The organism is Agrobacterium sp. (genome assembly GCF_032092815.1).
Lineage (GTDB): Bacteria > Pseudomonadota > Alphaproteobacteria > Rhizobiales > Rhizobiaceae > Agrobacterium.
The window spans coordinates 283-44,769 of the sequence record NZ_DAMDBP010000026.1 but is presented as its reverse complement, the minus strand read 5'-3'; the positions used below and the strand labels follow the sequence as shown (position 1 = coordinate 44,769).

General features: G+C 56.5%; 36 protein-coding genes and 2 pseudogenes. 24 read left to right on the top strand and 14 right to left on the bottom strand.

Annotated features, from left to right (window positions below; all coding sequences use genetic code 11):
* Positions 1–618, bottom strand: a 618-nt coding sequence (gene folE / locus RT613_RS15630; protein ID WP_313616766.1) for a GTP cyclohydrolase I FolE, incomplete at its 3' end; no start/stop codon positions are given.
* Positions 619–894: 276 nt separating this feature from the next.
* Here folE and RT613_RS15625 point away from each other — a divergent pair.
* The 3 genes from RT613_RS15625 to thrS all read left to right on the top strand — a co-directional run bounded on the left by RT613_RS15625 (position 895) and on the right by thrS (position 3,836).
* A complete protein-coding gene (locus RT613_RS15625) occupies positions 895–1,341 on the top strand; it encodes an iron-sulfur cluster assembly scaffold protein (protein WP_313616764.1) in 447 nt (148 codons plus the stop codon).
* A 2-nt stretch (positions 1,342–1,343) separates the two neighbouring features.
* Complete coding sequence (gene yidD / locus RT613_RS15620) at positions 1,344–1,706, top strand: membrane protein insertion efficiency factor YidD (protein WP_313616762.1); 363 nt, start codon at positions 1,344–1,346, stop codon at positions 1,704–1,706.
* A gap of 123 nt (positions 1,707–1,829) precedes the next feature.
* Positions 1,830–3,836 (top strand): threonine--tRNA ligase, encoded by a 2,007-nt coding sequence (thrS, locus tag RT613_RS15615; RefSeq protein ID WP_313616760.1) that lies wholly within the window; start codon positions 1,830–1,832, stop codon positions 3,834–3,836.
* A gap of 56 nt (positions 3,837–3,892) precedes the next feature.
* Here the strand turns inward: thrS and RT613_RS15610 are convergent, their stop codons facing one another.
* On the bottom strand, positions 3,893–4,873 hold the full coding sequence (locus RT613_RS15610) for a hypothetical protein (protein WP_313616758.1): 981 nt from the start codon (positions 4,871–4,873) through the stop codon (positions 3,893–3,895).
* 108 nt (positions 4,874–4,981) lie between these two features.
* On the opposite strand from RT613_RS15610, the gene RT613_RS15605 reads away from it, so the two are divergent.
* The 3 genes from RT613_RS15605 (at position 4,982) to RT613_RS15595 (ending at position 7,566) form a co-directional block, all read left to right on the top strand.
* Complete coding sequence (locus RT613_RS15605) at positions 4,982–5,557, top strand: nitroreductase (protein WP_313616756.1); 576 nt, start codon at positions 4,982–4,984, stop codon at positions 5,555–5,557.
* A 5-nt stretch (positions 5,558–5,562) separates the two neighbouring features.
* Positions 5,563–6,162 (top strand): flavin reductase family protein, encoded by a 600-nt coding sequence (locus RT613_RS15600; protein ID WP_313616754.1) that lies wholly within the window; start codon positions 5,563–5,565, stop codon positions 6,160–6,162.
* Between the two features lie 207 nt (positions 6,163–6,369).
* Positions 6,370–7,566 (top strand): DUF2336 domain-containing protein, encoded by a 1,197-nt coding sequence (locus RT613_RS15595; protein WP_313616752.1) that lies wholly within the window; start codon positions 6,370–6,372, stop codon positions 7,564–7,566.
* A 21-nt stretch (positions 7,567–7,587) separates the two neighbouring features.
* On the opposite strand, the gene RT613_RS15590 is transcribed toward RT613_RS15595, so the two are convergent.
* Positions 7,588–8,019, bottom strand: a complete 432-nt coding sequence (locus RT613_RS15590) for a hypothetical protein (protein WP_313616750.1) — start codon at positions 8,017–8,019, stop codon at positions 7,588–7,590.
* A gap of 105 nt (positions 8,020–8,124) precedes the next feature.
* Between RT613_RS15590 and RT613_RS15585 the strand changes: the two genes are divergently transcribed.
* The gene (locus RT613_RS15585; protein ID WP_313616748.1) at positions 8,125–8,580 is read left to right on the top strand and encodes a GNAT family N-acetyltransferase; all 456 of its coding nucleotides are present in this window, start codon (positions 8,125–8,127) and stop codon (positions 8,578–8,580) included.
* 52 nt (positions 8,581–8,632) lie between these two features.
* Here the strand turns inward: RT613_RS15585 and RT613_RS15580 are convergent, their stop codons facing one another.
* A complete protein-coding gene (locus tag RT613_RS15580) occupies positions 8,633–9,778 on the bottom strand; it encodes an AI-2E family transporter (RefSeq protein ID WP_409558834.1) in 1,146 nt (381 codons plus the stop codon).
* 302 nt (positions 9,779–10,080) lie between these two features.
* Here RT613_RS15580 and RT613_RS15575 point away from each other — a divergent pair, with 302 nt between their 5' ends.
* Both RT613_RS15575 and RT613_RS15570 read left to right on the top strand, forming a co-directional pair.
* Entirely contained in the window at positions 10,081–11,805 is a 1,725-nt protein-coding gene (locus RT613_RS15575) for an ABC transporter ATP-binding protein (protein WP_313616789.1), read from the top strand.
* Positions 11,806–12,011: 206 nt separating this feature from the next.
* Entirely contained in the window at positions 12,012–12,944 is a 933-nt protein-coding gene (locus RT613_RS15570) for a cobaltochelatase CobT-related protein (protein WP_313616744.1), read from the top strand.
* A gap of 299 nt (positions 12,945–13,243) precedes the next feature.
* On the opposite strand, the gene parE is transcribed toward RT613_RS15570, so the two are convergent.
* Positions 13,244–15,322, bottom strand: a complete 2,079-nt coding sequence (gene parE, locus RT613_RS15565; RefSeq protein WP_313616743.1) for a DNA topoisomerase IV subunit B — start codon at positions 15,320–15,322, stop codon at positions 13,244–13,246.
* 175 nt (positions 15,323–15,497) lie between these two features.
* Here parE and RT613_RS15560 point away from each other — a divergent pair, with 175 nt between their 5' ends.
* The 5 genes and pseudogenes from RT613_RS15560 to RT613_RS15540 all read left to right on the top strand — a co-directional run bounded on the left by RT613_RS15560 (position 15,498) and on the right by RT613_RS15540 (position 20,327).
* A complete protein-coding gene (locus RT613_RS15560; RefSeq protein ID WP_313616741.1) occupies positions 15,498–16,379 on the top strand; it encodes an alpha/beta hydrolase in 882 nt (293 codons plus the stop codon).
* A gap of 237 nt (positions 16,380–16,616) precedes the next feature.
* Positions 16,617–17,376: pseudogene (tpiA, locus tag RT613_RS15555) on the top strand (triose-phosphate isomerase).
* A gap of 106 nt (positions 17,377–17,482) precedes the next feature.
* Positions 17,483–17,908 (top strand): preprotein translocase subunit SecG, encoded by a 426-nt coding sequence (gene secG / locus RT613_RS15550; RefSeq protein WP_313616739.1) that lies wholly within the window; start codon positions 17,483–17,485, stop codon positions 17,906–17,908.
* A 145-nt stretch (positions 17,909–18,053) separates the two neighbouring features.
* Positions 18,054–19,691, top strand: a complete 1,638-nt coding sequence (locus RT613_RS15545) for a CTP synthase (protein ID WP_313616737.1) — start codon at positions 18,054–18,056, stop codon at positions 19,689–19,691.
* Positions 19,692–19,874: 183 nt separating this feature from the next.
* Positions 19,875–20,327, top strand: coding sequence for a hypothetical protein (locus RT613_RS15540; protein WP_313616735.1), 453 nt, complete (start codon positions 19,875–19,877; stop codon positions 20,325–20,327).
* Between the two features lie 771 nt (positions 20,328–21,098).
* On the opposite strand, the gene RT613_RS15535 is transcribed toward RT613_RS15540, so the two are convergent.
* The 4 genes from RT613_RS15535 to bcp form a co-directional block, all read right to left on the bottom strand.
* Positions 21,099–21,524 carry an NUDIX domain-containing protein gene (locus tag RT613_RS15535; protein WP_313616787.1) on the bottom strand — a complete coding sequence of 142 codons (426 nt, stop codon included), beginning with the start codon at positions 21,522–21,524 and terminating at the stop codon, positions 21,099–21,101.
* 41 nt (positions 21,525–21,565) lie between these two features.
* Positions 21,566–23,062 carry a DEAD/DEAH box helicase gene (locus RT613_RS15530; protein WP_313616733.1) on the bottom strand — a complete coding sequence of 499 codons (1,497 nt, stop codon included), beginning with the start codon at positions 23,060–23,062 and terminating at the stop codon, positions 21,566–21,568.
* 284 nt (positions 23,063–23,346) lie between these two features.
* Entirely contained in the window at positions 23,347–24,630 is a 1,284-nt protein-coding gene (locus tag RT613_RS15525) for a M23 family metallopeptidase (protein WP_313616731.1), read from the bottom strand.
* A gap of 134 nt (positions 24,631–24,764) precedes the next feature.
* Complete coding sequence (bcp, locus tag RT613_RS15520) at positions 24,765–25,238, bottom strand: thioredoxin-dependent thiol peroxidase (protein ID WP_313616729.1); 474 nt, start codon at positions 25,236–25,238, stop codon at positions 24,765–24,767.
* A 116-nt stretch (positions 25,239–25,354) separates the two neighbouring features.
* On the opposite strand from bcp, the gene RT613_RS15515 reads away from it, so the two are divergent.
* Entirely contained in the window at positions 25,355–28,750 is a 3,396-nt protein-coding gene (locus RT613_RS15515) for a DUF3971 domain-containing protein (protein WP_313616727.1), read from the top strand.
* Between the two features lie 161 nt (positions 28,751–28,911).
* Here the strand turns inward: RT613_RS15515 and tyrS are convergent, their stop codons facing one another.
* Positions 28,912–30,165, bottom strand: coding sequence for a tyrosine--tRNA ligase (gene tyrS, locus RT613_RS15510; RefSeq protein ID WP_313616725.1), 1,254 nt, complete (start codon positions 30,163–30,165; stop codon positions 28,912–28,914).
* A gap of 141 nt (positions 30,166–30,306) precedes the next feature.
* Here tyrS and RT613_RS15505 point away from each other — a divergent pair, with 141 nt between their 5' ends.
* On the top strand, positions 30,307–31,428 hold the full coding sequence (locus RT613_RS15505) for an anhydro-N-acetylmuramic acid kinase (RefSeq protein ID WP_313616723.1): 1,122 nt from the start codon (positions 30,307–30,309) through the stop codon (positions 31,426–31,428).
* Between the two features lie 204 nt (positions 31,429–31,632).
* Here the strand turns inward: RT613_RS15505 and RT613_RS15500 are convergent, their stop codons facing one another.
* Complete coding sequence (locus RT613_RS15500) at positions 31,633–32,385, bottom strand: glucose 1-dehydrogenase (RefSeq protein ID WP_313616722.1); 753 nt, start codon at positions 32,383–32,385, stop codon at positions 31,633–31,635.
* Positions 32,386–32,493: 108 nt separating this feature from the next.
* On the opposite strand from RT613_RS15500, the gene RT613_RS15495 reads away from it, so the two are divergent.
* Positions 32,494–33,396, top strand: coding sequence for a LysR family transcriptional regulator (locus RT613_RS15495; RefSeq protein ID WP_313616720.1), 903 nt, complete (start codon positions 32,494–32,496; stop codon positions 33,394–33,396).
* A 22-nt stretch (positions 33,397–33,418) separates the two neighbouring features.
* On the opposite strand, the gene RT613_RS15490 is transcribed toward RT613_RS15495, so the two are convergent.
* Positions 33,419–34,282: a DMT family transporter gene (locus RT613_RS15490; RefSeq protein WP_313616718.1), complete on the bottom strand. Its 864-nt coding sequence runs from the start codon at positions 34,280–34,282 to the stop codon at positions 33,419–33,421.
* An 87-nt stretch (positions 34,283–34,369) separates the two neighbouring features.
* Here RT613_RS15490 and RT613_RS15485 point away from each other — a divergent pair, with 87 nt between their 5' ends.
* Both RT613_RS15485 and RT613_RS15480 read left to right on the top strand, forming a co-directional pair.
* On the top strand, positions 34,370–35,788 hold the full coding sequence (locus tag RT613_RS15485) for a PLP-dependent aminotransferase family protein (RefSeq protein ID WP_313616716.1): 1,419 nt from the start codon (positions 34,370–34,372) through the stop codon (positions 35,786–35,788).
* 114 nt (positions 35,789–35,902) lie between these two features.
* On the top strand, positions 35,903–36,148 hold the full coding sequence (locus tag RT613_RS15480) for a DUF982 domain-containing protein (RefSeq protein ID WP_313616715.1): 246 nt from the start codon (positions 35,903–35,905) through the stop codon (positions 36,146–36,148).
* A 45-nt stretch (positions 36,149–36,193) separates the two neighbouring features.
* On the opposite strand, the gene RT613_RS15475 is transcribed toward RT613_RS15480, so the two are convergent.
* The gene (locus tag RT613_RS15475) at positions 36,194–36,982 is read right to left on the bottom strand and encodes a helix-turn-helix transcriptional regulator (protein WP_313616713.1); all 789 of its coding nucleotides are present in this window, start codon (positions 36,980–36,982) and stop codon (positions 36,194–36,196) included.
* Positions 36,983–37,079: 97 nt separating this feature from the next.
* On the opposite strand from RT613_RS15475, the gene RT613_RS15470 reads away from it, so the two are divergent.
* The 3 genes from RT613_RS15470 (at position 37,080) to RT613_RS15460 (ending at position 41,438) form a co-directional block, all read left to right on the top strand.
* Positions 37,080–38,543 (top strand): MFS transporter, encoded by a 1,464-nt coding sequence (locus RT613_RS15470; protein ID WP_313616711.1) that lies wholly within the window; start codon positions 37,080–37,082, stop codon positions 38,541–38,543.
* A 206-nt stretch (positions 38,544–38,749) separates the two neighbouring features.
* Entirely contained in the window at positions 38,750–40,342 is a 1,593-nt protein-coding gene (locus RT613_RS15465) for an EAL domain-containing protein (protein WP_313616709.1), read from the top strand.
* A gap of 34 nt (positions 40,343–40,376) precedes the next feature.
* Complete coding sequence (locus RT613_RS15460) at positions 40,377–41,438, top strand: YwqG family protein (RefSeq protein WP_313616707.1); 1,062 nt, start codon at positions 40,377–40,379, stop codon at positions 41,436–41,438.
* Positions 41,439–41,712: 274 nt separating this feature from the next.
* On the opposite strand, the gene RT613_RS15455 is transcribed toward RT613_RS15460, so the two are convergent.
* On the bottom strand, positions 41,713–42,390 hold the full coding sequence (locus RT613_RS15455) for an alpha/beta hydrolase (protein ID WP_192488811.1): 678 nt from the start codon (positions 42,388–42,390) through the stop codon (positions 41,713–41,715).
* A 212-nt stretch (positions 42,391–42,602) separates the two neighbouring features.
* On the opposite strand from RT613_RS15455, the gene RT613_RS15450 reads away from it, so the two are divergent.
* Positions 42,603–43,772, top strand: coding sequence for a cysteine desulfurase family protein (locus RT613_RS15450; RefSeq protein WP_313616705.1), 1,170 nt, complete (start codon positions 42,603–42,605; stop codon positions 43,770–43,772).
* A gap of 144 nt (positions 43,773–43,916) precedes the next feature.
* Positions 43,917–44,487 (top strand): annotated as a pseudogene (locus RT613_RS15445) (Fe-S cluster assembly protein SufB); the annotation flags it as partial.

The following is a 44,487-nucleotide window of genomic DNA, read 5'->3' as shown; positions in this document are numbered from 1 at the left end:
GCGCACCATTGTCATGAAACGAACCTGCTCGGCAGGGTTTGTCTTGAATTCGCCGGTGAAGCTGCTGGTCAGGGTGGAGGAACCCTGCTTCTGCACACCGCGCATCGACATGCACATATGCTCGGCATCAATCATCACGGCAACGCCGCGTGGCTTGAGAATGTCGTCGATGGCGCTGGTGATCTGCGCGGTCATGTTTTCCTGCGTCTGCAGGCGACGACCGAAGATTTCCACCAGGCGGGCAATCTTGGACAGGCCAAGCACGCGGCCATCCGGCAGGTAGGCAATGTGGGCCTTGCCGATGATTGGCACCATGTGGTGTTCACAGTGGGAGAAGAATGGAATGTCGCGGACCAGCACGATGTCGTCATAACCGCCGACTTCCTCGAAGGTCGTACCGAGAACCTCTTCCGGTTCCTGTGTATAACCCGAGAAAAGTTCGCCATAGGCTTTCGCAACGCGGCGTGGCGTATCCAAAAGGCCTTCGCGGTCCGGATTGTCACCGGCCCAACGCAACAGAACCTTCACTGCCTCTTCAGCTTCCGCCTGCGTCGGCCTTTTGATTTCAACGTCAGACGTTGCACCGGCAGCAGGAAAATTCTTCACAATGGCATCCATCTTCTATCTCCCGATGCGGTTAAAGGCCGCACCTGAACTACGCAACGAGCGTAGTGGTTCCATACGCACAAGCTGCTATCTGGTTGTTTTGTACCGCTTTGGCAAGCGCTAACCCTGTTTTTCGCGCAATTCGCCGGAATTTCACGGCGTCTTGATGATCGCAGGGCAAAATAACATATAATGTCAGGTATTGGGCAGGAAAGGCGTGCCAAGGGTTACGCTGTGTTTGAAAAAGATAACCAGTCTGCCCGAGGCGTTTCTGATACAGGTTATTCGATGGACGATATTTACAACAACAAGATACTGGCCTTTGCCGGAAATATTCCACTTTCCGGTGTCATGGCCGATGCGGATGCCAGCGCGCAAAAGCATTCGAAACTCTGCGGTTCGAAGGTAAAAGTGTATCTGAAGGTTAGAGATGGTCACGTCAGTGCCTTTTCGCATGAGGTGAAGGCCTGTGCATTGGGACAGGCATCGTCCTCCATCATGGCGCACAATGTGATTGGTGCCAGTGTCGATGAAATCCGTCAGGCACGCCTCGACATGTTGGCGATGCTGACCGATGGCGGTGAGGGCCCATCCGGCCGTTTTGAGGACATGCGGGTGTTGAAACCCGTCAAGGATTACAAGGCCCGCCACGCGTCCACCATGCTGACCTTTGAGGCAGTGGTTGACTGTCTGGACCAGATATCAGCGCGTGAAACCGAAGCGGTTGCGGGCTGACCATGTGCGGCGCGCCTGGATGCAACCACGAACCGCAAACAACTCCAAGCAAAAATGCCTCCCGCAACTGGCAGGGGCCGTTTCGAAAGACGCCGGGACGTTTGTTCGGCATGGCATTCATTCGCCTCTACCAACTGACCTTTTCAGGTTTCATCGGCAATTCGTGTCGCCATATCCCGACCTGTTCTGAATATGGTTATGAGGCGATTGCCCGTCATGGTTTCTGGGCCGGTGGCTGGTTGACCCTGTTTCGGGTGGCGCGTTGCGGGCCGGGCGGCACCAGCGGCCTTGACCCGGTGCGCGAGACGCTGGGCGCAAACCAGCACTGGTGGGCGCCCTGGCGATATTGGTCTCGCCGTCACTGATCGCATCTTTACCCTTTGCCGGAACGGCGTTAAAAGGCCTGCCAGATAGGCGAGGACGTGCCTGTCACACTGAAAAAAACCACCCGCATTCGTTGGCGGGACTGGATCAAGGAGCATTGATATATGTCAGCAGCTATTTCCCTAAAATTTCCCGATGGATCGGTTCGCGAGTTTGCGGCAGGCACGACCGGCCGTGATGTTGCCGAATCCATTTCCAAATCCCTGGTCAAGAAGGCCGTAGCGATCGCCATTGATGGTGAGTTGCGCGACCTGTCTGACGTTGTCACTGCTGGCAGCATCGAGATTGTGACCCGCACCGATCCGCGTGCGCTGGAGCTTATTCGCCACGACGCAGCCCACGTGATGGCTGAAGCCGTGCAGGAGCTGTGGCCCGGCACGCAGGTGACGATTGGCCCGGTCATCGAAAACGGCTTCTATTACGACTTTGCCAAGAACGAGCCATTCACGCCGGAAGATCTGCCGAAGATCGAAGCGAAGATGAAAGAAATCATTGCCCGCAATGCTGCCTTCACCAAGCAGGTCTGGTCGCGCGAAAAGGCCAAGCAGGTCTTTTCCGACAAGGGCGAAAGCTACAAGGTTGAGCTGATCGACGCGATCCCTGAAAACCAGGATCTCAAGATCTATTATCAGGGTGACTGGTTCGACCTTTGCCGTGGCCCGCACATGGCCTCCACCGGCCAGATCGGCACGGCCTTCAAACTGATGAAGGTTGCCGGTGCTTACTGGCGCGGTGACAGCAACAACCCGATGCTGACACGTATCTACGGCACGGCCTGGGCAACACAGGAAGAGCTGGACAGCTACCTGCACATTCTTGCCGAAGCGGAAAAGCGCGACCACCGTCGCCTTGGCCGCGAAATGGACCTGTTCCATTTTCAGGAAGAAGGTCCAGGCGTGGTGTTCTGGCATGGCAAGGGCTGGCGCATGTTCCAGGCGTTGACCAGCTATATGCGCCGTAACCTTGAAGGCACCTACCAGGAAGTCAACGCACCGCAGGTGCTGGATGCTTCCTTGTGGGAAACCTCCGGTCACTGGGGCTGGTACCAGGAAAACATGTTTGCGGTGAAGTCGGCTTATGCCTTCACGCATCCGGAAGACAAGGAAGCGGACAACCGCGTTTTCGCCCTGAAGCCGATGAACTGCCCCGGTCACGTGCAGATCTTCAAGCATGGCCTGAAATCCTACCGCGAACTGCCGGTTCGTCTGGCGGAATTCGGTACCGTCCACCGTTACGAGGCCTCTGGCGCTCTGCACGGCCTGATGCGCGTGCGCGGCTTTACGCAGGACGATGCGCATGTCTTCTGCACGGAAGAGCAGATGGCGGCGGAATGCCTGCGCATCAACGAACTCATCCTGTCGGTCTACAAGGACTTCGGCTTTGATGAAGTGGTCGTGAAGCTGTCGACACGCCCTGAAAAGCGCGTTGGTTCCGATGTCCTGTGGGATCGCGCCGAAAGCGTGATGATGGATGTGTTGAAGACCATCGAAGAACAGTCCGAAGGCCGCATCAAGACTGGCATTCTGCCGGGCGAGGGTGCGTTTTACGGTCCGAAGTTCGAATATACCCTGAAGGACGCAATTGGCCGTGAATGGCAGTGCGGCACGACACAGGTGGACTTCAACCTGCCGGAACGTTTTGGTGCCTTCTACATCGACCAGAACTCGGAAAAGACCCAGCCGGTGATGATCCACCGCGCGATCTGCGGTTCGATGGAACGCTTCCTTGGCATTCTTATCGAAAACTTCGCCGGTCACATGCCGCTGTGGTTTGCGCCGCTGCAGGTCGTGGTGGCCACCATCACGTCGGAAGCTGACGACTACGGTCGTGAAGTGGCCGAAGCGCTGCGCGATGCGGGCATGACGGTTGAAACCGACTTCCGTAACGAGAAGATCAACTACAAGGTCCGCGAACATTCCGTTACGAAAGTTCCCGTGATCATCGTATGCGGTCGCAAGGAAGCCGAAGAGCGTTCGGTCAACATCCGTCGACTTGGCAGCCAGGCACAGACATCCATGTCGCTGGAAGAGGCAATCTCCAGCCTGGTTGATGAAGCAACACCGCCGGACGTCAAGCGCAAGCGCGCTGCGAGAGCCGCCAAGCAGGCATAAAACATGAACGGCGCCGAAAGGCGCCGTTTTCATATCAATGAGAATTACGTTGAAGATCAGAAGTCGCCGCTGCCGTTGTCATCCTGATTTTCAGGCTCCTTCATCAGCACTTCCACATCAGTGTCGTGCGATGATTCAACCTTGAAATTGCTCTGGTAGATCTTGTCCTTGTTGCGGGCAACGGCGGTATATTCGCCTTCGGCCAGCACCATGGTCGAAAAGGCGCTGACACTTTCGCTGACGATGTCGCCACCGCTGGTCAGCACCGACCATGCCGTATCGGCAATGGCTTCGCCGCCCTTTTCAGACACCAGTTTCAGCGTGGCCTGTGCGGCGTGGTGCTGCAAGGTGGCTTCGGTCAGTTTGCCTGCTTCCACCTGGATATCGGCGCGCACAACGGCATTGATGCCGCCATATTCGGAGACCACGTGATAGGTGCCGGCGTTCAGCCGAATGATGGTGTTTGGTTTGACGTCGTTCATCACCAGCTTGCGCTCGCCATCGTCGCTGACATCGGATGAATAGACGGAAAATTTGAGTTGGTTGCCGGGGATCTTGCGGTCTGTTCCGGCGGTTGCATTCAGCACGAAGCCGCCGGCATCGAGAATGAGAACCTGCTTGTCGACCTTGCCGGACATCGGCACGACAAGCTTTTTGGTGACGCCAGCACGGCCAAAGGTAACATTGATGAAATAGTCGCCAGGCAACAGGTGGAAGGTGGCCGTGCCGCCTTCGGAACTGGCCAGCATGGGCAGCTTGCCATCTTCACCGGGAATGGGGCTGAATACGCGCCAGGCCAGACCCTGCTGCATGGCCTCGCCATCACCGGTCAGCTTGGCCTCGAGAATGACATCAGATGCGGTTTGTGCCGGCTCATTGACCGATGGCGGTGTAAAGGCATTGAGCTTTGGCATTTTGGCGGTGCCGCCAAGCTGCTTGAAGTTCTGGAATGCATCATCCGCGAAAACGGCATGAGACGGAATGACAAAAGCGCTCAAAGCGATTGCCAGACTTGCCGCAAATTTGATGGCTTTCATGATTGTTACCGATTGACTTCTGTATTTCCGGGGACCACTTGAAACCGAAGGTCATGGCTATTTCAAGACCCATACCCTTACATGCCACAGCAATGGAAGACCGTTATCATGAAAAGTGACATCAAGCTTCTCGATTATCTCAATGTTCGTCGTTCTATTCCAGCTTTCCAGCTGTCAGAGCCCGGACCTGAAAAAACAGAGATCGAGGAAATTCTGCGTCTTGCGGTTCGTGTTCCCGACCATGGCAAGCTGGCTCCATGGCGTTTCATCGTTTACCGCGGTGAGCAGCGCGAGCGTCTGGGTCGCGAGATGCTGGAACTGGCACTGGCCGACAAGCCAGGCTTGAGCGATGAGCAGAAGCAGGTGGAACTGACACGCTTTACCCGTGCGCCTGTTGTTGTGGCGGTGATCAGCACGGCTGGTCCACATGTGAAAATTCCGGAATGGGAACAGGTCATGTCGGCAGGTGCCGTGTGCCTCAACCTGATCATGGCAGCCAATGCCCATGGTTATGCCGCCAATTGGCTGACCGAATGGATGGCATTCGACACCAAGGCCTGGGCGCCGCTTGGCATTCAGGACAATGAAAAGGTGGCCGGTTTCATTCACATCGGTTCCACCACTTTCCCGCCGGTGGAACGTCCGCGTCCCGAGGTTGCCAGCGTCGTTACCTGGGTGGAATAATCAGCATGTTCTACGAAACAGCATTGAATGCCCACGGCCTGAAACATGATCCGTTCAAGGCAATTGTCGCACCACGGCCGATTGGCTGGATCGGTACGAAGGGGCTGGATGGTTCACGCAACCTCTCGCCCTATTCGTTTTTCAATATTGTTTCGGATCATCCCAAGATCGTGATGTTTTCCTCCAGCGGGCGCAAACACAGCCTGCGCAATGCCGAGGAAACCGGCATCTTCACGGCAAGCCTCGTCAGCCGTGATCTGGTCGAAAAAGCCAATATCTCATCACGCGCCGTGGATTACGGCGTGGATGAGTTTGCGCTTTCCGGCCTGACCGCTGAAATGGGTCGTGTGGTGGAGGCGCCGTTTGTCGCTGAAGCCCATGCGGCTCTAGAATGCCGTGTGACGCAGATCCTGCAACCGGTTGGGCTTGATGGTACGGCTGCCGATAGCTGGATGGTTTTCGGTCAGGTGGTTGCCATTCACATTGACGATTCGATCATCCGTGATGGCCGCATCGACATGGGGCTGGCCCGGCCGATCGGTCGCATGGGCTATATGGATTATTGCGATGGTGGTTCGGATGTTTTCGAGCTTAATAGGCCGTGATGGACATATAACGCATTGAATCATCATTGATTTCTTGTGTGGAAATTTGAATGTGCCGATGCCGGTGATGCTGGAAAGCGTTGCCGGCATCGTCGCTTTTTATCAGCAGATTCTTATGGTTTTGATGGTGTTAACAAGCATGGTGAACCAAACGTAAACCATTTGACCCTAGGGTGGTCCCATAAGCCACGGTGGATCAGGTACGGCATGTGCCCGACTTTGTCTCAGTGGTGTCAATGTGGTGATCGTATCCAAGAGGCTGCTGTGATCGTTAAGGCTTTCCTTCGCTGGTCTGAGACGGCAAAAGTTGCAGATAGAGCAAGTGCTGCCAATGCGCTTGGGCGTGCTTATCTGGTTGAAGGCATGAACAAGGAGCAGCATGAGGCAGCCTATATGGCCTTGACCTATCTGCTGGATGATCCGTCACCACGTGTGCGTCTTTCCCTTGCTGAAGCCATTTGCGATTCTCCCGTTGCACCGCGTGCCATTGTGGTGGCGCTGGCAGAAGATCAGCCTGAGATTGCCGGTACCGTCATCATGCGCTCACCTGTGCTGCGCGACATGGATCTGGTTGACCTGGTCGGGCGCGGCGACGTGACCACCCGCTCCTTCATTGCTGCGCGGCCTTATCTGACCAGAGGTGTTTGCGCTGCGCTGGCGGAAGTTGCCGATCTCGGCGAATTGTTCATTCTGCTGGAAAATCAGCTGATCGATATTTCGCGCATCTCGCTGCGCCGCATTGTCGAGCGTTTTGGCGAACATGCCGAAATTCGCAATCTGCTGCTGGAGCGTGATGATCTGCCGGCTGATGCGCGCCATGCGCTGCTCAACCATGTCGGCAGTGCGCTGGCCTGTTCCAATCTGGTCAATGCCTTTGTTGACCGCTCGCGCATCGATTATGTCATTCGTGATGCCGGTGATACGGCGACGGTGGAAATTCTGGCATCCGTGCCGCAGGCCGACATGCCGGCCTTTGTTGACCATCTGCGCAAAAGTGGTGAGCTCAACCCGGCACTGCTGATTTATGCGCTGTGTGCTGGCCGGTTGAGCTTCTTCAGCGAAGCCATGTCCAACCTGTCACAGCTCGGCGAAAGCCGCGTGCGCTCCATTCTCGCCACCGGCCGTGTGCCTGCCGTGCAGGTGCTGTTTCATTCTGCCGGTCTGTCCAAGGATATCTGCGCTGTTTTCGTGGAGGCCACTTTGTTGTGGCGCGATGCGGCGCAATCAATCTCCGGCGTGGCGCTGGAAGATATTTGTGGCACGCTGGTTGCCAAGTTCCGTGCCCGTCACGGCCTGCATGCCGTGGTCCATGAGCTTCTCGACATGCTGGAAAAGCTGCAGATGAACGAACAGCGCCAGAGAGCGCGTTCTTATGCCAGCGGCATGATGATCGACGCTGCCTGATGCCATCATCAGGCGGATCATTTATTTGGTGAAGCGTTTTGCCATCCAGGAATAGCTGTCCTCGACAATTCGCACCGGTTTTACAAACAGATTTTTGACGCCTTCGGTCGAGGGCAGAATGCGTTTGACGCGGGTAATGGCCTGCGCAGTCAGGGACTGTTCCTCAGCTTCTGCAATCGGTGCTTGTGCAAGGATTGTTGGCTGCTGGGCAGATGGTGCTTCCGGCGTTTGTGGTTCAGCGGTCTGGGCATCTGCTGTTTGGGCCTCCGGTGTCTGGCACACGGCAACAACCACCGGGTAGGGCGCATTGGCAAAGTTGCCCAGTTCCTTTTCCGATGCCGCGTCGCACAGTTCGATGCTGGTCCATTGCTGCTGCAGGGTCGCCACATGTTGGCAATCGACAGCACTGTCATCGCAGCCAAGAATTGTCATGAGTACAAAGGCTGTTTTCATATCTCTGGCTGCCTCAAATGATGAAATTGCAGGTTTGGGAATTGCACTCGAATTGCAGTTAGAATAGGGCAGATCAACTTTGTGAAACAGCCATGGCATGATTTTATGACGATTGCGATTGAACTGGAACGGCCTGACCAACCCGACATCATCAAGCTTCTTGAAATGTCCGATGCCTATATGGCTTCGCTTTACCCGGCGGAAAGCAACCACCTGCTGGATGTCTCCAAGCTGATGAAGCCGGAGGTTTCCTTTCTTGTGGCCCGCAAGGATGGCCAGATCGTTGGCTGCTGTGCACTGGTTTCGCAGGATGGCGGTTTTGCCGAGATCAAACGCATGTTTGTCGATCCAAACGCACGCGGGTTGAAAATCGGCCAGCAGTTGATGGATGCGCTGGAAGCGCTGGGACGAGATCTCGGTCTTGTTGCCATCCGCCTTGAAACCGGCATCAGCCAACCGGAGGCAATCGGGCTTTATCGCAAGGCCGGATTTGAAGAGATCGAGCCATTTCCGCCCTACAAGCTCGACCCGCTGAGCATGTTCATGCAGAAAAAGCTCTAAGCACCAGACGTAAAAAAAGCCCGCTGATCAGCGGGCTTTTGTTTTGATGGCCTCACGATGCTGCTTTTCGAAGCGGTGGTGTGTTCGTGTCATCGGGGGATTTTCCATCCGATGACTTTGCGGCGATGTCCACCGTTTCGGCCGGAACCGACATTTCCACCTCACGCACCCATTCGCGCCAGATGGCGACCAGAAGCGCCATCAGCACCGGGCCGATGAACAGGCCAAGGAAACCCATGGTTTTGACGCCGCCGACCAGACCGAAGAAGGTTGGCAGGAAGGGCAGCTTGATCGGGCCGCCAACAAGACGCGGCCGGATGGTCTTGTCAACGATGAACAGTTCCACCGAACCCCAGATAAAGAGGCCAACGCCGGCGGCAACCGAACCGCTGGCCACCAGATAGATTGACACCAGCGTGAACGACAGCGGCGCACCACCGGGAATGAGCGCCATGACACCGGTCAGCACACCAAGGGTAACAGGCGAGGGCACACCGGCAATCCAGTAGGCGATGCCGAGAATGATGCCTTCTCCAATCGCAATCAGCGTCATGCCGGTGACGGTCGAGCTGATGGTGGCGGGCACAACCCGGGAAATGCGCTCCCAGCGGGTTGGAAGGATACGTTCACCCAGGAGATCAACCTGCTTGGAGAAGGAGGCGCCGTTTCTGTAAACGAAGAACAGGGCAATCAGCATGAACAGCAGCGTCAGCACCAGATGGAAGGCGCCGTTACCGGCTGCCAGTACCGCGCGGTAGATGTTGCCGATATTGGCACCGCTGACCAGCTGGATGACTTCACCGATGGCACCGGGGGTGCCGATATATTTGGTCCACTGTTCCGTCATCCATGCGCCAACTCCCGGCAGGCCGGAAATCCATTCCGGAACAGGCGCCCCAAAGCGGTTGGTTTCAACTGCCCAGCCAAACCATTCGCGAATTTCGCTTGCCGTGTAGGAGGCGGCGATGACGATGGGGACGATAAGGAAGGCAATAATCAGCAGAATGGCGATGGTAGCGCCGATGGTGGTGTTGCCGCCAACATTGTTCAACAGCTTGCGGTATAGCGGCCAGCTTGCAAAACCGATGACCAGGGCGGCCAATACAGGCACTAAAAAGCCATGGAAGAAATAGATACCTGCAGCGACAATGAAAATCAGCAGCCAGCGCGCAGCGGAAATGGACGGTATCAGCGCCATACGGGATGGCGTCACAGGGCCAAGCCATTTCTGCTCACCCTGCGGTCTATGGTTGTCTACGCTGCTCACAACGAATGTCTCTTTCGCATTTCGAAATGTTTCCCCCCACTGTCACACGGCAGCATTGTCCTGTGCAAACCTTAAAGGCTCATTCCATCGTTTTTATTACCCTCGATCAATGTAATGAACGATTTTGGTAAAAATAACGCAACGCCCTTGGCTGAAATATATAAATATGACAATTAGCGATCACTTTTCGCATGCTGCGGTCTGACCGTGGCGGACTACCGGAAGTAGATGAGATGCTGAAGCGGTTCTTTTCCTATTATCGCCCTTACCGGGGTTTGTTCATAATCGACTTTTCCTGCGCTGTGCTGTCTGGCGTGCTGGAACTCGGTTTCCCCATGGCGGTCAAAGCCTTCGTGGATATTCTTCTGCCGCAAGGTGACTGGCCGATCATCCTGCTTGCCTCGATCGGACTGCTTGCGGTTTACGTGATCAACACCGGTCTGATGGCAATCGTCACCTATTGGGGACATATGCTGGGCATCAATATCGAAACCGATATGCGCCGTCTGGCCTTTGACCACCTGCAGAAACTGTCCTTCCGCTTCTTTGACAATCAGAAGACCGGCCACCTTGTTGGTCGCCTCACCAAGGATCTGGAAGAAATCGGCGAAGTGGCCCACCACGGGCCGGAAGATCTGTTCATTGCCATCATGACCTTCATTGGCGCCTTGCTGCTGATGATGTCGGTCAATGTGCAGCTGGCACTGATTACCGCCGCCGTGGTTCCTGTCACCGCCTGGGTCACCAGCCGTTACGGCGGGCGCATGACACAGAACTTCCGCGCGCTTTATGGCCGGGTGGGTGATTTCAACGCCCGCATCGAGGAAAATGTTGGCGGCATGCGTGTCGTTCAGGCCTTTGCCAACGAAGACCATGAGCGCAAGCTGTTTGAAACCGACAACCAGAACTACCGCGCCACCAAGCTCAACGCTTATCGCATCATGGCGGCCAGCACCTCGCTGAGCTACATGAGCATGCGTCTGACGCAGATGATCGTGATGATTGCCGGTGCGTGGTTTGTGCTGCGCGGCGATCTGACCAATGGCGGTTTTGTCGGCTTCCTGCTTTTGGGTGGCGTGTTCTTCCGTCCGGTTGAAAAGATCAATTCGGTGATCGAAACCTATCCGAAGGGCATTGCCGGTTTCCGTCGCTTCCTGGAGCTGATGGAAACTGCACCTGACATTGAAGATGCACCTGACGCGATTGATGCGCCGGCGCTGCGTGGCAACATCTCCTACCGGGATGTCGGTTTCAGCTACAGCGACAAGCGCGACATTCTTCGTGGCATCAACCTTGATATCAAGGCGGGCGAAACCGTTGCCTTTGTCGGTCCGTCCGGTGCCGGTAAAACAACGCTTTGCTCGCTGCTGCCGCGTTTTTATGATGTAACGTCAGGTTCGATTTCCATCGATGGTATCGACATCAGAAAGATGAAACTGTCGTCGCTGCGCAGCCAGATCGGCATCGTGCAGCAGGATGTGTTCCTGTTTGGTGGCACGGTGCGGGAAAACATTGCATATGGCCGCCTTGGTGCGACGGAAGCGGATATCATCAGTGCTGCGCAACGCGCCAAGCTGGACACGGTTATTGCCGCCATGCCAAACGGCCTCGATACGGTGATTGGCGAACGCGGTGTGAAACTGTCCGGCGGTCAGAAGCAGCGTCTGGCCATTGCCCGCATGTTCCTGAAAAATCCGTCCATTCTCATTCTGGACGAGGCAACATCGGCACTGGATACGGAAACCGAACGCGCCATCCAGCAGTCGCTGGGCGAGCTTTCCAAGGGCCGTACGACACTGGTCATAGCCCACCGCCTGGCCACCATCCGTGATGCCTCGCGCATCGTTGTGGTGGATGAAACCGGCATTGCCGAAACCGGCAACCACGAACAGCTGATCGACGCAAAGGGCCCTTACAGCCGTTTGCATGCGGCACAGTTTGGCCTGGCCGGCTCGTGAGAGCTGCCTGAACAACGCGATTTGGAAATGATGAAGCCGGCGTGGTCCTGATGGAACATGCCGGTTTTTCTTTTTTTAGGCTCGAAGAAAAGCGCAACGGTTGCGCCTCATTGCAGCCCGGCTTTGGCTCATGGAGTGTTCTCTTGCCTCATGGCCCGATCACTGCCAAAAACGCGCAACCCTGTTTTCTCAACCATGAGTCGTGCATGTTGCAGCTTTTGAAGCGATTGAGCCGATCTTCCAAACCGCGCAATGATGCCGTTGAGCCACCCGTCGATCCCAAGGCGTACCGGGTGTTTACCCGTGAGTTTGACGTTATTACCCATGCTGGCGAACTAAGTTCAGTGATTGGCCCTATGTCTGGCGAGGAAAAAACTGATCTCAGGCAAGCCTTCGACACGTTTAAGGACGCATTGCTGGGCTGGAAGACGAAAGCGCGTATCGCCAGTCTGGAGGCGTCAAATGAGCTGCGAAACGTCAAAACAACGGAAGCTCTGGAAAATACCGTCGTCACAATTCTTGTTGATCACTCCAGATCGATGACCGGTCGCAACATGCTGCTGGCCGCTGCTGCGTGTCAGATCGCCATGGAATTTCTGGGCGCGATGAATGTCAAACTTGAGGTGCTCGGTTTTACCACGGTTGGCTGGCGGGGCGGAAAGTGCAGACGATTGTGGGAGCAACAGGGTAAGCGCGCGGCGCCGGGCCGCTTGGCTGAAACGCTTCATATCATCTACAAATCGTCAGAGCTGGCCTATCGTGAGGGCAGGGCCTACCTGCTGGAGCCGATGCTTCGCCTTGGCCTGTTGAAAGAAAACATCGACGGCGAGGCGATTGAATGGGCGATATCAAGGCAGATGGATATCCAGGCTGAGCGCCGTATTGTCGTTGTGCTGTCGGACGGTGTGCCCTGCGATGACGCGACACTCTCAGCCAATGATACAAACTACCTTAGCCGTCATCTCAGGCAGGTGATCGCCCAGACCGAGATGCAAGGTGCCGTTGAACTCGTCGGTGTCGGCATAGGTTACGACGCCTCGCAATATTACCGGACATCGGCCCGGGTTGATGAAATCGATGATCTGGGAACCACGCTGATTGATACGTTGCGTGATGTGCTGAAAAAGGATTTTGCGTGAGACGGTGAGGAGCGTTGATTGGTTGCAACAGTCCCCACAAGTTGCCTCATGCCTCATGCCTCATGCCTCGTGCTCGGGCCTGACCCGAGGGATGTCACAGGCATCCAGCGGAGCGCGTCCGCGCGACAAGAGAGTCTTTTCAGCCCAAAGACTTGGGCTGACCTGGATTCCTGTGATAAGCACAGGAAAGAGGGAGGCTTAAAGCTAGCGTTCGCGTTTCTTGATCAACGCAATGAGGCTTTTAGCCGATGGCCGCAGTGGCTGAAACCCCGAAGCGTCGCCGCTTCGGGGCACTAAATTTATATGTCCAGGTTTTCGGCGAAAGCGGCGCGGTCCTGAATGAAGCGGAAGCGAGCGTCCGCCTTGGTGCCCATCAGGTTATCGACGGCTTCCTTGGTGCCTTCAAAGTCCACGTCATCGATTTCGACCCGCAACAAGGTGCGCTTGGTCGGATCCATGGTGGTTTCCTTCAGCTGCGCCGGTAGCATTTCACCCAGACCTTTAAAGCGGCTGATTTCCACCTTGCTGCGGCCCTTGAACTCGGTTTCCATCAGTTCGGCACGGTGCGCGTCATCGCGCGCATAGACCGATTTGGAACCCTGGGTGATCTTGTAAAGCGGCGGCACCGCCAGATAAAGGTGGTTGCCGCGGATCAGCTCCGGCATTTCCTGATAGAAGAAGGTAATCAACAGCGATGCGATATGCGCGCCGTCGACGTCAGCATCGGTCATGATAACGATACGTTCGTAACGCAGGTCTTCATCGCGATATTTGGTGCGCGTGCCGCAGCCGAGCGCCTGAATGAGATCGGCGATCTGCTGGTTGGCAGACAGCTTTTCACGGCTGGCACTACCGACGTTGAGGATTTTACCACGCAGCGGCAAAATGGCCTGATTGGCGCGGTTACGGGCCTGCTTGGCGGAACCGCCAGCCGAATCACCTTCCACGATAAACAGTTCAGCGCCTTCGGCGGTGTTTTGCGAGCAGTCGGCCAGCTTGCCCGGCAGGCGAAGCTTGCGCACGGCCGTCTTGCGGTTGACTTCTTTTTCCTTGCGGCGGCGCAGGCGCTCTTCCGCACGCTCGATCACCCAGTCGAGCAGCTTGGCCGCTTCATTCGGGTTGCCGGCAAGGTAATGGTCGAACGGGTCACGCAGGGCGTTTTCAACGATACGCTGCGCTTCAACCGTGGCCAGCTTGTCCTTGGTCTGACCGACAAATTCCGGCTCGCGAATGAACACCGACAACATGCCGACGGCAGAGATCATCACGTCATCGGTGGTGATCTGCGCGGCGCGCTTGTTCTGTGTCAGTTCGGCATAGGCTTTCAGGCCCTTGGTCAACGCAATACGCAGACCGGCTTCGTGCGTGCCGCCTTCCGGGGTCGGAATGGTGTTACAATAGGAATGGATCTGCGTATCGCCACCATACCAGGTGACCGCCCATTCCATGGCGCCGTGGCCGCCGGTCTTCTCGGTCTTGCCAGCGAAGATTTCGCGGGTGACGGTGAAATCCTTGCCAAGCGTTGCAGACAGATAATCCTTCAAACCGCCGGGGAAGTGGAAAACAGCCTTTTCCGGGATTTCACCGCCAGCCTGCACAACGCCGGGATCGCAGCTCCAGCGAATTTCCACGCCACCGAACAGATATGCCTTCGAGCGCGCCATGCGGAAAATGCGGGCAGGGTCGAACTTGGCGTGGTCACCAAAAATCTGCGGGTCCGGGTGGAACTTGACGCGTGTGCCACGACGGTTGTGCACATCGCCCAGCTCTTCCAGCGGGCCCTGTGGCACGCCCCGGGAAAAACGCTGGCGATAAAGTTTGCGGTTACGCGCAACCTCGACCTCAAGCAGGTCGGAGAGCGCATTGACAACGGAAACGCCCACACCGTGCAGACCGCCCGATGTTTCATAGGCCTTGCCGTCGAATTTACCACCGGCGTGCAACTTGGTCATGATGACTTCAAGCGTCGACTTGCCCGGCACCTGTGGGTGGTTTTCGACCGGGATACCACGGCCGTTATCGCTGACGGTCAGGTTGCCCTGCGTATCCAGATGCACTTCGATGAAGTTCGCATGGCCAGCCACCGCTTCGTCCATCGAGTTATCGATGACTTCGGCAAACAGGTGATGCAGCGCCTTTTCGTCGGTACCACCAATATACATGCCGGGACGCATGCGAACCGGCTCAAGCCCTTCCAGAACACGGATCGAGGACGCGCCATAGTCATCGCCAGACGAGCTTGCCGGCGGCGCAACAGATGCCGCTTGCGGCTTGCTGTTGGTGTTAGCAGCAGGTGCAGGCGTTTCATTGGTCGCCGTGCCGGTATCTGATGGTTCAGTTATCGGCATGCTTGAGAAGAGATCGTTACCGTTATCCATGTTGCCTAATCGTTGTCGTGCGCCATCTTATGGCCATCCGAATCAGCGCGATTTTGCCACAAATGCCAATCGAGCGCGATTCCGCGCAATTTATCAGGGTTTTTCCGGATGAGGATTGCGCTGCCTTACCGTCAATGGCAAGGGAGTGGCGGTCAATGAAAATGGTTTTCGCTGCATGTCCACAGTTCATTTCGGTGTTTTAGCGTTTCTTGCCGTTACATTTGGGGCTTCTGTTGCCCCGGTGCAAGCCTCTGATGGCCCGCTGAAACCCTACAAGGATACCCTGTTTTCCAACCAACGGGTGCTGGAAACCGCCGATGGCGGCCGCTTCGAGACGGTTGATTACCAGGAATTGCGAGACATCAATGCGCGTGATGAAATTCCCGAACGGCGGGTCAAGCGCAGCTATGTAACGCCCATTGCCAGAAAGGCGCAGGCGCTGGAAACGGTGCAGGCGGAGGGCCGCTCTTTCGAGGTTGGGCGCACGGGGCAGGCATCCGGCCAGTCCTTTACCGTGATCTTCATTCACGGTCGTGGCGGTGACCGCAGGCTTGGCATGAATGATTACAGCTTTGGCGGCAACTTCAACCGGCTGAAGAACCTGGCGCTGGACAATGGCGGCACCTATTACGCGCCAAGTGTCAAAAGTTTTGATGGGCAGGGTGTGGCCGATGTGGCTGCGCTGATTTCCCATGCGCGCCAGCAATCTGGCGGTCGTCCGGTCATTCTTTCCTGCGCCTCGATGGGCAGTTTCATTTGTTATGGCATCAGCCGTGATGCACAGGCGGTTGCCAACCTGAAAGGCATGGCGCTTCTGGGTGGCGCGCCGGACCCTGATCTGGCGACAAGCGCTGCGGCCAAGGCCAAACTGCCGATCTGGTTTACCCATGGCAGCAATGATAGTGTTTACAAGCCAGCGGACCAGTTGACGATTTACCGGCAGTTGCTGAAGGCAGGCCAGCCGGTTCGTTTTACGCTCTATCAGACAGGTTCGCATGGAACGCCGGTGCGCATGAGTGACTGGCGCGCAATTTTAAACTGGATTTTGACTGAATAATAACTGTCAGGACCGTTTCGGGCATGATTTTGGGGCGACAAGCCCAATCTTAACCAATGTTTTGAACCAAATTTCTTATTTTCTGTACCAATTGTTTCCCGATACAGCTAATGGGAGTGGTGAGGTGGAGGCGGCACTGGATTTCATGCGCTTTATACCCCTGAATTGGTTCGTATGTGACGTTTGGTTGCCCTCAATTTTTGCTCGAGGGCGTACAAGAGCAGGAATGGAAATCTCATGACCCCTGATGTTCGCCCGCTGGTTGCGGGAAACTGGAAAATGAATGGAACTCGCTCTTCGCTGGATCAGATCAAGGCGATGGCGCAGGGCGTGAAAGGTCCGCTTTCCGAAAAAGTGGAAACGCTGATTTGCCCTCCCTCTACGTTACTTTACGTTGCGACAGCTCTTTGTGATGACAGCCCGCTGCTGATTGGCGCGCAGGACTGCCATGAAAAGGAATCCGGTGCCCATACCGGCTGAAATGATTGCCGATTGCTTTGGTACCCACGTGATTGTCGGCCATTCCGAGCGCCGTATCGACCATGCTGAAACAGACCATCTGGTACGCGCCAAGGCGCAGGCCGCTTACGCAGCCGAGCTGGTTGCCATTGTCTGCATTGGTGAAACCGCCGATGAGCGCAAGGCCGGTCAGACGCTGGATATCTTGAAGCGCCAGCTGTCCGGTTCCGTTCCGGATGAGGCAACCGCTGCCAATACGGTGATTGCCTATGAGCCCGTTTGGGCGATTGGCACGGGCCTGACACCAACTGTGGATGACGTTGCGCAGGCCCATGCCTTCATGCGCAAGGAGCTGGTCAACCGTTTTGGCGATGAAGGAAAACGCATCCGCATTCTTTATGGCGGCTCGGTCAAGCCATCCAACGCCTTGCAGCTGATGGGCGTTGAAAATGTGGATGGTGCATTGATTGGCGGCGCGAGCTTGAAAGCCGACGACTTCCTCTCCATCTATGCCGCTTATGAGCAATTGACTGCCTGATGGCTGTATTAACTGTGGGTTGGGGCTTGGAATACGCGCCCACCTCATGTAAAGAGCCGCCAAACATGTTTTTGACTGTGCCCGTAAAAGGCAAGACTGGATTACCATGCAGACCGTTTTGATTGTCATCCATCTCATGATCGTGCTGGCGCTTGTTGGCGTGGTGCTCATTCAGCGTTCCGAAGGCGGTGGCCTTGGTATCGGTGGCGGTTCCGGCTTCATGTCGGCCCGCGGCACGGCCAACGCACTGACCCGTACAACGGGTATTCTGGCGGCGCTGTTCTTCATCACGTCTCTCGGCCTTGGCCTTCTGACCCGTTATGAGTCGCGCCCAACGGACATTCTTGACCGTATTCCTGCGACGCAGGGCCAGGGCAACGGCATTCTCGACACGCTTGGACCGGCGGCAACCACGCCTGCACCAGCAGAGAATGGTGTTCCTAACACTTCGGAAGGTGCAGCAGCACCGGCGCCATCAACACCAGCGCCTGCGGCTCCTGCCGATCCGACAGCAGTTCCGACCGGACAGTAATCCCGGTCAGCTTACAACAGTCCGGCAGGCTAAAACCTGCCGGTTTTCTTTTGTCCATATTCCGGCCGGTTGCCCCGTTTTCCATGTGTGATTTCGGGGGATAGAAAATTTTGGGCTGGCGGAATCAAAAAAATGAAGGTATCCGGTGAATCCCATGGCGCGATATGTATTCATCACAGGCGGCGTGGTCTCTTCCCTTGGCAAGGGCATTGCAGCCGCAGCACTCGGAGCATTGCTGCAATCCCGTGGATATCGGGTGCGGCTTCGTAAACTCGACCCCTATCTCAATGTCGACCCCGGCACCATGAGCCCGACACAGCACGGTGAAGTGTTTGTGACGGATGACGGCGCGGAGACCGACCTTGATCTTGGTCACTATGAACGTTTTACCGGACGTTCGGCCACCAAGACCGATAACATCACCACGGGTCGCATTTACAAGAACATCATCGATAAGGAACGTCGTGGTGACTACCTCGGCGCGACAGTGCAGGTCATCCCGCACGTTACCAATGAAATCAAGGATTTCGTGGTCGAAGGCAATGACGATTATGACTTCGTCATCTGCGAAATCGGCGGCACGGTGGGCGACATCGAAGCCATGCCGTTCATGGAAGCCATTCGTCAGCTTGGTAACGACTTGCCACGTGGCACTGCCATTTACGTTCACCTGACACTGATGCCGTATATTCCGGCTGCAGGCGAATTGAAGACCAAGCCAACCCAGCACTCCGTGAAGGAACTGCAGGCGCTCGGTATTCACCCTGACATTCTACTGGTGCGCGCTGACCGCGAGATTCCAGAAGCAGAACGTCGCAAGCTTTCGCTGTTCTGCAACGTGCGTGAATCTGCCGTTATCCAGGCGCTGGATGTGGCAAACATCTATGACGTACCAATGGCCTACCACAAGGAAGGTCTGGACAACGAAGTTCTGGCTGCCTTTGGCATCGAGCCTGCACCGAAGCCACGCCTTGAGCAGTGGGAAGAGGTTTGCAACCGTATCAAGACGCCGGAAGGCGAAGTTACGATTGCCATCGTCGGCAAATATACCGGCCTCAAGGATGCCTATAAGTCCCTGATCGAAGCCCTGCATCACGGTGGCATCGCCAACCGGGTCAAGGTCAAGCTGGAATGGATCGAATCCGAAGTCTTCGAAAAGGAAGATCCGGCGCCGTACCTTGAAAAGGTCAATGCGATCCTGGTTCCAGGCGGCTTTGGCGAGCGTGGTTCGGAAGGCAAGATCAAGGCGGCACAGTTTGCGCGTGAGCGTAATGTTCCATATTTCGGCATCTGCTTTGGTATGCAGATGGCGGTTGTGGAAGCTGCACGTCATCTGGCTGGCATTGAAAATGCGTCGTCCACCGAATTCGGTCCGACCAAGGAGCCTGTCGTTGGCCTGATGACTGAATGGGTCAAGGGCAATGAACTTGAGAAGCGTTCGTCCAAGGGTGACCTTGGTGGCACGATGCGCCTTGGTGCTTACAAGGCCGCGCTCAAGAAGGACACCAAGATTGCCGATATCTACGGCTCGACGGATATTTCTGAGCGTCACCGCCACCGTTACGAAGTGAACGTGGACTACAAGGAACGCCTTGAAAAGTGCGGTCTGGTATTCTCGGGCATGTCGCCGGACGGCGTTCTGCCGGAAACGGTCGAATATCCTGATCATCCGTGGTTCATCGGTGTTCAGTACCATCCGGAACTGAAGAGCCGTCCGCTCGATCCACATCCGTTGTTTGCCAGCTTCGTTGAAGCAGCACTGGAGCGTAGCCGTCTGGTCTGATTTTCGCAGATAGAAATGACATTCAAACGCCGCCCGACAGAGATGCCGGGCGGCGTTTTTGTTTGTGTGAGGTGGTGTCGGGTTGAGATGTTCTTAGTATTGCGCACGCTTTGAGTGTGGTTGCGTGTGCGAATGTGGTAAGTCCGCCAATATATTGCCTAGAATTGTGAGGGTGAGGGCACAATGAACGAGTATCGAGAGATATGGACCGATGCCGACTTTGATGACATGGGGTGGCACGACGCGACGATGTATTCCATGGATATGCCACGGGAGGGTACTTTCTCGGTCTCCTTCGACATCGATTATATTTTCAAATGGCACAAGGATGGAAATCGGTTCGTCGGTTGGGACGTTGCTCCCTGCACTCTGAGATTTGAGAATGTATCCGGCTTGAAAGCATCTTTGAACTGGATGAACGACGGCGGTACTAACGATGCTTATACCTGCATTGTGGCCATCACTCGCAGCAACGCTAGACCAACGCCCAATGGGCAGTTAACTGTGTGGGATTATCATATCGAGCTCAATTCGGGAGAAATTGATTTCAGTGCGACTGGTTATAACCAGACGCTGCGAAGCCCGGCTGTCTATTCTGAAACACAGGATCTTCCTAGGGCCACTTGGCGCCCATAACCTCTACCCTTATGCTTGTCACAGGCATCCAAGTCGACGCGTGTGTGCGCGGCAGGCGTTTTTTCATCCCAAGGACTTGGGAAGGCTGGCCCCCACAGCAAGTGCGGGAATGAGGGCCGTTGGAGTTGGCCTCCGTTCTCCGACGAAATCTCGCCGAAATTGACCCCTCACTTGCGATTTCTAACACTTGGCACGTTCGTCCCAAGATGTTGAAATCGCTTTCTCTCCCACAAGGGGAGAGATGGCTGGATGCCGCGTCCTTTCCGCAAGTCAGCACAAATTGCAACACACCTCGCGCACTGCTGTTGAAGTGGAAGAGCGCAACTTGCGCCTTACCTCTACCCTTGTGGGAGAGGAAGAAAAATCATGGTCTTAGCTTGCTAAGTCATAGATTTTTCAGGTGAGGGGTGTCGTTCTGCCTCACCCATACTCGCCGTCATACTTGGGCCTGTCCCATGTATCTAACCACATCTCGTCAAATGCAGCAGTTCTGGCTGGCGTGGTTAGATCCTCGCCACAAGGGCGAGGATGACGTTGGAGATGTTGTTGTGGCGTTGCAGCACTCTCAAACCTCATTTCTGTGCTTGTCACAGAAATCCAGTCAGCCCCAGTCTTGGGGCTGGAAAGATGTCTTTGACGCGGAGACGCGCGTCTGCTGGATCCCTGTGATAAGCACAGGGAAGAGCGTGGTTGAGGTGCCTGTCGCGGCAAATGATCCTGCCAGGCGATCAACGTCAGCACAGATGTGCAAATGCCTGCAAGGCATAAACCTCAACGCAAATGCGCAAAGGCCTGAGCAGCAAAGACAGACATGGGCTGTGGCAACTTGTCGAGGTCAAACCAGCCGATTTCGGACAGCTTGTCCGGTTCGGTCAGTACGGCGTCGCCGTGTGCATCATCGGTCACGTAGATAAACGCAACCCAGTGCTGTTTTTCGTCGGGAATGATTTGTTCGGTCACGCAGAGGAAAGAGACCTCGCCAATGGCAAGTCCTGTTTCTTCATAGGCTTCGCGTTTTGCAGCCTCTGGCGCCGGTTCCAGATGGTCGACCTTGCCACCGGGAATGCTCCAGTGGCCGGCTTCCGGCGCCTTCATGCGACGGCACAGCAATACCTTGCCGTCACGTCTGATGACGAGCCCGCAACCGACGCCGGGAAAATTTATGCCCGGCAATCCGTAACTGGTTTGGCCATTCATATCCTGGCCAGCGGTGCTGTCGTCAGAGAAGCTTTCGCCGGTCATGCCTTGGCGTTGGCAACAATCAGCATGAAGGCAGGGATATCGTCGCCGAAGCCAACAGGTGTCGGGCCATCATCATTGTCACGATAGTGGCGGCGACGGTCGCGGTTGTCATTGTTGGCGTGGTCGCCATTGTTCTGACGGTCATAGTGACGGGGTGCCCTGTCAGTCTTCTGCTCGGATTTCACCCTTGTCTCTCCCGCGGGTTGTTCTGTTGCTGGTGCGGCGGCTGCCGGCTGTTCAGTTGTTGCTTCATTCGAGCGGCGGTTCTTGTCGCGGCCCTTGGCTCGATCACGATCCTTGCCACCACGACCGCGCTTCTGGCGGTCGTTGTCGTAGCTTTCCATCGGTTCAGGCAGTGCGGTGAGATCACCGTTCAGCCATTCGATCTTTTCACCGATCATCTTTTCGATGGCATCGAGGAACTTGGTGTCCTTGGCTGTCACAAGGCTGAACGCCTTGCCGGAACGGCCTGCACGGCCGGTTCTGCCGATGCGGTGAACATAGTCTTCCGAGTGGACCGGCAGATCGAAGTTGAAGACGTGGCTGACATCGGGAATGTCGAGGCCGCGTGCAGCAACATCAGATGCGACGAGCAGCTTGAGATTGCCGTCCTTGAAGTTGGACAGCATGGTCATGCGCGAACGCTGGTCCATGTCGCCGTGCAGCGCACCAACGGAAAAACCGTGGCGGTCCAGCGAACGGAACAGGTCTGCGACGTCCTTTTTGCGGTTGCAGAAGATGATCGCGTTTTTCAGCTCTTCTTCTTCGCCCTTGATCAGATCACGCAGCACGGCGCGCTTTTCGTAATCCTTGACGTTGGATGCAACGATGCGCTGCGTCACTGTCTTGGCGGTGGAGGAAGGCTTGGCCACTTCAACGCGAACCGGGTTCTGCAGGAAGCGGTCTGCCAGCTTCTGGATTTCGGCCGGCATGGTGGCCGAGAAAAACAGCGTCTGGCGGGTGAACGGGATCATCTTGGCGATGCGTTCGATATCGGGAATGAAGCCCATGTCCAGCATGCGGTCGGCTTCGTCGATAACCAGAATTTCAACGCCGGTCATCAGCAGCTTGCCACGCTCGCAATGGTCGAGCAGGCGGCCGGGGGTGCAGATGAGCACATCTGCGCCGCGCTCCAGCTTGCGGTCCTGCTCTTCAAACGACACGCCGCCGATCAGAAGCGCAATGTTGAGCTTGTGATTCTTGCCGTATTTTTCGAAGTTCTCGGCAACCTGCGCGGCCAGCTCGCGTGTTGGCTCCAGAATGAGCGTGCGCGGCATTCTTGCGCGGGCGCGGCCCTTTTCCAGAAGCGTCAACATGGGCAGAACGAAAGATGCTGTCTTGCCTGTTCCTGTCTGGGCGATGCCACAGATGTCGCGGCGCTCCAGCGCTGGAGGAATTGCACCAGCCTGAATGGGCGTCGGTATTGTATAACCGGCATCCGTAACGGCGGAGAGGACTTTCTGGCTTAAGCCAAGATCAGAAAATGTTGTCAAAGGAAAATTGTTTCCATTCGAATTGGGCAGAACGCTGCGTCACACCGCCGGATCATTAGCGGCGATGGGGCGCGGCATAGGCCGAAATTGGCTGAAAGTCAAGGAATTCGCCACAATTGAGCGGGCGGAAGGTCACATATGTTAACGCTTCGCAACTGTTTTGCAGAAAAACAAACCTGTGGGGCCGAATTTCAGGCTTCGCGGCCGTTTATATTGATAATCCAGCCCGCGCGTCACAACGGTTGCTCAGTGGGCGCAATCTGCCTGATGCCTGCTTTGAAAACCTAGTTCAGATAGGTCTGCAGTTTGATGCCTGCATTGAGGAACCGCATGGGATCAACCGGGCTGTCATTACGGCGCACTTCATAATGCACGTGGGGGCCGGTGGAGCGGCCGGTGCTGCCGGCGCGGCCAATGATGTCGCCAGCTTCCACCGTATCACCGGCTTTGACCAGAATGGCGGACATGTGGCCGTAACGGGTGGTGATGCCCTGTCCGTGATCGATTTCCACCAAGTTGCCGTAACCGCCGATGTTGGCGGCGGTGACAACAGTGCCGGCACCGGTGGTGCGCACATTGGCGCCGGTTTCTGCCTGGAAATCAATGCCGGCATGCAGGGCAGGACGACCGAGAAACGGGTCCATGCGGTTGCCGAAGCGGCTGGTGATATTACGGCCGGGAGCCGGGTTGCCGAAGGGCAATTCACCCGCTGTTGCGCGCATGGTTTCAAGCCGGTTGAGCGCGATGTCGAGGTCGTTCATCGAGGATTCGAAGATGCTGCCATTGGTGCCTTGCGGCTCAACAAAGGGGCCACCAATGCCGGATGGCTGCTGGTCATCAATTTTCACGCCGGTGCGCGACATGATCGCTGCCATTTCCTCGGTCTTGCGGTCAGCGCCGCGGGTCAGCTGGGTGATTCGGTCGAGCTGATCCTGCTCGATTGACTTTAGCGACAGGGTCACCTTGGAGAAAACCCGGTCAGCACGTTCCGAGGAGCTTTCGCCAACTGGCGCATAACCAAGGGCGGCGACCACAGGTGCTGCCGCACCCTTGTTTTTGCCGCCGAGCAGATTTTCAATGGCGTTGACGCCGCCCGACAGGCCCGCCTGTTTTTTCGGGTCAACATCACCCGAGGCTTCCGACGCTTCGTTCGTGCCGAGACCGGATTCTTCCGCCCGTTCGAGGAGACCACCAAGACGGCCATTGCGTGAGGTGAGGGCGGCCTGCTGCTCAAGCAGCTTTTCCACTTTCTGTTCAACCACTTGCTGATCCAGCAACTGGCGTGATGTGACGCGGTCGATCTGGGCGCGCAGGGCGGAAATGCGGTCTTCGTAGTCATGCTGCATGCGGGCCTGATGCGCCATGGTTGCGCCAATCAGGTCGTCGCGAAAGATCAGGTAGGCTGTGGCGGCCAGATAGGCTGTGCCGAGAAGACCAACAAAACAAAGCGCAACTCCGGTCATCCATGGCCGGATGGTCATGTGCCTGATCTGGTCACCACTGGCCAGGATCAGCATGTGCTGCTTTTGCTTTTTGCCGAATGTACGGTGCTCTGCAGAATGAGCCAAAATCACGTCCTCAGCGTTTCGTTGTCGCTGATTACCGTATTTTGTTATGGTTAATGAAGTTTTGATGCTGCCGGAATTTGTGCGTCAAACACCGGCAGCGGCAGGTTGATGTTCCAGGCCTGATGGCCGTCAGTTCAATTGTTCTGAGCCTGTGCAGCCTCAAGTACAGCCTGTGCGTGACCGGCCACCTTGACCTTGTTCCACACGTGGGTGATCTTGCCGTCCGGGCCAATCAGGAAGGTGGTTCTTTCCACGCCCATGTACTTTTTGCCGTACATGCTTTTTTCCTTCCACACGCCGTAGGCTTCCAGTGTGGTTTTTTCTTCGTCGGAGGCCAGAATGATGGTCAGCGAATGTTTTGCGGCGAATTTGTCATGGCTTTTCACCGAATCGGGCGAGATGCCGATGACCACCGTATTGGCCGCTTCAAACTGTGCGCCAAGCGCGCTGAAGTCGATTGCCTCGACTGTGCAGCCTGAGGTATCGTCTTTGGGATAAAAATACAGGGCCACATTTTTTCCCGAAAGGCCTGATAATGTGACGCTTCCTGCCCCGTTTCTCGAAAGCGTGAAATCGGGTGCCTTGTCGCCGACAAGCAAATCTGCCATGAGCTTAACCTTATGTTTCGCCTTGGTGTTGAGGATAATTCCTATCAACCGTTATAGACTGCAACGAAAACCGTCCAGTGCCTGGACACGCTGTTTCAGGAGACGAGCGCGGACGAATGGCTGAAATTCGCGGCGAAAAAGTCAAATTTCGCAAGCAGGATATTATTCCGCTGCACGACCTACCTTCTGCGAAAGCCGAAGAGCCACTCATCGTGCATTGCCCGCCGCCACGCTCCGTCAGCCGCAGTTGCCTGAAAATTGTCTCCGGTTTTCTTGTTGTCGTTTTCCTGCTGATTGGCGGCGCCATTGCCGCCATTGAAACCGGTTCGGTGGACGGCATCCTGTCATCGCAGGCCGAAATGGCGCTAAAGCGGGCGCTGGACCCGCGTTATGAAGCGCGCATCGGCTCCACCGCCATTCGGTTCGTCAAAGGGTTCCGCCTGGCGCTTGAGGCTCGTGATGTCGATATTGTCGATACACAAGGGCAGAAACATCTAAGCCGCGCTGCCGTTATTCGCATGGCACTGAACCCGATGGCGCTGGCAACCGGCCAGATTTCGCTTGAGAGCATTGATGCCTCCACGCTGTCCCTGGATGTCGCGTCTCTACCAGCCGGCAAACCGGTCGATATCTCCAACTGGCGGGTCGATGCCATTCCTGAGGTGCTGGAAACGGCCTTTGGTTCGCTTGATGGCATGTTGTCGAATTTCGAACGCGCTGGCACTGGCCGCATCAGCATTGACGGTCTTTCCATCAGCATTCCCAAAAAGAATGGCGAAAAACCGCTGCTGTTTGATGTGCATGAAATGGCCATGACCCGCGATGAAAAGGGTGGCTACAAATTGGCCGGTGAACTCGCCTTCAACGGTGAGCTTGCGGCCTTTTCGCTGTCACTGGAAAGTGCCAAGGGCAGGATCAGCGGGTTTGAGGCCAATCTGGACGGGCTTGATCTGAACCCGCTGACCATCAGGCGCGATCCTGAAGGTTATATGCATGAAGGGGCAGACCTCAAGGCTGGTCTGCGCATCAGGGCAATACGCCAGAGCACCGAAGAAGCGCCGTTGCTCCACGTGATGATGGGGGTTGGCAATGGCAGCCTTTACATTGGCGGTGAGGAGCAGCTTGTTTCCACCGGCCTGATGCAGGCGCAATATGATTTTGAAGCCCGCCAGATCGCCATTACCAAATCCCGACTGGAGCTTGAACGCACCGTTTTACCGTTTGAAGGCACCATCAAGGATATGGGCGGTGAACAGGCCTATCAGGGTTTTGACCTGCTGCTGGCCGTCAAGGACGGGTTGGCGGCCGCCTCGCTGTCTGGCGAAGCACCGGTGCCGTTCGGTCTGACGGCAACCGGCCAATATCTGAAGGCCAGCAAGGAGCTGACCGTGCCGTCGCTTTATGTGGCAGGGCCGCTGGGTGACATGGCAGGATCGCTGAAAATCCGCTTTGCCGAAAAGGGATCGCCGGAAATCAGCTTTGGTGGCCAAATTCCCAAGATGGAAGCAACCGCCGTCAAGCAGCTGTGGCCGTTCTGGATGGCGCGCAAGGTGCGACCCTGGGTGGTTGGCAATATTTTTGGCGGCACGGTCACCAATGGTTCGATTGCCGTGTTCATTCCGCAGGGCAAGATGTGCGGCATCGGTTGCCCGCTGGAGCTGAATGAGGACGAGATCCAGATTCAGTTCGACATCGACAACACACGACTGAACATCACGGGCGATATTCCACCGCTTCGCGATGCTGTGGCGCATTTCAACCTCAAGGGCGAAAAGGTTGATGTGAATGTCAGCAAGGCCACTTCCTATTTCCCGTCAAACCGTTCGCTGGCGGTGGAAAGCGGCCGTTTCACCATACCATCCACCTATGCCAAACCGCTGATGGCCGATCTTGATCTTTTTGTATCGGGTTCAGCCGATACGATTGCCGAAATGGCCAATTTCAAGCCGATCAATGCCTTGAAGGATACGAGCTTCAAGCCGGAGGATTTCAAGGGCAATGTGAAGGCGCAGGTGAATGCCACATTCGGTCTGTTGAGCAGCCAGAAACCACCGCATCCGGCCTGGGCGGCCAGCCTGACGCTGGATCATGTCACGCTGGAAAAACCATTTGCCAACCGTCAGGTGTCGGATTTGAACGGCGCACTCAACATCGACAACAATGTGCTGCGCCTGCAGGGCAACGGCAAGATCGATGATGTCGCCATGGATATCAACCTGACCGAACCGATGCGCGACAACAAACAGATCGTCCGCGAGTTTTCGCTCAAGGCACTGATCGGTAATGAGCAGATTGCCAAATTCGCGCCGGGTCTGACCAGCATTGTCAGCGGCCCGATCACCATGCAGATGGAGGGCAAGGGCGAAACCGACCAGACGATCAAACTTGATCTGGCCCGTGCAGCCTTGAAGGTGCCCGGTATTGGCTGGAGCAAGGGGCCAGGCGTCAAGGCCGATGCAAGTTTTCATATGCAAACAGATCAGGGGCGGGTTTCAATCAGCGATTTCGAGCTGAAAGGCGATGGTTTCGGAGCGAGGGGCGATCTGGAACTGGCGCAGGGCGGCCTTGTCTCCGCCAACTTCTCGCATGTCAAACTGTCCGCGTCTGATGATTATGCCGTGCAGATCAAGGCGGCCAAGCGTGACTATGTGGTGACGGCATCCGGCAAGTCGGTTGATGTCCGCCCGCTGATTGCCCGCATTCGAAGCTCTGAGAAATCCGGCGGCGATGATGAGGCGGCAGACATCAAGATCAATGCGCGTTTCGACCGGGTGGTCGGCTTCAACAACGAAGCGCTGAACAATGTTACGGCTGACATTTTCCTGCGCAACAGCAAGCTCAATTCGTTGCAGCTCGATGGTGTTACCGACAGCCGTCAGGCAATCGTGGCGCAGACGAGCGCCGGCAATGGTCGCCAGACCATCAATCTTACCAGCAGCGATGCCGGTGCCATTATTCGCTTCACCAACATTTACAGCCGTATAAATGGTGGCCTGCTGAATATCGTGTTCAACACCATCAACGGCAATGACTGGTTTGGTTCGGTGGATATGCGCAACTTCTCCGTCGCCAACGAACAGAAGCTGCAGGATATCGTGGCAACACCGGTGGGGCAGGATGGGCGCAGCCTCAACAAGGCCGTTCGCCGCAATATCGATGTCAGTTCCGAAAAGTTCCAGCGCGGATTTGCGCGGGTGATTTATGGCGGCGGTGCGCTCAATGTTGAAAACGGCGTGGTGCGTGGTGAGCAGGTGGGTGCGACCTTCCAGGGCACGCTGAAAGACGCCAATGGCAACATGGACATGACCGGTACGTTCATGCCGGCCTACGGCCTTAACCGGCTGTTTGGTGAACTGCCCTTCATCGGTGTCATTTTGGGCAATGGCCGTGACCGTGGCCTGCTGGGCATTACCTTCAAACTGTCTGGCCGTTCCGACACGCCACGGCTGACGGTCAATCCGCTGTCGCTGATTGCGCCTGGTGTTTTCAGGCAGATTTTCGAGTTTCAGTAAACGAGAGTTTCATGCCTCACCCGGTCCTCATTCCTCGTCCTCGGGCAAGCCCGAGCACAGGGGCGAGGGTGTTTGGGGTGAGCGTCAGTTTCAAACTGTGCGTCCCAAACAAAAAGGCCGCTTGCGCGGCCTTTCCATTCGTCATTCCAGAGTGCCGTCCATCAGGTCGGGCGAACCAGAATGTGCTTTTTCTTGCCCAGCGACAACTTGATGACATTGTCTGCCGTCACGTCTGCCGTGCCGATCACCTGACGTTCGTCAGCCACGGCCTTGTCGTTTATGCGAACGGCACCGCCCTGAATGTGGCGGCGTGCCTCACCATTCGATGTGGCAAGGCCGGCACGAACGATCAGAGACAGAAGGCCGAGACCGGCTTCCAGTTCGGAGGCTGGAACTTCGATCGATGGCAGGTTGTCGGCCAGCGCGCCTTCCTCAAAGGTCTTGCGCGCAGTTTCGGCTGCTTCTTCGGCGGCCGTGCGGCCATGCAGCATGGCAGTGATTTCGGTCGCGAGGATCTTCTTGACCTCGTTGATCTCGGAACCTCCCAGTGCAGACAGGCGAGCGATCTCATCCATCGGCAGCGTGGTGTAGAGCTTCAGGAAGCGGGAAACGTCCGCATCTTCGGTGTTGCGCCAGTACTGCCAGAAATCATAGGCCGACAGCATGTCAGGGTTCAGCCACACGGCGCCGTTCAGCGACTTGCCCATCTTGGCACCGGAAGCGGTGGTCAGAAGTGGCGAGGTCAGCGCGTAAAGCTGCGGTGTACCCATGCGGTGACCGAGGTCGATACCGTTGATGATGTTGCCCCACTGGTCCGAACCACCCATCTGCACGCGGCAATCGTAGCGCTTGTTCAGCTCCACGAAGTCGTAGGCCTGCAGGATCATGTAGTTGAACTCGAGGAACGACAGGGACTGCTCGCGGTCCAGACGTGTCTTGACGCTGTCAAACGACAACATACGGTTGACCGAGAAATGACGGCCGACATCCCTCAGGAATTCGAGGTAGTTGATGTCGCGCAGCCAGTCGCCGTTGTTGATCATCAGCGCAGGCTTGGTCGCCTTGTCGTAATCGAGGTAATTGGCAAACACGCGCTTGATGGAAGCAATGTTGCTTTCAATGGTGTCGACAGTCATCAGCTGACGTGCATCGTCCTTGAAGGACGGATCGCCAACCATGCCGGTGCCACCACCCATCAGCGAGATCGGCTGGTGACCGGTCTGCTGCATCCAGTGCAGCATCATGATCTGGATCAGGCCGCCGGCGTGCAGGCTGGGTGCTGTCGGGTCAAAGCCTATATAGGCTGTCACGGTTTCCTTGGCATACAATTCGTCAAGACCTGCCTCGTCGGAGATCTGGTGAATGAAGCCGCGCTCATCGAGCGTGCGGAGGAAATCGGACTTGAACCTGGACATAACCTTTTTCTTTCTGGTGTCATGTTTTCATGCGCCGACGAGCGGCGAACGCCGGGGGCTTTAGCATTGTTTTTTGAATTGTGCACCAGTTTCGGCCATGAATGTTGCAAAACGAATCCATTGTGACGCAGGAGTGATGGTGTGGGCGATGTAAAAACGGCAATTGGCCTGATGAGTGGCACCTCGATGGACGGCATCGATATTGCCCTGCTGCGCACCGATGGTGATGCTCGTGTCGAGCGCGGACCAAGCGGATATTTCCCCTATGACGCTACCTTGCGGGCCAAATGGCAGCATGCGCTGGTGACTGCGAAAAAGATCAATGAGCGCCGTGAACGGCCGGATGATCTTGGCGAGGCTGAGACGGCACTGACGCTTTGCCACGCAGCCGTCGTGCAATCCTTCTTAAAACAGCATGGCCTCGTGCCCAGGGATATCGATGTCATCGGTTTTCATGGGCAGACGGTTCTGCACCGGCCGGATGATGCGCTGACCGTGCAGATTGGCGATGGTCTGCTTCTGGCGCGTGAAACCGGCATCGATGTTGTCTATGACATGCGCGCCAATGACATGGTGTTTGGCGGGCAGGGCGCTCCGCTCATTCCGGCCTATCATGCCGCCTTGTCGGCCAATCTTCCTGCCGATTTTGAAACGCCAGCGGTGTTCGTCAATATCGGTGGCATTTCCAATCTCACCTATATTGGCACGGATGGTGACTTGTCTGCCTTTGACAGCGGCCCCGGCAATATGCTGATCGACCAGTGGATGGAGGCGCATACCGGTGCCACCTTCGACAAGGGCGGCAAGGTGGCTGCCAGAGGGTCGGTCAATGCAGCGCTTGCCGAGCGTTACATGGCAAGTCCGTTCTTTTCCGCCAACCAGCGTCGATCGCTCGACCGGGGTGATTTCCTGCCACCGAAACCGGGTGAAGTATCGTTGGAGGATGGTGCTCGCACGCTGTCTCATGTCACAGCCGCCGCCATCCTGAAATGCGCGACCTATCTGCCAGACAATGCCAAGACCTACATTGTGTGCGGTGGCGGGCGCCTGAACCCGGTGATCATGGCGGAATTTGCTGCACAGGCAGCGGAAAAGGGTGCCAAGGTTGTTTCGGCAGAGGCGGCCGGTTTTGACGGTGGCGCGATGGAGGCGGAAGCCTGGGGTTACCTTGCCGTGCGCTCACTGCGCGGCCTGCCGCTGACATACCCTGGCACCACAGGTGTCAAGGAACCGGTGACGGGTGGGGTTCTGGCAAAGGCATGATTGGTGTTTGCGCGGCACGTGGATGAAGGTTAGCCAACATTGCTGACGTCATCCTCGCCTTTGAGGCGAGGATCGAAGCGATGAACCACATTCGCGACGTGTTTGGATTCTCGGGTCAAGCCCGAGAATGACGCAGAGAGATAATGCTGACGAGGAGGGCGTTGCCACCCTCCTCGTAAATTGCTTGCCTAATCCTTGGCTTCATCAAATCTGAACCTGACCACCATCCACGAACAGTTCGACACCATTGACGAAAGAGGCATCGTCCGAAGCCAGGAACAGTACCGCCTTGGCGATTTCTTCTGGCTGGCCAATGCGACCGGCGGGAATGAGGCTGGCAAGGTAGTTCTTGGTGTTTTCGGCGCTGTCGCCATTGCCGAACAATTCGTTGAGGCCGGCGGTATCGGTTACGCCGGGGCTGACGGCATTCACGCGGATGCGGCGGTCTTTCAGATCAAGGATCCAGTTGCGGGCAAAGTTGCGTACTGCCGCCTTGGTGGCAGAGTAGACGCTGAAGGCTGGTGTGCCAGAGATGCTCGTTGTCGATGAGGTCAGGATGATCGAGGCACCATCACGCAGCAGTGGTAGGGCTTTCTGCACCGTAAACAGGGTGCCCTTCACATTGGTATCGAAGGTCTTCTGGTAGTGTTCTTCGGTGATGGCGCCAAGTGGTGACATCTCGCCGCCACCGGCATTGGCAAACACCACGTCGATGTGGGAGTGCTGCTGCTGAACCGCATCGTAAAGGCGGTCGATATCGACCAGCTTGCTCATGTCGGCCTGCACGCCGGTAACACGGCCGCCAATTTCCTTGATGGCGGCATCAAGGGCGTCCTTGCGGCGGCCGGTGATGAACACCGATGCGCCTTGCTGTGAAAAGGCCTTTGCCGTGGCAAGGCCAATGCCGCTGGTGCCGCCGGTGACGATAACGACCTTGTTTTCAAATGTCTTGCTCATTGTCTTTGCTCCTTGTTGACGACCCGTTGTCGTTGGAATGAACATGACAGCAGAACGATGATGCAAATAGTCAGCAAAACTGCTACTCATCGTTCCATATGGAGAACGATGATGCGATCTGACCTGAATGATCTCGTGTATTTTGCTGAAGTTGTAACCCATGGCGGTTTTGCCGCTGCGGGCCGAGCTTTACGTGAACCGAAATCGAAACTCAGCCGGCGCATTGCCGGGCTGGAAGCGCGACTTGGCGTGCGGCTGATCGAACGGTCCAGCCGTCGTTTTCGGGTGACCGATGTCGGGCAATCCTTTTATGAGCGCTGCAAGGCGATGCTGGCGGAGGCCGAACGCGCCGAAGCGCTGGTGGCAGAGGCGCATTCCGAACCACACGGGCTGATCCGCATGAGTTGCCCGACCGGTCTGGTGGAACCGATTTCGCTGCTGATCACCCGGTTTCTGGCGCAATATCCCAAGGTGCGGCTGCAACTGGTGGCGATTGACCGGCCGGTTGACCTGATCGAGGAGCGTATCGATATTGCGCTGCGGGTACGTACGTCACTGGATGGTGATGCATCGCTGACCATGCGCTCGCTCGGCAATTCCATCCGCATTCTGGTGGCAAGCCCGCAACTGGCCGGCAGCATTGGCGATATTGCAGCACTTGCCGATCTGCCAACGCTGTCCACCACCGATGATCATGGCGAAGTGAACTGGTTTCTGGAAACGGATGATGGGCGCAGCCACACGCTGCACCATGAACCGCGCATGGGCTGCGCAGATTTTACCGCCGTCAGAACCGCCGCCATTGCCGGGCTTGGTGTGGCGCTATTGCCCGACCACACCTGCCGTCAGGCGCTGGATGAGGGCAGGCTGGTGCGCGTGCTGCCAGCATGGCGTGGCGTGAAGGGGCTGGTGCATCTGGTGTTCACCACCCGCCGTGGTCTGCCGCCAGCTGTGCGTAAATTCATTGACAGTCTGGCGGCTGAATTTCCCAAGGACGCGCTGGCGCGCTGAAAAGGCCTATGTGCTTGCGGTTTTACCGGGCAAAGTGTTTGGCTCCGGCGACGCAGGCAATGACAGCAACGGTGACGGCCAGCATGCCTGTGGTGACTGGTTCATGCAGCAGCACGGCAGCAAGGGCCAGGCCAAGGAAAGGCTGCAGAAGCTGCAACTGGCCAACGGCAGCAATGCCACCCTGCGACAGGCCGCGATACCAGAACACAAAACCGATCAACATGCTGAACAACGAGACATAGGCAAGGCCGAGGACGGCGGGCATGTGAATGTCGGAAAATGTCGTGGGCATGGAGAGAAAGGCAGCGGGCAGCATCAAGGGCAGGGACAAAACCAGTGCCCAGCAAATGACCTGCCAGCCACCCAGCGTGCGCGACAGTCTGCCACCTTCGGCATACCCCAGACCACAGACGATCACTGCCGCCACCATCATCAGGTCACCAAAGGGCGACACGCTCAGGCCCTGAAACACTGCAAAACCTGCCACCAGTGCGCTGCCGAGTACTGAAAAGGCCCAGAAGGCCGGTTTAGGCCGTTCGCCACCGCGGATCGCGCCAAATATGGCAGTGGCCAATGGCAGAAGACCGATAAAGACAATCGAATGCGCAGAGGTGACATGTTGCAGCGCCAGTGCTGTCAGAAGCGGAAAACCGACCACCACGCCAGCGGCCACCACGGCCAGTGACACGAGTTCTCGGGGCGACGGACGTTTCTGTTTCAGCGCCAGCAAAAAGGCGAGCGCCAGCAGGCCGGCGATTGCGCCACGCGCCACTGTCAAAAACACCGGGTCAAACTGCATGACTGCCACACGGGTGGCCGGAAGCGACCCGCTGAAGATGACCACGCCGATGAAGCCGTTGATCCAACCCGCACTTGTCCGTTCCATAATTCACTCCATTTCAAACTGCATTTTCCTACCCATCAATGCTGTGGCGGGACCAGCTACAGTCTGGTACAGTTTGTAAGAACTGTTATGGATAAAAGGTCAGTACAGATGGTGGAGCGTGCCAAGGAACCGACACGGGTGACAACGGTCATGTCCACCATTCGCCAGCGCATATCGGGGCGGTCGCTGACATCAGGTGCAAAGCTGCCATCGGTCAGGCGACTGGCCTCGAGCCTTGGTGTCTCGACCTCCACCGTTGTGGAAGCCTATGACCGGCTGGTGGCGGAAGGGGCAATCCTGTCACGGCCCGGTTCCGGCTTTTATGTTGCCAGTCAGGCAGCGCCCTTTACGTTGGCGCAGGTAGGCCCAAAGGTTGACCGGGCGGTTGATCCGTTCTGGGTGTCACGGCAATCGCTTGAAACCAGCGATGATACGTTAAAACCCGGTTGCGGCTGGCTGCCACCATCCTGGTTGCCGGAAGACAGTATCCGGCGCGCCTTGCGTACGCTGTCGCGGGCCGATGGTCCGGCCCTTGCCGATTATGGTTCGCCGCTTGGCCTGCCGGGGCTTCGCCAGCTTGTGGCCCGGCGCATGGCAGAAAAGGGCATGGAGGCGTCACCAGACCAGATCATGCTGACCGATTCCGGCACGCAGGCCATTGATCTCCTGTGTCGTTTTCTGCTGGAGCCGGGCGATACGGTGCTGGTCGATGACCCCTGTTATTTCAATTTTCATGCCCTGCTGCGCGCCCACCGGGCCAAAATTGTCAGCGTTCCCTATACGCCAAATGGACCGGCAATCGATGCCTTTGCCAGTACGGTCGAGGAACACCGGCCGCGCCTCTACATCACCAACTCAGGCATTCATAATCCAACCGGTGCCGCACTTTCCCCCGTGACGGCGCACCGGGTGCTGAAAATCGCCAATCAGTTTGATCTGACCATCATCGAAGATGACATTTTTTCCGATTTCGAACAGGTTCCGGCACCCCGGCTTGCCGCCTTTGACGGGCTGGACCGTGTCATTCACATCGGCAGTTTTTCCAAGACGCTGTCGGCCTCGGCGCGCTGCGGCTTCGTTGCTGCGAAACCGGAGTGGATCGAAGGGCTGACTGACCTGAAGATTGCCACATCATTTGGCGGTGGCCGCATGACGGCGGAACTGGTGCTGAATGCGCTGAGCGACGGCAGCTACCGCAAACATCTGGATACGCTGCGGCTGAGATTATCCCATGCCATGACTGAGGTGTCTGCACGGCTGGAAAGGCTTGGTGTCACCCCGTGGATAAAGCCGACCGCCGGCATGTTTTTGTGGTGCCGTTTGCCCGGAGATATCGACGCTGCCGATGTGGCGCGTGCTGCCTTGGAGGATGAAGTGGTGCTGGCGCCGGGCAATGCCTTCAGCCTCAGCCAGTCCGCCACCAATTTCATGCGCTTTAACGTGTCGCAAAGTCTCGACCCGCGACTGTTTGACGTGCTGGGGAATATTCTGCATCGGCGGTCGTGATTGAAGACGGGGCGGTCACATCACGTGATGATTTCCAAAACACCACAAGCCCCATCGTTATGTCCTGATATCAATGCTATGAGCCATGCCAAATCATTTTCTGGAGACCCGCACGTGAGCAAAAGCTGGAACAAACCTGTGACCCTGGCACTGGAAGAGCCCGGTCAATTCACCACCATCAGCAATCTGCAGGAGGCTTCCTGGGCGCTGATCGAGGATTGGCCGCTTGATGAGGGCGAGGCGCTGGACAAGGCTCTTCTGGTGCTGGAAGCGGCGATCAAGGGCAAAAAGACGGTTGAGGAAGCACGGCTTGCCTTCATTGCCGCGGCCATCGAAGCCGAGATTGAAATCAAGGAATGAAACGAAGTGGGGCGGTTGCGCGGCAGGGATGAGCCAAACCGCTACTTACGCTTTGATCTCGGCATAAACCAAAAGCCGCAAATGCTGGCCGCCATCTAGGCTCAAGGAAGTGTATTCGAAGTCTTGGCGCTGCCCGCCGATGAGGAATGTCCTCAACCCGGTACAGGGCGCATGCACATCCTGCTGTCGCCACCAGACCTTGAAATCAGGCGACACGTGCTCGAGTTCCTCAACCAGTGCACGGGCATCGACATCATCGCGGGCGGCTGCGAAATCGCGCCGAAAACTTTCCAGCATGGCCGGCGCGTCCGTGTCCCATCCGGCAAAGGTCTGTCGCAATGAGGGATCGGTAAACAGCAACCACAGAAGATTGCGCCGTGCCGGCTGGTGTTTGCCAAATCCAAACAGCTGCTCGGCCTGTTGATTGCAGGCGAGAATATCCCAGCGCAGGTTGATGATATAGGCCATATGCGGGGCTAGGTCGGTCATCAGCCGGATGGCGAGCGGCGGCACAATGCAAAATGTCTTGGCAGGTTCGGCTGGCGGCCTCTCATGTGCAAGCAGAAACAGATGTCGACGTTCGGTCGCATCAAGTTTGAGAACGCGGGCAAGATTATCCAGAAAATCAGCAGAGACGCCTATGTCACGCCCCTGTTCCAGCCAGGTGTACCATGTCAGGCCAACACCGGCCAGCGCGGCGACCTCTTCGCGGCGCAGGCCCGGCGTGCGTCGTCTCCTGACCCTTGGCAGGCCAACATCTTCAGGCGCAAGCCTTTCGCGGCGTGTGCGCAGGAATTCGGAAAGGTCAGGTCGGCTTCGTTCAAGGGTGCGCATCGTTCAGACTGTTACTTTCAGTAATAGTATAAGATGTTAAATTGTAAAAGGATTTGTCAGGGGTAACACCTACCGCGTCACAACAAGAGGACGCAAGATGAAACCCGATATCCCCACTGCCGAGCCATCCGTTTTTTCCACCAATGACCGAACAGAATGCCCGCCATCGCTTGGCCTGTCTGTGTTGCTGCTGGCCGGTTTTGTAACGATTTTTGACCTGTTCGTGGTCAATGTTGCCATCCCCTCCATACAGGCCGGTCTTGCAGCGAACCTGTCGCAGATCGGTTTTATCGTTGCCGGCTATGAATTGGCCTTCGGTGTGTTGCTGATCACCGGGGGACGACTAGGTGATCAGTTTGGACGGCGACGTCTGTTCGTCGCGGGAATGGCAGGATTTACCGTGGCCTCGTTGCTGTGCGGCTTCGCGCCGACAATTGAGTTTCTCATTGGTGCGCGTGTGCTGCAAGGGCTGACGGCGGCGCTGTTGTTTCCGCAGGTCTATGCCTCGATTCGGGTCAATTTTTCCGGTGATGATAGCCGCCGTGCTTTCGGTTTTCTTGGTATGACGCTTGGACTGGCGGCAATTTCTGGCCAGATTCTTGGCGGCTTTCTGGTTGAAGCCGATATTTTTGCTCTCGGCTGGCGCGTGATCTTCCTCATCAATCTGCCGATCGGTCTTTTTGCGATCATCATGGCGCGTTTCATTCCTGAAACGCGCGCAACCGAACGGCCGTTCCTTGATCTGCCAGGTGTTGGGCTGGTCAGTCTGGCCCTGATGTTCCTGCTGGTGCCGCTGATTGAATCACCCACCCTTGGCTGGCAAATGTGGAGCGCTTTGTCGCTTGCCATCGCTGTGGCGCTGTTTATCGGCTTTTATCACCATCAGGAATGGCGCAGCCGGGCAGGGCATCAGCCACTGGTGGACATGGGTTTGTTGCGACAGGCACGCTTCGCGAAAGGTGGGGCACTGGTGCTGTTGATTTATTCCACCTCGTCGTCATTTTTTCTGTGCTTTGCCCTGCTGGCACAGACCGGGTTTCACCTTTCCCCGTTCGAGGCAGGTCTTGTTTTCGTGCCGTGCTCGGTGGCGTTTGTTGTTTTGTCGATGGCTGCACCGAAGCTGGTTGCACGCATGGGGCCAAAGGTGATTGCGGTTAGTGCGCTGGTTTATGCACTTTCATTTGCTGCGATGATTGCGCAGGTCTGGTTGGCTGGCGCTGATCTCGTCGTTGCGCATCTCATTCCGGTTCTTGTTTTTACTGGAGGTGCGCAGGCAATGATCATGACGCCGCTGCTCAATCTCGTTCTTGGATTTGTCGAAGAGCGGCAGGCGGGCATGGCCTCCGGCGTAATTTCCACATTGCAGCAGGCCGGTGCCGCTCTCGGTGTGGCGGCCGTTGGCATCCTGTTCGGGACTGTGGTTTCCGGTGATGTGGGTGGGCAGAGCCAGTCAGGCCTTTATGCCTGTGCCTTCGTCAGCGCAATGAGCTATAATTTCCTGGCAGCGTTTATTGCCGCGATATTGCTTATCAGTATGGCGCGATTTTCGCGAGTGTCCTGAGGAGCCCGCGCGCGATTGGAAAAACGACATGTGCCGGACAACTGCGGCTTGCCCGATTTTCGGGCTTGCCATGAAGCATCCTGTAGTCCTGATGTTTTTTTTTGATTGTGGTTGCAGTTGTGGCGGGAAGTGTAAGGATCTGACAACCGGAAATGGCTAAATAGAATGCGGTAGCGGCGACCTGATGTGTTTTCAAGGAAACGACCATGCGGCGAAACAGTGTTCTGGCCATTGCAGTCGGTCTGGCGATTTGCGCCGGCGCATTGCCCCTTGTCGCCGCCTATTACATTTCCCGCGAACGGGCCTTTGATCTGGAGCGCCAGCATCTGGCCGATTATGCCGACTGGACCTTGCAGCGTGGTGATCTGAATATCTTGCGCGCAAGGCAGGCTCTGGAGACGTTGGCGGCGGAACGCCGTCAAACCTGTACACCTGATGATATTGCCCGTCTGCAGGAGGTTGCGAGCGCGACACTGTCGGTGGAGGAAATTGCCATAACCCGCAATGGCCGCCTGGTCTGTGATGTCTGGGGACCCGCAAAAAACGCCAGCGAAATTTCCGGCAGTGTTATCACCTTGTCTGATGGATATGCGCTGCGTCTGGATGGTGGCGGGCTTGCCGATCCGGCAAAGGGCATGATTGTGGTCAGCCACGGTGACTTCCACGCGCTGTTGAAACGCGAGCGGCTGGTGGATGTGCTGAGTGATACACCCATGCTGCTGGGCATTGCCTCGCTTTCTGGCCAGCCAATCGTGCTGTCGGGCGATGCCGATCCGGCGCTAGTGGCACGGCTGGTGGCGCAAGAAGTCAGCGGGTTTAATGATACGGAAGTGTTTTCCTCACGCCGGGGCAAGGATTTCGCCGCCTTTGCCATTTCCAACCGCAGCGTGGTGGATTGGCGCACTGACGGCGAATTGTGGAAAATGGCGCCGATTGGTGTTGGCGTGTCGCTGGCGCTAATCATGCTTGTGATCTGGATTTCGCGCCAACGCCTGTCTCTGGCCGGTGAATTGGCCATGGGCATTCGCCGCAAGGAGTTTGTTGCACATTACCAGCCGATCATCGAGCTTTCGAGTGGCCGCTGCATTGGCGCAGAAGCGCTTATTCGCTGGCCGCGCGGCGATGGCACAACGGTTCGTCCTGATCTGTTCATTCCCTTTGCCGAACAAAACGGGCTGATTGGCCAGATCACGGCGATCATGATCCGCGATGTCATAGCAAGCATGAAAACCGCGCTGGAGCAGCATCGCGACATGCATGTGGCGATCAATCTGTCGCCCGAGGATGTGGAAAGCGGTCACTTCCTGACACTGGTGTCAGACGCCCTGAAACAGACCGACATCAAGACCTCGCAGATCTGGCTTGAAGTGACCGAGCGTGGTTTCATTCATGCCGATATTGCCCGTGCAACGCTGACCAAGGCGCGCGATGCTGGCCACGTGATTGCCATTGATGATTTCGGCACCGGTTATTCCAGCCTGTCGCTTTTGGAAAGCCTGCCGGTGACGGTGCTGAAAATCGACAAGTCCTTTGTCGATGCGATTGGCCAGAATGCCGCCACCAGCCTGGTCACGCCGCATATCATCGACATGGCCCATAGCCTGAAACTGAAGATGGTGGCGGAAGGCATCGAGACCGTGGAGCAGGAGGCGATCTTACGCCAATCCGGCGTGCAATACGGACAGGGCTGGTTATATTCCAAGGCGCTGCCGTTTGATGACTTCATGGCCTTTTACAAAAAACGCAATGCCAGCCTTGAGGGCGGTGGCAATGTTGTACGGCTCGGTGCTGTCGTGTGACGCCGACAGCGACCGGTCCAAAAAAAGGATGACAATGCAGACAGCAGCTTTTCCGGACAATCATGATGCCTTGCGGCTTTCCCTTGAAGAAACCGGCCTTTCGCCTGATGTCATTTCGCATCTGGTGGCGCAGGCGCGTGCCGCCGTTTTGTTGACCACCACGAAAAGCGATGAGGATGACATTCCGCTTGGGGCATCGAAGATTGGCGGTAGGCCGGACCTGCCGCGTGGCATGGCATGGCCAACACGACCAGCCTATCCCGATGCGGTGACAAGAGCCGCAGGCCATCGCAAGGAAGCGGATCGTCTGCTGGCCGATTCCAAAAAGCCACGCTCCTGGATGACACCGGAACAGGGCGAACGGTTCTGCGCCGAATACAAGGCCAAGGCCGATGCGATAGAAACCGAGTTTCCTCTGGCCTTTCTCGGCCAAGTCAATCTCACCGAACTGTCCAGCGAAAGCGGCTTTGATCCGATGTTTCCGAGCAAGGGTCGTTTGCTGCTGTTTTACGATTACTGGGAACAGCCGGAAGATTTTACGCCAGAGGCTTCTGTCGGCTGGCAAGTGCTGTTTGATGAAACGCCTAGGGATGGGCTGGTGCGGACAGACATACCATCCGCTCTGACTGGCATTTCCGATAATCAGTGGTCGTGTGTGTTCAAGGCAGCGCGCATTTCACCGCGCAGCATCCTCACGCCCATTCCACCGAATGACAAGGGTTGGGATGCGTTCCCGCTCGATGATGACGAGGCGCTTGAGGAATATCAGGAGTGGTTATCGGAGTTTGGTACGCCTGATATGGAGGGCCGCGACAATCACCAGTTCGGCGGTTTTCCGCAGACCTTGCAGAACGGATTGCAGGCCTGTGCCCAGCTGGTGACACATGGTTTGAACTGCGGCCGCAGCGAAGTGTGGCAGACTGAGGAGGCAAGGGAGCTGATCAAATCTGCTGGTGAATGGCGGCTGGTGATGCAGCTCGGTGTTGACGAACATGCTGGCATTCCGTCGCCCGGCGCCTATTACGTGATCATGCGCGATGAGGACATTGCCGCACGCCGTTTCGACAGGGCACGGATTACCTATCAGTGTGATTGAGAGGGGGCGATGCTCCTGGACCCCTCACTGGCGATTTCTAACACTTAAGGGCTTTGCGCCTTAAGATGTTGAAATCGCTTTCTCTCCCACAAGGGGAGAGATGGGCGGGTGCTGCGCCGCTGGCGCCTTTACCTCTACCCTTGTGGGAGAGGACAGAAAATCACGGTCTTAGCTTCAGCTAAGTCGTAGATTTTCTTGGTGAGGGGTTTTTCTCAAACAAAAAGGCCGCAACGATGTTACGGCCTTCCTGCAATTTATCAGCGTTCGGCTTCGCTTAGCGAATGCGCTTGGCGGCCGGTTCCGGCACCAGTTCGCCATTGAGGCGGCGGTCGAGATAGTCCTCGCACTCGGCCATCAGCGTGTCGACCTTGGCGTTAAAGAAGTGGTTGGCACCCGGCACCGTGCGGTGGGTGATCAGAATACCCTTCTGGGTCTTCAGCTTTTCAACCAGATTGTTGACGTCCTTTTCAGGCGCAACCTTGTCCGAATCGCCATTGATGATCAGGCCGGAAGACGGGCAGGGTGCCAGGAACGAGAAGTCATAGGTGTTCGGCTGCGGGGCAATCGACATGAAACCTTCGATTTCCGGACGGCGCATCAGAAGCTGCATGCCAATCCAGGCACCGAAGGAATAACCGGCGACCCAACAGCTCTTGGAATCAGGATGCAGGCTCTGGACCCAGTCCAGCGCCGATGCGGCATCCGATAGTTCGCCAGCGCCGTGGTCGAATTCGCCCTGGCTGCGGCCAATGGATCGGAAGTTGAACCGGAGCGTGGTAAAGCCGCGCTTCTGGAACATGTAGAACAACTGATAGACGATCTGGTTGTTCATGGTTCCGCCAAACTGCGGATGTGGGTGCAGGATAATGGCGATTGGGGCGCTTTTTTCTTTCGATGGCTGGTAACGGCCTTCGAGGCGGCCGGCTGGGCCGTTGAAGATGACTTCGGGCATTGATACTCCGGTCGTGTTTTCTGTTCCAAATGATTTTCAGGGTGCAACAAGACTTGACGTGGTGTGTCAGGTTTTCTAGAACCCAGTTTAGAACAATTCGAAACTATTGCGTGTTTTGAACACTTGAACGTGTCATAAGGCAATGGTGGCTGAAATTTCAAGGAAAATGCGCTTCGGCGTAAACGGGAAGTAGAGAAGCAGGTTCCTCAGATATGGCAAATACAGCGCGCATATATCTGGATTGGAATGCAACGGCACCACTTTTGCCGTGCGTTCGCGATGCCCTGCTGCATGCTTTCGACCTTTCGGGAAATCCATCGTCAGTCCATAAGGAAGGGCGCGCAGCCCGCATGGCAGTCGAATCGGCCCGCCGCAATGTGGCTGATCTGGTCGGTGCGCAGGCATCACATGTGGTGTTTACCAGCGGTGCCACCGAGGCGGCCAACCTTGTTTTGACGCCCGATTTTAGGATGGGCCGCTCGGCGCTTCGCATCGGCAGGCTTTATGTTTCGGCAATCGAACATCCCGCCGTGCGCGAGGGTGGACGGTTTTCCAAAGATAACGTTACGGAAATTCCGGTAACGTCAGACGGTGTTCTCAACCTCACGGCGCTGCAAAAGCTTCTTGAGGACCATGACAAGACATCCGGCCTGCCGATGGTTGCCGTGATGCTGGTCAATAATGAGACCGGCATCGTGCAGCCGGTGGCGGAAGCAGCAAAGCTGGTGCATGCCGCTGGTGGCTTGATGGTGGTCGACGCCGTACAGGCGGCGGGACGTCTGCCTATTGATATTGAGGCGCTGGATGCCGATTTCCTGTTTGTCTCTTCGCACAAGATTGGCGGCCCGAAAGGGGTTGGCGCTCTGGTGACGCGGGGCGAAGCCATGATGCCCAAGGCGCTTATTCATGGTGGCGGACAGGAAAAGGGCCATCGGTCGGGAACGGAAAACACCACGGCGATCATCGGTTTTGGTGCCGCTGCCGCTTTTGTTGTTGATGGTCTTGTCGACCGTAATGCCGCGATTGCGGCCTTGCGGGAGCGTCTTGAAACCGGCATGCGCAAGGCAGCCGCGGATGTCATCATCCACGGTGCTCACGTCGAGCGTGTTGCCAATACCACTTTCTTTACCCTGCCAACGCTCAAAGCGGAGACAGGGCAGATCGCCTTTGATATTGAAGGCATCGCACTTTCTGCCGGCTCGGCATGCTCATCCGGCAAGGTGGGCGAAAGCCACGTGCTGACGGCCATGGGCAAGGACCCCAAGCTGGGCGGTTTGCGCATTTCTCTGGGTGTTTCGACAAATGAAGCAGACATAGATCATGCGCTTGCCGCATTTGAAAAGATCGCCGGCCGCAGGAAACCTGCCGGGCAGGCGGCGTAAAGTGAACTGAATTTGCGGAAAGTCAAAATTCCGCTTGCCGGAGTGGATGAAAAACGCCATCCGGACAACTACATCAAGGCGGACTAATCCGTCTTAACGTTGACAAGCCACCGGACCTTGGATCCGGCGAGATTGGAGAACGCAATGGCTGCGGTGCAGGAAACAATCGATCAGGTACGCCAGATCGATGTCGACCAGTACAAATACGGGTTTGAAACCCATATCGAAGTTGACAAGGCCCCCAAGGGACTTTCGGAAGAGGTGATCCGTTTCATTTCTGCCAAGAAGCAGGAACCGGAATGGATGCTGGAATGGCGCCTCGACGCTTATCGTCGCTGGCTGACCATGGAAGAGCCGACCTGGGCACGCGTCAACTACCCGAAGATCGACTTCAACGATCTCTATTATTACGCGGCGCCGAAGAACATGACCGGCCCGATGTCGATTGACGACGTCGACCCGGAACTGATCAAGACCTACGAAAAGCTTGGTATTCCACTGCGCGAGCAGGAAATCCTGGCTGGCGTGCAGACCTCCAAGGTTGCCGTTGATGCGGTGTTTGACAGTGTGTCCGTTGTGACGACCTTCAAGGAAGAGCTGAAAAAGGCCGGCGTGATCTTCATGTCGATCTCTGAAGCGATCCGCGAATATCCTGAGCTGGTGAAGAAGTATCTTGGTTCGGTTGTTCCAACCACCGACAACTTCTATGCCACGC

Bases quoted from the DNA above. Each gene is read 5' to 3' on its own strand.
- RT613_RS15625 (WP_313616764.1), top strand. From the start codon at position 895: ATGGACGATATTTACAACAACAAGATACTGGCCTTTGCCGGAAATATT.
- yidD (WP_313616762.1), top strand. From the start codon at position 1,344: ATGTGCGGCGCGCCTGGATGCAACCACGAACCGCAAACAACTCCAAGC.
- thrS (WP_313616760.1), top strand. From the start codon at position 1,830: ATGTCAGCAGCTATTTCCCTAAAATTTCCCGATGGATCGGTTCGCGAG.
- RT613_RS15610 (WP_313616758.1), bottom strand. From the start codon at position 4,873: ATGAAAGCCATCAAATTTGCGGCAAGTCTGGCAATCGCTTTGAGCGCT.
- RT613_RS15605 (WP_313616756.1), top strand. From the start codon at position 4,982: ATGAAAAGTGACATCAAGCTTCTCGATTATCTCAATGTTCGTCGTTCT.
- RT613_RS15600 (WP_313616754.1), top strand. From the start codon at position 5,563: ATGTTCTACGAAACAGCATTGAATGCCCACGGCCTGAAACATGATCCG.
- RT613_RS15595 (WP_313616752.1), top strand. From the start codon at position 6,370: ATGTGCCCGACTTTGTCTCAGTGGTGTCAATGTGGTGATCGTATCCAA.
- RT613_RS15590 (WP_313616750.1), bottom strand. From the start codon at position 8,019: ATGAAAACAGCCTTTGTACTCATGACAATTCTTGGCTGCGATGACAGT.
- RT613_RS15585 (WP_313616748.1), top strand. From the start codon at position 8,125: ATGACGATTGCGATTGAACTGGAACGGCCTGACCAACCCGACATCATC.
- RT613_RS15580 (WP_409558834.1), bottom strand. From the start codon at position 9,778: ATGGCGCTGATACCGTCCATTTCCGCTGCGCGCTGGCTGCTGATTTTC.
- RT613_RS15575 (WP_313616789.1), top strand. From the start codon at position 10,081: ATGCTGAAGCGGTTCTTTTCCTATTATCGCCCTTACCGGGGTTTGTTC.
- RT613_RS15570 (WP_313616744.1), top strand. From the start codon at position 12,012: ATGTTGCAGCTTTTGAAGCGATTGAGCCGATCTTCCAAACCGCGCAAT.
- parE (WP_313616743.1), bottom strand. From the start codon at position 15,322: ATGGATAACGGTAACGATCTCTTCTCAAGCATGCCGATAACTGAACCA.
- RT613_RS15560 (WP_313616741.1), top strand. From the start codon at position 15,498: ATGTCCACAGTTCATTTCGGTGTTTTAGCGTTTCTTGCCGTTACATTT.
- secG (WP_313616739.1), top strand. From the start codon at position 17,483: ATGCAGACCGTTTTGATTGTCATCCATCTCATGATCGTGCTGGCGCTT.
- RT613_RS15540 (WP_313616735.1), top strand. From the start codon at position 19,875: ATGAACGAGTATCGAGAGATATGGACCGATGCCGACTTTGATGACATG.
- RT613_RS15535 (WP_313616787.1), bottom strand. From the start codon at position 21,524: ATGAATGGCCAAACCAGTTACGGATTGCCGGGCATAAATTTTCCCGGC.
- bcp (WP_313616729.1), bottom strand. From the start codon at position 25,238: ATGGCAGATTTGCTTGTCGGCGACAAGGCACCCGATTTCACGCTTTCG.
- RT613_RS15515 (WP_313616727.1), top strand. From the start codon at position 25,355: ATGGCTGAAATTCGCGGCGAAAAAGTCAAATTTCGCAAGCAGGATATT.
- tyrS (WP_313616725.1), bottom strand. From the start codon at position 30,165: ATGTCCAGGTTCAAGTCCGATTTCCTCCGCACGCTCGATGAGCGCGGC.
- RT613_RS15500 (WP_313616722.1), bottom strand. From the start codon at position 32,385: ATGAGCAAGACATTTGAAAACAAGGTCGTTATCGTCACCGGCGGCACC.
- RT613_RS15495 (WP_313616720.1), top strand. From the start codon at position 32,494: ATGATGCGATCTGACCTGAATGATCTCGTGTATTTTGCTGAAGTTGTA.
- RT613_RS15490 (WP_313616718.1), bottom strand. From the start codon at position 34,282: ATGGAACGGACAAGTGCGGGTTGGATCAACGGCTTCATCGGCGTGGTC.
- RT613_RS15485 (WP_313616716.1), top strand. From the start codon at position 34,370: ATGGATAAAAGGTCAGTACAGATGGTGGAGCGTGCCAAGGAACCGACA.
- RT613_RS15475 (WP_313616713.1), bottom strand. From the start codon at position 36,982: ATGCGCACCCTTGAACGAAGCCGACCTGACCTTTCCGAATTCCTGCGC.
- RT613_RS15470 (WP_313616711.1), top strand. From the start codon at position 37,080: ATGAAACCCGATATCCCCACTGCCGAGCCATCCGTTTTTTCCACCAAT.
- RT613_RS15465 (WP_313616709.1), top strand. From the start codon at position 38,750: ATGCGGCGAAACAGTGTTCTGGCCATTGCAGTCGGTCTGGCGATTTGC.
- RT613_RS15460 (WP_313616707.1), top strand. From the start codon at position 40,377: ATGCAGACAGCAGCTTTTCCGGACAATCATGATGCCTTGCGGCTTTCC.
- RT613_RS15455 (WP_192488811.1), bottom strand. From the start codon at position 42,390: ATGCCCGAAGTCATCTTCAACGGCCCAGCCGGCCGCCTCGAAGGCCGT.
- RT613_RS15450 (WP_313616705.1), top strand. From the start codon at position 42,603: ATGGCAAATACAGCGCGCATATATCTGGATTGGAATGCAACGGCACCA.